The following is a 57,671-nucleotide window of genomic DNA, read 5'->3' on the forward strand; positions in this document are numbered from 1 at the left end:
TGTATCACCATGTTCTAACATTATATCGTAGCCCTTTGCTAATTGGAGGGCAGGAAATTTTTGGTAATCAATTTTGCTATGAGTGGCATCGTAATAATTGCTAAAATCTACCAAGCTTAGCACTTCAAATGGCTTGCGATACAGCTTATGTTGCTCTTCAAAAGGAAATAGCAGCACCCGTTTTCTACCCATAAATTGTGTGTGTAATATATGGCTGAGATCGATATCAAAATGCATGTGTGTGATAGATGTTTGCCCACCGGTAAAAAGCATAGGATATTTTTTTACGAAGCCAGTCATTAAATGGTCGGGCCAGGTAAAGTCTTCTATCAATTGGGGGGCGTGGTCAAAAATATTGAACAGAAAAATACGCCAACCAGCAGGCCCCGCTTTTATCATATCAATATATTCGCCAAATGTTTTATAATCGTCTGCAGTATTAATAGGCGTAAAAGCGTCGCTTTTCGTATTGTTATAAAGTGCTACTTGTTTATCGCCTACAAGCGTTTTAAAATAATCCCAATGCCATTTTTGGTAAGCGGGCCAGTTTTTTGCCAAGTTTTTTATGATTAAGGGCTTGCGAGGGTTATAGTAGTTGGCTTTAAAATCGGCTTCTGTGATGGTATCTACTACATCAACGTTTTGTAGAATCATAAAAGGAAATTTAAAGTACAAAAATAAACGCTTTGTTAAGAGCGAGTTGTTAATCGATTGTCGGTTTTGGGTAAAATATCTCTTCTAAGCTTTGTATAAGTTGTACCTTGCATCTATGGCATTGTTGTTACGCATACATCCAGATAACCCCAACGAACGACACATAAAAACCGTGGTGCAATGCCTGCTTGATGGCGGTATTATTATATATCCAACAGATACAATTTATGGTTTGGGCTGCGATATTTTTAACCATAAAGCTATTGAGCGCATAGCTCGGTTAAAAAATATTGATCCTGCTAAAGCGCAATTAAGTTTTGTATGTAATGACCTAAGTGACCTGAGTAAATATACTAAAAGCATAGGTACACCATTGTATAGGTTGCTAAAAAATTACCTACCAGGGCCTTACACGTTTATACTGCCTGCTAGTAAAGAAGTACCTAAAATTTTGCAGAGTAAGAAAAGTACTATTGGCTTGCGTGTGCCAGATAATAGAATCGTAAAAGCAATTACAAGCGCAACTAACCATCCGATACTATCTGCATCGCTTCCTGGCGAAATGGTAGAAGAATATACTGACCCAGAAATGATGTTTGACAATTTTGAACGTCAGGTAGATATTGTAATCGAAGGTGGTATTGGTGGTACGATCCCTTCAACTATTATAGATTGCACCCAAGAACCATATGAGCTTGTGCGTAAAGGCCTAGGTGAATGGGAGGAATAATGCGCGTTGCTGTCAAATTGTAAAAAAATTGATTTCTTGCAGCGCTTTCTGTATTTTAATGGTCAAATTTAATATATGACCAAGCAATTAATCAATATTCTTATATTTATAATAGTAATGTTATCGTTAACTGCGTGTGGTGTTCAGCGATATGTTTATTCGCCACCACCTGCCACCGTTACCTACTTTAAAGAAAAAGGTGATAATAAAATTGCTGCAGTTATTTCAACTGGTTCTAACGACGGAAATAGTAGAGGTAACACATACAATATAGGCTACGATATTCAGGCTGCTTATGCGTTAAGTAACCATTTTTTTGTTGGCGGTAGTTATTTTCATCGAAAAGAAGGTGAAAGTGCAGATGGCAATTATAATTATTTTGATACCTCTACTATCAATTACAAGCGAAATATTATAGAAGTTGGTGGTGGTTGTTTCTTGCCCTTGAATAATAGAGGAACAAGTACGTTTAATGTGTATGCTGCTTATGGGTTTGGTAGGTTTAAGTTTGATGATTATGGATTACTCAATGGATTGCCTTATGATAGGAATTTTAGTAATAAAATTTCAAAATACAGCTTACAGTTTGGTTTCAACTTTATGCCATCAGACTATTTTCATTTATCATTAACTGGCAGGTTTTCTTTTGTTCATTTCGGTACCACAAATACCAATTATACAAGCAGCGAACTATCCTACTTTAATTTAAACGACATAAGTAATAGTACAACAAGGTTTTTTGAGCCAACCATTAATACTGAGATAGGTATACCACATTGCAAGTGGATGATGTTAGATATGTCGGTAACATTTTGTACCGATAATAATTATGTGAATAAAAGAGAAGTAAATGCATCTATTGGTTTGAGTTTTAACCTTAATAGTAGGGGTAACTCGAAAAAAAGGTTTTTTAAAAAATTGAATTCTAGAAAATAATTACCAATCACAATGTTAATACCATCTGCTTTGGTATAATATTGTAACTTAAGCGGTGATACTCACATACACCATGTTGTTCTATGGCTTTGCGATGTTTAGCCGTGCCATAGCCTTTATTATTTATCCAATCGTACATCGGAAATTGTTGGTGTAAACTTTCTATGTAGGCATCTCTATAAGTTTTGGCTAAAATACTTGCTGCGGCAATATTGGCATACTTACCATCGCCTTTTATTATGCAAAGGTGTTTTGTTTTTTTGTAGGGTGTGAAACGGTTGCCATCTATTAACAACAGTTCTGGTGCAATAGAAAGTTGGTCTATGGCCAAATGCATGGCCTTAATCGAAGCCTTTAAAATATTTATCTTATCAATTTCTTGATTGGTAACCATTGCTACTGCAAAGCTTGCGGCTTCTGTTTCTATAATTTCACGAAGCGTATTTCTGTCCTTCTCTTTTACTTGTTTGCTATCGTTCAATAACGGATGGTAAAAATTGGCTGGCAAAATAACGGCTGCGGCAAATACAGGACCAGCATAACAACCTCGTCCTGCCTCGTCGCAGCCAGCTTCTACCAATATGTTCTGAAACGATGTTTCTAGCATTACACCAATATTTTATAAACCCTTATTCCATATTTTGTCGTAACCATTTTTCAATTTCCTCAGAGCTCATGCCTTTGCGTTTCGCGTAGTCTTCTACTTGGTCTTTTTGCAATTTGCCTACACCAAAATACTGGCTTTGTGGGTGACTGATATACCAACCGCATACAGATGATGCAGGATACATCGCCAAACTTTCGGTTAATGTAATACCAACATTTTCTGTTACTTGTAGTAGATCAAACAGCTTGTATTTTTCTGTATGATCTGGGCAAGCTGGATAGCCTGGTGCAGGACGAATACCTAAATATTTTTCATGAATCAGCTCTTCGTTGCTAAGATGTTCTTCAGTTGCGTAGCCCCAATATTGCTTACGTGTTTTTAAGTGTAAGCATTCTGCAAAAGCTTCTGCTAATCTATCTGCCAAAGCTTGCAGCATAATTTTGTTGTAATCATCCAAGCTGGCTTCAAAAGCTTTTATATGCGGCTCAATACCATCAATAGTTACAGCAAATGCACCAATGTAATCTGTCGACTGTCGACTGTCGACCATTGACGGTTTGATAAAATCTGCAAGCGATAAATTCGGTTGGTCCGCTGCTTTTTGTATTTGCTGGCGCAAAAATTCAAGCTTTATTTCTGACGTTTCACTTTTCACCACTACGCTATCATCGCTACTTGCTGCTGGCCAAAAGCCAATCACGCCTTTTGCAGTTAACCATTTTTCGGCAATAATTTTATCTAGCAAGGCATTGGCATCTTGGTATAGTTTAGTGGCTTCTTTACCTACGATATCATCGGTTAAAATTGCAGGAAAATTGCCGTGCATTTCCCAAGCAATAAAGAAAGGTTTCCAGTCAACAAAATCACGTAGTTCGTTTAAGTCGAAATCTGCAAACACTTTTGTACCCGTAAAGCTTGGTACTATTGGTTGATAATTATCCCAATCAATAACTACTTTTTTCTTCAATGCATCTGCATAAGTTAAGTAGTTTTTAGCTGATTTTTTATTGTCAAAACCATGCTTCAACTTAGTGTATTCTTCAGTAATTTGGTTTAATAATACCCGCTTGTTATCTGCGTTTAGTAAGCTACCTGCAACGGTTACGCTTCTACTAGCGTCTAATACATGAATCACACCATTATCGTATTCTGGGGCAATTTTTACAGCCGTGTGCATACGCGACGTGGTAGCGCCACCAATCAATAGAGGTTGCCTCATCCCACGACGTTTCATTTCTTTAGCAATGTGAACCATTTCATCAAGCGATGGCGTAATTAAGCCGCTTAAGCCAATAATATCTACGTTGTGTTTAATGGCGGCGTCTAAAATTTTATCTGTTGGCACCATTACACCAAGGTCTATAATATCGTAACCATTACAGCCAAGTACTACACCTACAATATTTTTACCAATGTCGTGTACATCACCTTTTACAGTGGCTAATAATATTTTAGCAGCACCTGCACCCTCTTCGTTTATTGTGCCTGCGGCCAAATGTGCTTGCTTTCGCTCTTCCTTTTCTTGCTCAATGTATGGTGTTAATACAGCCACACTTTTCTTCATCACACGCGCACTTTTTACCACTTGTGGCAAAAACATTTTACCAGCACCAAACAAATCGCCCACAAAATTCATCCCATCCATGAGCGGTCCTTCAATTACGTCTAAAGGTTTTGGATATTTTAAACGCGCTTCTTCAGTATCTGCATCTATATATTCTGTAATACCATTTACCAAAGAGTGTTTTAAACGCTCTTCTACACTTGCTTGGCGCCAAGTTTCATCTTTCTCTACCACTTTGCCTTTCGCTTTTACTGTTTCAGCAAAAGCAATGAGTTTTTCGGTAGCCTCATTATTGTCGTTATTTCTGTTTAAAATAACATCTTCGCACAAGTCTCTTAACGTTGGCTCAATTTCATCGTACACTACCAATTGACCAGCATTTACAATACCCATATCCATACCAGCTTTTATGGCATGATATAAAAACACAGAGTGCATGGCTTCACGCACATGCTCATTACCACGGAACGAAAATGATAAATTACTTACGCCACCGCTAATTTTTACCAAAGGATATTTTTGCTTAATAATGCGTGTGGCTTCTATAAAATCTACCCCATAATTATTATGTTCTTCTAAACCCGTAGCTATAGCAAATACATTAATATCAAATATTATATCTTGTGGCTCGAAGCCAACCTGTTCGGTTAATATTTTGTAGGCTCTTTCAGAAATTTCTACTTTTCTTTCTAGCGTATCTGCTTGACCTTTCTCATCGAAAGCCATGACTATTACGGCTGCGCCAAATGCTTTGCAAATGTGTGCTTGCTCTATAAATTTGGCTTCGCCTTCTTTCATAGAAATCGAGTTTACAATGCACCTGCCTTGAATACATTTTAACCCAGCCATAATGATTTCAAACTTAGAGCTATCTACCATAATAGGTATTTTTGCAATATCTGGCTCGCTTTGTACAAGGTTAATAAACGTAGTCATGGCTTGCACACCATCTAGCAAGGCGTCATCCATGTTTACGTCTAAAATTTGGGCACCATTTTCTACCTGCTGACGTGCCACGGACAAAGCTTCTTCGTATTGATTGTTTAAAATCAATCTGGCAAACTTTTTACTACCAGTTACATTGGTACGCTCACCAACATTCACAAAATTTGTTTCTGGTCGTATGATTAAAGGCTCCAAACCAGATAAGCGTAAGTAAGGTTTTATAGTTGTCATTTTCTATTTTTTGAACCACAACGCCATATCGACTCAACGATTCACAACGTTAAAGAATTCTTCTTTTTATACCGTCTTTAATTAATGGCGTATGAAAATTTATGATGTAGCCAAGTCTTAATCCTGTTAATTTAAGGTAACTTAGTAGTTGTGCTTCCCAAACAGCATGATTATTTTCCTGTGCTTTTAACTCAACAATAATTTTTCCATCAACAAGAATATCCAATCTCAAGCCATTTTCAATCTCTAAATCTTCGTAGTGAATAGGTACTTTAACTTGCTTTTTAAAAGGAATATTTCGAAGAAATAGTTCATAACAAAAACATTCCTCGTAAACTTTTTCTAATAAGCCTGGACCAAGTTTGCGATGTATTTTAAAAGCTACATCATAAACAGCATTACCTAATTCGTTTTCTACTTCAGAAAGTTGTGTATGCATCATTGTGTTCCTTTGGTTCGTTCTGTCGTTGTGGTTAACAATCTAAACAATCGACGATTCCAAAACTGGCAGTATTCTTGGTTGCAGCTTTTTCACATTATCTGCTATGTGCTTTATATGATCTGGTGTGGTGCCGCAGCAGCCACCTACAATATTTACCCAACCATTTTTTGCCCATTCTTCTATAAAATGTGCGGTTTGGTGTGGTTGTTCATCGTATTCACCCATGGCATTTGGTAAGCCTGCATTTGGGTAAGCCGATGTGTAACAAGCCGCTATATTGCTTAGCTCCTCAATGTGACCACGCATTTCTTGCGCACCCAGAGCACAGTTTAATCCAATGCTAATGGGATTCGCATGCTTTACAGATATATAAAATGCTTCTAAGGTTTGTCCGCTTAAGGTTCTTCCAGAAGCATCGGTAATAGTACCACTAATCATGATAGGTAATTCTGGTAAACCTTTGGTTCTAAAAAATTGCTTGGTAGCAAAAATGGCAGCCTTCGCATTTAAAGTATCAAAAATGGTTTCTATTAAAATAATATCTACACCACCATCTACCAAGCCTTGTATTTGCTCGGTATAAGCAGCGACTACTTCATCAAAAGTCACAGCTCTGTAACCAGGATTGTTGACATCTGGCGACAGCGACAAAGTTTTGTTTAATGGGCCAATAGCGCCTGCCACATATTTTGGTAACGCATCAGGATGTGCTGCTTGATAGCGTTCTATGGCTTTGCGAGCACATTGCGCAGAAGCGACGTTCATTTCGTAAGCAAGGGATTGCATATCATAATCTGCCTGAGCAATTACGGTGCTGCTGAATGTATTGGTTTCTATAATATCTGCACCAGCTTCTAAATATTGCAAATGAATACCAATAATTATTTCAGGGTTGGTAATGCTCAACAAATCGTTGTTGCCTTTTACATCGCTTGGCCAGTTAGCAAATCGCTCACCACGATAATTGGCTTCTTGCAGTTTATGGCGCTGAATCATAGTGCCCATGGCGCCATCTATAACGAGTATTCTTTTTTCTAAATCTTGTCTAATGCTCATGTCAATGAATTGTCAAAAAGTGAAAAGTGAAACTTTTGTAAACCCGTTTTATTGTAGGCAATTGTTGAGGGCTGTAAAAAGTACAAGTGTGCGACGCCTATGAAGCTACATAGTAGTACTACAGCCGACCAACAAATAATAAGAATTTTGAAATTTTAACGAGTAGCAAATCCTGTAGGGTGTGTGGAAATGGGCCCGTTTATTAGTTCAAAATTGTTAAGCAGGTTGAACAATAAACAAATCCGCCTGCTACTGCAAAAGTAACAGGCGGATAGGTATTTACCAAAGTTGATTTATTATTCGTATTTAGCGGTAACAGTAATTTCCAAGTCTTTAGCTACATCGCTGCCATCGACGCCATAATCTTTTACGTTTATTTTGAAAGCGCTTTTGGTACTTACAATGCCTTTCTCTATCGTAATAGTACCTGTTGCAGATACATTTTTAGTAACGCCTTTTATGGTTAAGGTGCCTGCAGCGGTAACTTTATAAGTGCCATCTTTAGCAAAATTTACGGTAGCAATATTGGTGATTTTGCCTTTAAACTCACCTTTAGGAAACTTGGTGCTGTTCATATAATCTGCACCGTTAAAGTGTTCTTGCATCAATTCGTTTTCAAAACGAAACCCTTTGATTAATACGCTAAACATAATGTCGCCAGTGTTGCTTACCAGCTTACTTACGGCTTGGTTGTTTATGGCAGAAATATCTTCGGCGGGTGTATGTGAGAAAAACTTAACTTGTGCGGCTTTGGTTACATACGTTTTTTGGGCAAACGTGCTAGCCACCAACAATAGAGCTACCAAAAATAAAAAAGTGTACTTCATAATTAATGATTTTATTGTTTTACAATGATGGCATCGATAATTACTACATCGCTTAAATAGCCAGTGCAAATACCTTTTACAGTAATGGTATTTCCCCCTTGAATTTGACCAGCATCTTCTTTTAAAGTGCAATAAATGTTAGAGAAACTATCATTGCTTTTAAGGGTAACAGTTGGCTTGCCATCTTGGTTCTTTTTTGCTTCAATAACTTGCCCTGTAATAGCAACGGCTTTATTAAGATATATTTTGTTGGCAGAATCTTCGTTGGCTAAAAAGTCGCCCACAATTTTTATAGCTGTAACATTGATAGCTTGTTCGTCGGCTACATCGCGCTTAAAATGGGTGGGTTTATAAAATATAAAATACCAAACACCAATACCACCGATAACAGCAGCTATTAAACCAGCAATGATAATTTTCTTTTTCATAGTTGTGTATTACAATTAGGATACAAAAATACTATGCAAGTCTATCGAAAAAGCAGCATAAATGGTTGCATGTACAAATATTCCTTAACTCATTAATTTACTAAAGCATACACGGCAAAGCTAGCCAACCAATGTTCGCCTCCGTAATTACCACTTGCAATGTTGGGCAAGCTTGCTTTTAAATGATTGATTGATGAGCGTTGTAAAATCGCTTTACGCTTATCGGTTATAGGCAAAATTGACGCAATACCTTTCATACACCAACTACGGCTAAAGCACAAACCATCAAGGTGTACAATTTGAAAATCATTTCTATCTGAAACAACAGGTAATTGTGTTAAATGTTGTAAGCCAGTAGGAGAAATCCATTGATTCAACCACTGTATAAACTCCGCTTTAGGCAGTACACGGCGCATTAAATCGGCCTCTTCCAATGATGGCGATAGAAAATCGGTACCATCTGGCTCCCATTGGCTTGGGGCATTTTTATCATTTAAATACAATTTTTTAGCCGCCGCAGTAATAGCATTTTCAAAATTACTATTACCTACTATTTTTGCATAGTCTAGTGCGAATACCAACCCAAAAGCCGTATTTGGATGCATACCGGTGCGGTTAGGATAAGTTTGTTTAGGTAAATATGTGAGCCAAAAATTGACAATAGTATCGCACATGGGCTGCAATGCGGCGCTCCAATTTTTAGCGTCAGCATCGTCCCACGTTAGTAGTTCTTGCTGTAATTTTAGTAGCCATGCCCAGCCATACGTACGTTCGTAGCTTCTGTTTAATGGCGCATCAAAATATTTTAATTCTTGAATAATATTTTCTTTCGTAATGGTTGTGTTGATGGTGGCTCTTGCTTGTTTTGCTTCTGGCAAATTGGGAAATTGTTTCAGCAAGCGTATCAACATCCAATGTCCATGAACCGTACTATGCCAATCGAAACAACCATAGAAAGCAGGATGCATTTGCCTTGGTAGTAATACATGGTCTGCCGCCGTGGTGGATGTGTGGCTAGTTTTGTTTGGAAACTCTTGCTCAATACATTTTAGAGGTAAGCTTGCAAGGTGCGATGCGCCTGCTTCGGTCAATTCTAGCATACTGCTATCTTTTGAAGTGGTAAAAAAAGGCCTAGTTTGTGCTTGTAAAGTATTTACACAAATGCTGAAAGCTAGAAAGACAATGTATTTCATGTACAGTATTTTAAAGTGAATGTAAGGAATGAAAAATAGTTGTGTAGCATGTACAGTGTAAATTTATTGCGCCTTAAACTATTTATTTAGCAATAAGTCATAATTACCACAAAATAACCCATATAATGACGCAAATACTTAAAAAACTAACCACATGTTTTTGTCTCAGCTTGCTTTTATTTGTCAATCAAATCACAGCTCAAAGCAAAACGTCTGATGACGCTACTAAAAATAGTTATTTTAAAGGAAGTCTTTCTTATTCGTCGAATTCGGTATATAATGGGCGAAAAGATTCGCTAACAACACCTTACATAACACCTAATTTGGGTTATTACGATAAAAGTGGCTTTTATGCCAATAGTTCTCTTTCATATCTTACGTCATCTACAGAAAAAAGAATAGATTTATTTGCAATAGAAGCTGGATATGATTTTGATATCTCGAGTCAATTCTCTGGTAGTATTTATGGCGATAAAAATTTCTATAATAAGTCTAGTACTAACATAAAGAGTGATATTAGTGGTAGTTTAGGGGGTAATCTGAGTTATGATTTGGACATCTTACAAGTTAATGCGGGTGCTGATGTATTATTTGCCAACAAAACTGACATAGCACTTAATGGTGGTATTGCTCATGCTTTTTATATAGGCGAAGACGATAATCAATGGACGATTACGCCTACTGCAACTACCCACCTAAGCACACTTAATTTTTATCAGGGGTATACCAATAGGCGAGCTGGTAAAAACGCGAAAGCACCTAACGGTAGTACCATCACTACTAGTACCGTTGTTACCAATCGCAGTACTGGCTTAACATTACTTGACTATGAACTGTCTTTACCAATAAGCTACGATGCTAAAAGTTGGGGTTTTTCACTAACTCCCACATTGGCATTGCCTACCAATCCTATTTATACGAGTACCATTGTGACACTAAAATCACGTGTAGGTACCACTGTTTTGCAGACCCAAAATTCGACACCCATATCAGAAACTAACTTAAACTCGGTATTTTATGTCGAACTAATGGTATATTTTAAGTTTTAAACGCTACTTTTTTAAACGTAATATTTGTGTTTCTAGCAGTAGTACTTTTATTAAGTAATCGTTCTATTGCTAAAGGTAGCGTTCTATTCAGTATGCTGCAAGTTAGCTGCCTACCAAAAAACAGCACTACACAAAATAAGCCTTAGGTTTGCAGCAATGCAACACTTGAATATTTCCACGGCTTCCATATTGGCCAATCTTAAAATTGATGCTTTAAACCCGATGCAAGAGGCATCGCTAATCGCCAATACGCAATACGATAATGTGATATTGTTATCTGCAACAGGTTCAGGTAAAACACTCGCTTTTATGCTGCCTGTTTTACCTCTATTAGATGTAACTAATAAAAATACACAAGCTTTAATTATTGTCCCTGCTCGTGAATTGGCGCAGCAAATAGAAGATGTGTTTAAACAAATGGGTACAGGCTTAAAAATTACTAGTTGCTATGGCGGTCATAAGCGTGAAACTGAGGAAAATAACCTGATAGAGCCCCCAGCAATTATTGTAGGCACGCCTGGCCGCTTGGCAGATCATATTCGTAGAGGCAATATTACGATTGATACTATTACAACGTTGGTATTAGACGAATTTGACAAATCGTTAGAACTAGGTTTTCAAGACGAAGTATCTTTTATCATAAGTAGTTTACCTTCAGTTGAAAAGCGAATTCTAACATCTGCTACAGAAGCTGTAGAGATTCCAGATTTTTTGGGGCTTACCAATGCAGAGCGCTTAAACTATTTGCCTACAGAAAAAGATACTGCCAATAAACTGCTCATACAAAAAGTAGTAAGCGCCGATAAAGATAAAATAGAAACCTTATTTAAACTGATTTGTCACCTAGGCAATCGTTCAACGATTGTTTTTTGCAACCATAGAGAATCGGTAAATCGTACTAGCGATTTTCTAGCCAAGCAAGGCATTAGCAACGAGTTTTACCATGGTGCATTAGAACAGCAAGAACGAGATAGCGCTTTATGTAAATTTAGAAATGGCAGTACCAATGTATTGGTTACCACGGATTTGGCAGCACGTGGTTTAGATATTCCTAATATTCGCTACATCATACATTATCATTTACCTGCAACCGAAGATGTGTTTGTGCATAGAAATGGTAGAACTGCGCGTATGGAAGCAAGCGGAACTGCTATTTTGCTATTATCGAGCAGCGAAATATTACCAGAATTTATAGACCAAGGCATAGAGGAATTAATGGTTCCAGAAAATAGTCCTTTACCCGAAAAACCAAAATGGACAACCTTGTTTATAGCTGCAGGTAAAAAAGACAAAGTCAATAAAATTGACATAGTTGGTTTTTTAAGTAACAAGGGACAATTGAAAAAAGAAGATATAGGCCTAATAGAAGTGAAAGACTTTTTCAGTTTTGTTGCAGTACGTAAAAACAAAGTAGGTGAAGTGCTAAGCCTGATACGCGACGAACGTATTAAAAACAAAAAAGTAAAAATAGAAGTTGCAAAGTAATTATTATTAAATAAAAAGAGTTAAAAATCAATAAGTAAAAATTATTGATTTTTAACTCTTTTTCACAATTGTAATAATTTAAACTTTCTTTGGAGGTAATGCAAATGCAATTGCTTCATGTTCAAAATGTCCACGATGTGCACCATCGCAAAATGGTTTGTTTTTAGATAAGCCACACCTGCAAATAGATACTAATTCTCTACCGCCAAGATCATAAGCATTGCCTTGCATATCTACAATTTCAAAGTCGCCCTCTACTCGTACCGAGCCATTGTTGTTAATGGTTAATTTGGTGGTTGCCATAGTGTTTTTAATATTAAAGTTGAAATGGTTGTAGGTTAAAATGTTAATTGATTGGCAATTTGCTGTAGACTTATTTCTGCTGCTTTTGCTGCATAACTGAGGTTTACAAGTCTATAACCTTCATTCTCAAAGCTTTGCTGTGCTTGTTTTACATCAATAATGGTGGCTTGCCCAAGTTGAAAACGTTGTAATACTAAGTCCAATAATTTTAGCGAAAGCTGGTAATTATTAGCTTCTGTTTTTAATTGTTGTAAAGTATTGGTGTACGATTGATAGCTACGCATCGTATTCGATTCAAAATCTCTTAGTAGCATATCACGTTGCGTTTCAGCAATTTTGGTATTTACTTCAGCAATTTTTTGTTGACGCTTAAATACACTGCCATTATAAATAGGAACGGCAACACTTACCCCAATAAATGGTCCATAACTTTGGTTAAGTAAGGTAAACCCGCCTGCGGTTTTATTAGTACTAAAGTTAAAACCTGTGTTCGCTCTAACGCTTGGGTAGCGTTGCGCTGCGGTTTCTTTTTCTATTAAACTATTAATTTGTATCTGTTGTTCAGCAGCTAATACAGCTGGATTTGTTTTAATAGCAGATTTAATGGCGTCAAGATTAATATTATTGTTTACGATAATAGTATCACTTATCTCAAAACTATTATTAGTTCTTAAAGACATTAGGTTAAGTAAGTCAGTTTTTGCAATATCTATCACCAGCTGCTGCGCTTGCTGTTGTTGTACCAATGCATTTAGATCCAGTTGTGCTTGGTATACATCTGCATTGTTAGACAAGCCCACATCTTTACGGGTTTGTAAAATACTTAATCTTTGTTTAGATACTTCAATAGATTGGTCAATTGTTTTAAGGTAGCTCTGTTGTCTAACCACATCGTAGTATTTGGTCATTACACTTGCAAGCGTACTTTGTATTTGCGCATTTAGTTGCGAAACGCTTTGCTGTTGCAATTGCTCTAAGCGGTTTTTTGTAGCTACTATACGATAACCATTGTACAATACCATACTACCTGTAACGCCCGCAGCTACAGTGTTTGAAGCAACCCCAGTTTGCTGCGCATTTCGTGATGCATCAGAATACTTTTGGTTAATATTGCTAACTTGTTCGTTATCACTAAGTGTTCCAGATACTGTTGGTAACCCACCTGCAATACCAATATGGTTATTAATGGTATTTATGTCAACATTACTTTTAGCTAACTGTATATCGTAACTACTTTTAAGTGCTATGTTAATAGCTTCTTGTAGTGTTAATTTTTGCTGCGCAAGTGCAGAAGCTGTTATAGAAAGACCCAATAAAACGAATGGTATTTTCTTCATAATGTGAAGTTATCTTGGCTAAGGTCTGCGACCAATACTAATTATATCAACGGTTGTAACAAAAGGTATAAAACTGCAAATACACTAATTCGCTTTCTGTCTATCAACAAAACAGCCCCAAAATGTGCGTTTCATATGTCATATTTATTAACTTACTAATGTTCCCACATCTTTACCCTCTACCACTTGCAACAAGTTGCCTGGGCGGTTCATATCAAATACAATAATTGGCATTTTATTTTCCATGCAAAGTGTAAAAGCGGTCATGTCCATCACTTTCAGATTTTTACTTATGCAATCTTGATAAGTTAACTTCTCAAATCTGATGGCTGCAGGATCTTTTTCAGGATCAGCAGTGTAAATGCCATCTACTCTGGTACCTTTTAAAATTACGTCAGCTTTCATTTCTATAGCACGTAAACTACCCGCCGTATCTGTAGTAAAATATGGATTGCCGGTACCAGCGCCAAATATTACCACACGACCTTTCTCTAAATGACGTAATGCTTTTCTACGAATGTATGGTTCGGCTACTTGCTCCATATTAATAGCACTTTGTAAACGGGTATATACTCCTATTTTTTCAAGCATCGCTTGCATTGCCATCGCATTAATGACGGTTGCAAGCATACCCATATAATCGCCATGTGCCCTTTCAATACCGCTATCAGTTTCGTTCATACCACGGTAAATATTACCACCGCCAATAACTATTGCTACCTGTACACCCATATCGGTAACCATTTTAATATCATGGGCATATTGTTCTATAATTTTAGGGTTAAATGGATCGCCATTGCGTTGATCGCCCAATAAAGCTTCACCAGATAATTTTAAAAGAACACGTTTGTACTTAGGTAGCATGAAATAGATTTTTAATTGCTGCAAATAACCCGCTTTTTTGCAGATGTTCCAAGCCTTAATTTATAAAGACGATATCGTGCTTAGATATAAGCTACTTGCTTGTGTTACTGCACAACTTATGTAGTTAAGCCATGTCAACTTATCCCTACAGAATGTGGTTTTTGGGGATACTTTTAACTAAAAAGCCACCCTTTGCAAAAAGAGTGGCTTTGGTTAAAGTGGGTGTAACTATTAAATAAACTGAAACAATTCAGATTGGTCTCTTCTTACTTTAATAGCACTAGCCAATTGATCGTCTGCTGCGCGATAACCCAAAGGTAAAATAACTACTGATTTTAAACCTTTAGCTGCTAAGCCTAGAATTTCATCAAATTGTTGTGCATTAAAACCTTCCATCGGTGTTGCATCTACTTCTTCTGAAGCAGCAGCTACCAAAGCAGTACCTAACGCAATGTAAATTTGTTTTGAAGCCCAAATTTGTTTTTGTTCTACTGTTAACTTAGTAATAGACCCCTCCATCATTGATTTGTAACCTGCAAGATGTTCAGCATCCATATTGCGTGTTTTAGCAATATTATCTATAAAGGCAGCTATTTCTTTTTCAGTAATATCCGTCCACGCACAGAACACTAATAATTGTGAAGACGCTGCAATTTGTGGTTGATTATAAGCAGCAGGTGCCAATTTTTCTTTAGTTGCTGCATCTTCAATTACTAGAATCGTATATGGCTGTAAGCCATAGGAAGAAGCTGATAATTGTGTAGCACGAAGAATATTTTGTAATTTGTCTGCTGGTATTTTTTCACCAGACATTTTTTTGGTAGCATAGCGCCACTCTAATTGTTGTATTAAACTCATTTTTTTTAATTTTAATGTTTGAACACCAAAATTAATACTAAACAAGGAACATTGCAGAGGGGACAACAAAAATTTCACATCTCGGTAATAAGTACACTTCGGCGTAAAGACCAAGACGAATTTATCTTACGAAATAAAAAAATAAGGCGAGATTTAATTTTTGTTACACACAAAAACGAAAGGTTTATGGCTTTTATCTCTAATTGCTTGCTGTATCAGATGTGGTTTCTTGATAATTTTGTACTTATTTACGTCAATCACTTCATTAGCAATACAAAAGCTGTGGATGCTTTCTACACTGTACAAAAGATTGTTTAATAGGGTGATTTCATGTTCCATTGCAGCTTCGCTAACAGAATCATACTTCATCAACACAATCAAATCGCGATTTCCTGTTTTCATAACAAAGAGGGGTAACTTTGTTTTAAAATTTATTTATCCAACAACTTTTCTTTCAGGACACATACACTGTTTCTTTGATGAGGACTTAGAAAAAACCTTGCAGGATGTCATGGTTATACTAAATATTAACACCAAAAGAACAATTAAATTTATCCAGTTTTTCATAATGGTAACGTAAAATTAATGTAATCGGTTGAAAATAAATGTCTAAACGCTAAATTTAATTTAAATTAAAGCTAAAATTAACATACCAACAATACTGATAGCTCCTCTTGATTGGGGCTTAGGTCATGCTACACGTTGTATTTCCATTATAAAAGCGTTGTTACATAATAATTGCAAGGTTATGGTTGCCTGCAACGATGTACAAAAACGGCTTTTAGAACAAGAATTTTCAACCCTTTCCTTCTTGCCATTACAAGGTTACGATATAACGTACAATAAACATCCTAAATTGTTGACTTTAAGTATTTTACAACAATTGCCCAAAATTGCTGGAGCTATTAAGCGTGAACATTTTTGGTTAGATGATATAGTTGATTTGTACAAAATAGATATTGTGATTAGTGATAATCGATATGGTTTATATAGTAAGAAAGCCCATTGCATATTTATTACTCATCAACTTGAAATAAAAGCACCACTTCGTATTGTAGAAAAAGTATTGCAAAAAATAAATTACCGTTACATCCAACAGTATAACGCTTGTTGGGTGCCTGATTTTGAAAATGATGACAATATTGCTGGCTCTCTATCACATCCCAAACAATTACCCAAAATACCAGTACACTATATTGGACCATTGTCTCGCTTTGATATTACTGAGGAGCAAGAAAAAAAATATGATTTTTGCATAAGTCTGAGTGGTCCCGAACCGCAGCGGACAACGCTAGAAAACCTCATTTTACAACAAATAGTTGCGCAAAATATAATGGGTAAAATAGTGCTAGTGAGAGGTTTGCCAAAAGCGATAGATACTCTTGTGGCACCTCCAAACGTTACTGTATTTAACCATATGAATGGAGATACGCTAGGCAAATACATAGCCCAAAGTCAATATGTTTTATGTAGAAGCGGCTACACAACCGTCATGGAACTTTTGGCCTTGCATCAAAAAGCCATATTAATACCTACACCAGGCCAAACAGAGCAAGAATATTTAGCCAAGAAACTCCACCAGCAAGGTTGGGGGTATAGTATTGCACAGCAGGCTTTTCATTTTAAAACAGCTATAGAAAATGCAAATAACTTTAAGTATCAGTTACCAACAGCTTCCCCAAGTGATTTGCAAAAATTTATTTCCGCATTTTTAGAAAAGACGCTTGGCTAAAACGCCGTCCTTACTTTTGTACCTTACATGACTACAAAAGTAAAGGCACATATTGCCGTTTTAATAGCCAATTTTTTCTTTGGTGCTTGTATAGTTGCTGTTAAGCATATAACTCCAAGCGTTATGCCGCCCTTTGCATTAAATGTAGCCCGAGTGGGTACTGCATTATTGCTTTTTTGGCTGCTACGTTTTTTTAGCGATACCAAAGCTGGGATTAAAAAAAATGACATACCACGTTTTATTATTTGTGGTATATGTGGTGTTGCTGTTAATCAAATATTTTTTATCAAAGGCGCTTCATTATCAAGCCCGATACACGTGTCTTTATTGGCTTTAAGCACGCCAATAGCCATTACTATTATTGCTGCATGGTTGCTAAAAGAACAACTAACATTGAATAAAATATTGGGTTTATTACTTGGTATAAGTGGGGCTGCTACGTTAATTTTTTCTAGAGTGTCTAATGCAGAAGGTAAGGATATGTTGTTGGGTGATTTATTTATTATTTTAAATGCCGTTTCCTACGCATTTTACTTGGTTTTGGTAAGACCATTGATGGCACGGTATAGCCCCTTGCATGTAACACGATGGGTGTTTTTGTTTGGCGCCACCATTATTTTGCCCATAGGCATGAAAGATTTTGTAAACACCCAATGGTCTGCGTTTCAGTTTATGCATTGGCTGTCGCTATTTTTTGTAGTGATAGGTGCTACTTTTATCGCTTATCTATTTATTGTATATGGCATTTCCCATTTAGGGCCTTCTATTACAGGTACTTATGTATATACCCAGCCTGTTTTTGCCACCATTACGGCTATGGTTTTATTTCACGAACAATTGTCTTTTGTAAAAATAGTAGCTGCGCTATTAATTTTTGGTGGTGTATTTCTTGCCAATAAAAAGCGAGATATTGAAACCGTGGTAGACTAATAAGAGCTACAAATTTTTGGGGTAATCAAAAAACCAGAAATCTTTTTTTGCTTTTCTAAAATCTGCCCAATCCTTGCATTGTGCTTTTACTGCAAAAATGCCACAAGTAGGCATATTATCAATTTGTGTAGTGGTAAGCATATTGGCAAAATCTGTGATTCCAGGATTATGTGCAAATACTGCGGCAGTTTCTATTGTATTTGGTAAGGAAGTGACAACTTTAAAAATAGTTTCGGCAGTAGCATTGTATAACTCGTCAATTTGTAAAATACTATTTTTTGAATATTGATAAGTAGCTGCAAAATAGATTGCTGTAGTTAAAGCCCTCACAGCTGTACTAGACACAAAGGCGTTAATAGTAATTTGTTTATCTAATAACCGCTTGGCCATCATGGGGGCATTGTTATGGCCACGTTCGTTTAATTGTCTATCAACGTCGGAAAGTGCTGTTACATCCCAGCTACTTTTTGCGTGGCGAATAACAAGAAGTTGTTTCATTTTCAAAGGGATACTTTACTGCAAAGTACGACCGCTTTTGAGTAAATGTACCAATATGGTTATATATTTTCAATCAACAATTATTTGCACCTTATAAATAATTGCTAAAGTGAATGCTACAAGATTACTAAACAACAACTTTTAAGGCTCGCTCTCTGTTTGTCCATTCAATTAAACCTGCGATGGCTAATGCTAATAAAACCACATATTGAACGCTTGTAAACACATAGCCTTTTACAAAATACAATGGTATTGAAGCAGTGTTGGTTAAAATCCACCAAATCCAACTTTCTACTTTTTTCTTTGCCATTAGCCACATGCCGGTATAAGCAGTTGCACTCGCAAAGGCGTCAGCCCAAGGAATGGCACCGGGCGAAAAGTGTTGTTTTAGCCAATACAAACTAATATAAATGATAATGTAAAAACCCGCAAAAATGGTTAGATGAATCCGCCAATCTTTTACTGTTGACTTGGTGATGTGTACTACTAAATGTTGCTGTGCATCTTTTTTAGCCCATAAAATCCAGCCATAAATACTCATGATGGTATAGTAAATATTCACACTTGCTTCGCCAAAAAGATTGCCTTCAAAACTAATTTCTGTATAAATAATCGTGCTTACCAAGCCAATAGGATATACCCAAATGTTCTCTTTTTTACTAAGAAATACACTTGCTATGCCAAATACCACCGCTACAAATTCTTTTAGGGTAGTTTGCTTAATACCTGTTATAAATTCTTGAATAACGGTAGAGATATCCACGTAATTGATAATATTTGACCTCAAAGATAAAGTTGTGATGACATGAATTTGTTTATTGACTTGTTTTGGTTTTCGAGTAAAGAAAAATTATGCATATGATAACATGATGCTAGAAATTCACTAACAATAATTGTTTACTTTGAGTATAATTTTTAAACCAATAAATAAAACAATTATGATACGTCATGCATCAGCTATTTGGAATGGCAGTGGTAAAGAAGGTAATGGTAACCTTACTACCCAAAGCACCACACTTAACAAAACACAATATTCCTTTAACACTCGCTTTGCAGAAGGCGTAGGTACCAATCCCGAAGAGTTGGTAGCAGCTGCACATGCAGGTTGCTTTACTATGAAGTTGAGCTTTGTCATTGGTGAAGCCGGTTTTACGCCAGAAACATTAGAAACCAAATGCGAATTAACATTTGAAAACGGTGCAATTACAAAATCTCATCTGATTGTAACAGCCAAGGTACCAGGTATTGATGCTGAGAAATTTCAAGCCGCGGTTAAAGATGCCGAGGCAAACTGCCCAATATCTAAATTGTTAAATACAGCTATCAGCAGCGAAGCCACTTTACTATAAAGTATTGATAGGAACACCGATAATTAGATAGATAATTATGACTAATCTATTTGTTTTATCGGTGTTTCTTTTTAAATAAATGCGGGAAAATCTTTTTTTCTTTAAGAATCTGCATTATCTATAATACGTCTTTTTCTAAAAAGCGATATCTAATTTCAACCTATCTCTCAATTCCTTTACCATAGGATATTGCTCTGCAATGCGCTCAAACTTTTGCTTACCGTTCAATTGAAAATGTAACGGCACTTCTTCTTTTTCACCTTCTTCAATAATAAAATTGAACGTTACAAGCCGATTGTGGTATTTTCTTTGCAAAAAATCAAGTAACATGGTTTTTTCTTGCTCAATGAATTTCTGATGCAGCGAGCTATCTACAATAACGTTAAACACCGTATCTGATTCAATTACCAATTTTGCTGTATTAAACGCATTTACTTGCGAGTGCTTATTTTCTTCTTTTAGTTTATTGGCATAATGATCCCAATAACCTTGTAAATTTTCCAAGCTTAATGCTATTGGGTCTTCTACCGCCTGAATGCTATATCTATCACCATATTTTTCACGTAATACATCCAACACGCTCTTTTTAGAAGAGCCATCTGTGAAATTAGTAGCGCCCAAACTTGGTAGCGGTTGATAGCTAGTAGCTGGCTGATAATTATTTGTTACTGGTTGCAGGTTGCTAACGGGTACTTCGGTTGAAGGTCGACGGTCATCGGTCGACGGCTTCTCTTGGATATATAATTTAGGTTCAGCGGCTTTACTAACGCTAGTAGCTTGTTTTATTTGTATAGAACTTACAGGCTTGGTTTTAATGGCAATTGGCCCATCAACTCGTTTTTTTTTTACTAAGCCACTATCGCCCATAGACATTTCAATGGCTTGTTGCAAAAAGTTCAGTTTAATAATTACCAACTCTACATGCAAGCGCTTATTGCGTGCCATTTTAAAGTTTACTTCAGCTTCGTTGAGTATGTTTAATGCGCTTACCAAATACCCAGCATTTACACTTGCTGCGGTAGCAACATATTTTTCTTGCATACCTTCTACCACATCAAGCAACGTCACAGCACGAGCATCTTTGCACACTAAAATATTGCGGATAAATTCTGCAAAACCGTTTAAAACCAAATCGCCTTCAAACCCTTTTCTATTAATTTCATCGTATAGCAACATACCGCCTGCCATATCTTGTTTTAGCAAGGCTTCTAGCAGTTTAAAGTAATAATCGTGGTCTAAAATATTAAGATGTTCAAGTGTGTTTTGATAGGTGACTTCACCATTGGTAAAGCTGACGATTTTATCCAAAATACTCAAAGCATCACGCATACAACCTTCGCTCTTTTGTGCAATTATTTGCAGCGAGGCTTTATCGGTTTGTATGGCTTCTTTATCTACAATTTCTTGTAAATGTTCTACCGTATCGTTGGTGGTTATGCGTTTAAAATCGAATATTTGACAGCGGCTTAAAATAGTCGGTAATATCTTGTGCTTTTCGGTAGTAGCCAATATAAAAATGGCATACGGTGGCGGCTCTTCAAGCGTTTTTAAAAATGCGTTAAAGGCACTCGTACTCAACATGTGTACCTCATCTACAATATATACTTTGTACTTGCCCGCTTGCGGTGCAAAGCGGACTTGTTCTACCAAGCTTCTAATATCATCCACCGAATTGTTACTCGCAGCGTCTAGTTCATGAATATTCATAGACGTACCTGCATCAAACGACACGCAGCTATTGCAAGTGTTACAAGCTTCGCCCTCAGGTGTTTGATTGGTACAGTTTATGGTTTTGGCCAAAATTCTAGCACAAGTTGTTTTGCCCACACCTCGAGGTCCACAAAACAAAAAAGCATGTGCTAATTGGTTGTTTTTAATGGCATTTTTTAGTGTAGTGGTAATATGACTTTGCCCAACAACTGTATTAAAGTTTTGGGGTCTGTATTTACGAGCTGAAACAATAAATTTATCCATAAAAAAACATCGATAAGAAAATATCAAATGTAGGCTAAAAAAACGTGCAACTAGAAACATGCAACTTGTAAATTTTTCTTCTACCTTTATAAAAACAGACGTAAAATGGTAAGCAAAATTTCTGCAGGTATTAAAGTAAGCGTAGAAGTGTATTATCAGCCAGATTATAGTAACCCATTGAACAATGAGTTTATGTTTGCCTATCGCATTACCATCGAAAATAGCAATGCATTTGCCGTAAAATTATTAACCCGCCATTGGCATATTTTTGATAGCAATGGTGAGCAAAGAGAAGTAGAAGGTGAAGGTGTTGTGGGCCAACAACCAGTGATTTTAAGTGGTCAACACTTTCAATACAGCAGCGGCTGCAACTTGCGTACCGAAATTGGGAAAATGCACGGTACTTATACCTTAGAAAATCTGAATACTAAGCAACAGTTTAAGGTAAAAATTCCTGCTTTTCAAATGATTGTACCAACGAAATACAATTAGGAATTTCTAATTTGAAATTTCAAATTGGTTATGGTTTATACCTTGCCTCATCAAATATTTTTCTGGCAGGCGTAGCCAATAATTGCTCCAAGGTGATGTTATCATTTTTAGCCATCCATTTTTTTACTATTTGCCAGCCTACAAATTGCCCAATAAAACCTGGCGCTGTGGTATTAATTTCTGGTGTATTTGGGCCATCGTTTACATATACACTTATTTTGTTAGGGTCGGTTTCATAAAGTAAATTATTTTCTATAAAAAATGCCCAAATATTAGCCTCGTTTTTGTAGCATGTAGCTAATTGTTCTTTGGTGTAACCTGTTTTTAAAGTATCATCTGTATTGGGTAAAAAAGCATCTAACAAGTACAAACGCTTACCCGATTCTATCATTTGTTCTACCAAAGGCTTACCATTATTTTGTTGCGGATAAATATCATCTGCCACATTTTTAAGACAGTTTATCGATATATAATCTGGTGTAAAACGCCTAGAAACATAGGCAGGGTATAAACCTAGAAAAGCCTCGGTTTGATAGAGTGAATATTGGTTGCCCATGTATAATTGTAAGCCAACAGCAAGACCATCTTGCGTAATAATATTGCCATAACTATTAATGGGCCCAACAAACGTAATTAATTGCTTAGGCAATGGATATTTAGGAAAATAATAATGTACAAACTGCAGACCTTGCTGCACTTGCTGCGCTATAGGCGTAAAGTTTTTAAAAATAATTTGTGCAGAATCGTACAGCGATTTGTAGCTAGTGGTAAAAGCCACCACATCTTTTTTAGCGCTGTCAACATTGTTGTGCGTACCTAAAATATTGTACAAAAAATCTTGTGTAAAGCCAGGATAAGTAGTGTGTAATTGTTGCAACGAGGCGTTAATATTGTTTGTATCTATTTTAAAAAAAGCTTGCTCAAAACGGGTAGTTTGTAAGCTTACTTTTATAGCGCTCACATTAGGTATTTTCTTTTTAGAGCCACAAGCTGCCAACAGAACAGCAATTGCCAAAAGCGTTTTCTTCATGGTGCGAATTAAGGGCAAAAGGGTGAAAATCTTTGTTAATGTCTTTCAAAGTAAGCTCGTTAGACCTAGAAGTTAGTTTTTTAAAAAAATGATATAAACTTTCATAATTATTTCCATTTGCTATTCACATCCCAAAAGATATTGTCATAACCGAAATATCCTTTTTGGATGTTTAAGAGAATAGAATCGCCTTTTTGAACAGACTTCCAATATTCCTCACTAACAACTATTCGTTCTTTTTCATTATTGATTTTTACGAAAATATAATTACCTCGATTTCTACTGCCACGACTTTTTGTGAGAATAAGATATTTTCTAATATTGCTGTTTTCATCTAAATGTGTACGATTAATGTGTATTGCAATTGCTGGTGTTAAAATAGCGAATCCTATAAATAAGCCGAATAGTTGAGACTTTCTTGTCTTGTCTATTTTTTTACCGCTTCTTAATTCTGGAACTATCCAATTCATTAATACATAAAGAGGGGTGGCTAAGAAAAAACCACCTATTGCGAACCTAAAAAAGAATCTTATGCCGTCAACAGTATTATCGATATCGTCAAAAAAAAGAAAACCAAAGAAGCTTGATATGCCAATAATAACACAAATGATATTGACAATTTTCAGCTGTATAGACGCTGGTATTTTGGCTGGTAATGCTCCTTGCTTTTGTCTTTTCTTCTTTTGCATATTCTTCTCTTTAAAATGCAATTTAATAATGGAAATTTAAGCTGTTACCATAACTTTAATTCTTGCCGTTCTCCCAATTCGTGTAATAAAAACCTTGTACCTAAATTTGCCCTATGAAAATCTTCCTCGCACAGCAGAATTATCATATTGGCAATTTTGAGAATAATACCGCAAAAATTATTGATGCTATAAACCAAGCAAAAGCGCAACAGGCCGACTTGATTGTGTTTAGCGAAATGAGTATTTGTGGCTATCCTGCCAGAGATTTTGTTGAGTTTAGCGACTTTATTAATAAATGTTATACCGCTATTGACGAGATAAAACAAAATGCTGATACCATTGGTGTGTTGGTGGGTGCACCTGCTCGTAACCCGCATATAAAAGGTAAAGATTTGTTTAATGCTGCCTTCTTTTTGTACGAGCAAAAAATAGTAGCCGAAATTCATAAAACCTTACTGCCCACTTATGATGTGTTTGACGAATACCGCTATTTTGAACCCGCTTACGAGTGGCAAATTGTTGAATTTAAAGGCAAGCGTTTGGCAGTCACTATTTGTGAAGATATTTGGAACCTTGGCGACAACCCTTTGTACCGCATTTGTCCAATGGATGAGCTGATTAAACAGCAGCCAGATGTGATGATAAACCTGAGCGCTAGCCCATTTGATTATACCCATGATGAAGATAGAAAAGCAGTAATAAAGGCCAATGTACAGAAGTACAAACTGCCAATGTTTTACTGTAATGCGGTAGGCAGTCAAACTGAAATTGTTTTTGATGGCGCTAGTTTAATTTTTGATAAAGATGCCAATTTGTGTAAGGCGTTTCCTTTGTTTACAGAAGCAGTTGATGGTGTGGTATTAAACGATGATGGTACCATTGACGCAGCCATTATAGAGCCTGCCGATAGATTGCCTAACAAAGAATTAAATCCTGCAACGCTTGAAGAGGCGCTAAACATTGCTCAAATTTACGATGCATTGATTTTAGGTATTAGAGATTACTTTAAAAAAATGGGTTTTACCAAAGCGATATTGGGCAGCAGTGGCGGTATTGATTCTGCAGTGGTGCTGGCTCTTGCTTGCGATGCTTTGGGTAGTGAGAATGTGAGGGCTATTTTAATGCCTTCGCCTTACTCTACCGAGCACTCTGTAGAGGATGCTGTTCAATTGAGTAAAAATCTTGATAATCCTTACGATATCATTCGCATCAATGAAGTGTACGAAGCATTTTTACATACACTACAACCTATTTTCAAAGATTTACCGTTTAGTTTAGCAGAAGAAAATATACAAAGCCGCAGCCGTGGTAATTTGTTGATGGCGATAGCGAATAAATTTGGCTATATCTTGTTAAATACCTCTAACAAAAGCGAATTATCGACAGGTTATGGTACGCTGTATGGCGATATGGCGGGCGGTTTGGGCGTATTAGGCGATTGCTACAAGTTGCAAGTGTATGCCTTGGCTAGGTATATCAACCGTGAGAAAGAAATTATACCTAACCATATTATTACCAAAGCGCCGAGCGCAGAATTACGGCCCAACCAAAAAGATAGCGACAACCTTCCAGACTACGAAGTGCTTGACAAAATTTTGTTTCAATATATCGAAAAACGCTTAGGACCAGTAGAAATAAAAGCACAAGGTTTTGACGCCGCATTGGTAGATAGAGCGATTAAAATGGTAAATACCAATGAGTATAAACGCAACCAGTTTTGCCCCATCATTCGTATATCGCCAAAGGCTTTTGGTGTGGGTAGACGTGTGCCAATTGTAGGTAAGTATTTAAGCTAAAAATTACTAACTAATAGATTAATTTTTTAAAGCTACTTAACAACCATAACCATAAAGGCATTAATGCAGACACTATTTGCAAAACTATTATATCCGTACTTTTAAAAACTAAAATATTTACTAATAAGTAGTAAAAAGGATAAATAATTAGCAAAATACCAAACAATACAGAATCGTAAAACACAGTTCCATTTGTTTTTTGCTTTACCAATTTTTTTATTGGAAAATATAACACTGCGTGCAAAACAAAACCAACAATTGCAGGTAATAAAAGCAACGCTTTTAATAGCAAATGGCTGGTTTTGGGAAAATTAGAAGGCTGAATATTGGCTTGTAAATGTTTTAAATCTGCAATAGCTGTTGCTGGCGAATGGATAATCTGTTTATGCTTAGCAATAAGTGTTTGCACCACATTTTCATTGTTGTTTGCTAATAACATACCACTGTTTAATCGCTCGTTTAGTAAGGTATTAAACTGTTGAATTCTTTCTCCCTCATTAGCGTTTAGATGTACTATTTGTTTGGAAATAATTTCACCAAAATGAATAACCACTTGTTTACCAAATTGCGTGAACGAATGATAATTAATACTTACCGGTTGTACTCTAAAATAATTGCTTATGCTTTGTTCATTCCAAGCAGTAAATGCGATACGAGCAGTACCTTTTTTTAATGGTTGTAGCTGCCATTTTTGTTTGCATAAGCCTTCTGAAAAAATTAAAATAATACCACCTTGTAATAAAATATTTTTACAATTATCAAACGTATTATCATTTAGCGCAAGGTATTCTCGTCCTTCACTGAGTCTGTAAATAGGCATCAGCTTTAACGAGCATAAAATTTTACGCACAAATGGTTGCTTAAACGCATCACCTCGCGCTAAATAATGAACAGGTTGTTTAAACAAACTACCAATTATTATGGCATCTAAAAATGAATTGGGATGGTTGCTAGCTAATAATAATGGGCCTTTACTATTCAAAACAGCCTCATTTGAAACCGTAATATTGCCGCAAAAAATGTGTAGGCCTAGACGTATAAAACCTTGTAATACAGAATACAACAATGGAAAATGTTTGGCTAAAAGTAATTAAATGTTGTGCATACTCAATACCTGAGTACTTTGCTTAAAATAAATACGAAATTTTTAATCTTCGTAAATATGTATTATTTTTACCAAGTTATGGCAACAGAAATCAATCAATTATTTCAATTAGCGGCAGACTATATTCAGTTTACCAACGAAGCAATATTTTTAACAGGTAAGGCTGGAACTGGCAAAACCACATTTCTTAAATATATTAAAGAAAATAGTGGTAAGCAAAGTGCTATAGTAGCACCTACAGGTGTGGCTGCAATCAATGCGGGTGGCACCACTATTCACTCATTTTTTCAATTGCCGTTTACACCTTTTGTACCAGGTCCCATTAAGGGTAATTTCGATTTGAACTTCGATGCCAAGCCGACATCGCAGCGAGACACGGTTTTAGACAAACATCATTTACTAGGAAGAATAAAAATTAATAGAGAAAAGCGTGACATTATTCGGCAGTTGGAGTTGTTAATTATTGATGAAATAAGTATGGTGCGTTGCGATACGTTAGATGCGATTGACACCGTATTGCGTCATATTCGTGGCAGGCAGTACGATGCTTTTGGTGGTGTACAAGTATTGCTTATAGGCGATTTGCACCAGCTACCACCAGTAATACCCAACGAAGAATGGGGGATGCTGAGCCAATTTTACGATAGTCCTTATTTTTTTAGTAGCCGTGTGGCGCAGCAGCAACCGCCCGTATACATTGAGTTAGAGAAAATTTATCGCCAAAGCGACGCTGTATTTATTGATGTGTTAAATAAAGTTCGTAACCAAAAAATGGATGCGGTGGCAATGAATATATTGCAAACCCGCTATCAACCTAGTTTTAACACAAGTGAAGATGATGGTTACATTGTATTAACCACACACAATAAAAAGGCAACGGATATTAACCAGCATGGCTTACAAAATTTACCCAATAGATTAATTACTTTTAAGGCTTTTATTGAAAAAGATTTTAGCGACAAAGCCTTTCCTGCTGAGGAAAACTTGCAATTAAAAGTGGGTGCGCAAGTGATGTTTATTAAAAACGATAAAGAAAAAGTGCGCCGCTATTTTAATGGTAAAATAGGTATTGTAGAAAAAATAGAAGATGACATTATTTACGTGCAATGCAAAGGCGATACAGAACCTATAAAAGTAACTAAGGAAAAGTGGGAAAATATTAAATACACTTTAAACCAAACCAACCAGCAAATTGAAGAAGAAGTAATTGGCTCATTTACACAATATCCTTTGCGCTTAGCTTGGGCCATTACAATACATAAAAGTCAAGGTTTGACTTTCGAAAAAGCTGTAATAGATGCTGGTTCAGCATTTGCGCCTGGTCAAGTATATGTGGCTTTGAGTAGATGTACGAGTTTAGAAGGCTTGGTATTACAAAGTTTAATCACCAATAATAGCCTTTTTACCGATGACCGAATTTTAGCTTTTGCCAAAACAAAAAGCAATGCTGCTGCTTTGCAAAACAACTTGCTTCTGAGTAAGCAATTGTACCAAGAAAAAATTATGGTAGAGTTATTTGGCTTCGACAAAGCAGTTAGTCATATAGAAGATGTATTGAAATTATTAGAAGAACACGGTGGCTCATTTAATGAAGATGCTTTGCCTTGGGTAAATGAAATTGCTGAACGCTTACGCAGTATCCAGCAGGTGGCAAGCAGGTTTCAAATACAGTTACAGCAGCTGTTTATGGGTAATGATGTATTGGCCATAAATGAGCGTGTAGTGAAAGCTTCGGTATATTTTTTAGAACATCTGCATTACTTAGTACAAGCTTTACCACAATCGCCTGCTGTTACAGATAGCCGAAATTATGCCCAAGAATATTACAACGATATTAAAGCGCTTTATGCTGAAATTTATACCAAGTTTCAGTTGATTAATACTTGTAAAGAGGGCTTTAGCATGCAAGTTTATCAGCAACATAAAATCAACTTACGAATACCAGATATCAATATTAATGCATATGCCGGTGCTGTTTACAAAAAAGTAGATACGCCACATCCTGTATTGTACAAACAGTTACGGGAGCTGCGTGATGAAATTTGCAGCACCGAAGATATTCCTATTTATTACGTTGCTAAAAGTGAATCGCTAGAAGAAATGTCTAAATATTTACCATTAGATGAGAAAGATTTAAAAAGCATTACTGGATTTGGCGAAGCCAAAATAGAAAAATATGGACAGCAATTTTTAAGTATTATACAAACATATTGTAATGCTAAAAACTTGCAAAGCTTAATACATGAGAAAAAACCAAAGAAGGAGAAAAAAGAAAAGCAGGCGGATTCAGAAAAATTAAGTTCTAGTGCTCAAACTTTAGCGCTGCATAAACAAGGCTTAGCGTCAGGCGAAATAGCCGAACAACGCAATTTAGCGGTAAGTACGGTAGAGAGTCATTTGGCTCAATTGGTTGCTAATAATGAGGTAGATGTTTTTACTTTAATGCCTAAAGACAAAGTAATGGCTGTAGTAGAGGCTATCAATACATTAGATTCTCAAGCGGCAGGCGCCTTAATGGCGCATTTGGGTAACCATTATTCTTACGCTGAATTGCGCTATGGTATTAATTACTGGAAGTATTTGCAAGCGCAGAAAACTGTATAGTTCTCAGTTATCGTTTTACATTTGCGGTCTTATGATTATTGCAATCAATACTATACAATTACAAACCAATACCATCAATTTTGATGTAGATTTTTTGGTAGAATTAATGCTGTATAAGGCTAAGCAAGAGCCAAATAATAGATTTGTGTTTATTGTAAATACACCTGTTGATGTTTCTGAATTGCCTACCAACTGTACTACAGAGCTGGTAAGAAAAGAACCTGCTTCTACCAATAGTTTGCTATTGTTTAGTACTGTTACGCTGCCTACTTTACTTAAAAAAATAAAGGCAGATATGGTGTACCAAGTTGCAGGCTATGGTTGTATTACTGGTAATATACAGCAGATAATATTTTTAAATACTGCTATATCAAGTAAAGCTTTACTGGTAAGAAAGTCGCTTCAGAAAGCGAGTAAAATTGTGGTTGGTTCTGAGATGTTACAAAATGCATTGCCTACTAAAATTTCAAACCAGATAGCTATCCGGTCCAAATTTGAAATTATAACAGGCGCTGCACACAACCTATTTAAACCATTAAACTATATCGAAACCAATTTGGTAAAAGATGGCCACGCAGATGGTAGAGATTATTTTTTAGCGGTTGCCAGTGTCTTAACCTTCCATGAATTTATCAATTTGCTAAAAGCTTTTTCTGCGTTTAAAAAATGGCAAAAGAGTAGCATGAAGCTGTTGGTGTTAGGACATGTTGGCGATTATAAAAATCAATTGAGCGAGAAAATAGCAACATATAAGTATAGAGAAGATGTTCAATTACTAGAGAGTGAACCGCTAGATGTAGAAGCAAAACTATTTGGTGCTGCCTATGCAGTACTATCGCTCGCCAATCAGTCGCAGTATCATTTACCCATTTTACAGGCTTTTCAAGCAAATGTGCCGGTTATTTGTTTAGAAAATAATAGTTTTAGCGAAGCCATTAATAGCGCAGTACTAACGGTGGTAAAAGATGATGCAGAAGCGATTGCTACTCAAATGAAATTATTGTATAGAGATGAGAATTTGCGTAGCCAGAAAATAGCCGAAGGTCAGTCGCTATCTGAAATTTACACATACGATAATGCCTACCAGCAATTGCAAAAGGTGGGTTTGTGATAATTAATCAGCTTTAAAATCTGTTGAAAGACATTACTGAGGCATGCTTATTTTTGTCGCTTCAAAAAAGATAGATACATGAAATCAACTATTACGGTAGAAATTACCCTAGATAAGGACAAAGTGCCTGAAAGTATTAATTGGACAGCCACAGATAGCAACGCAGACATGATGCAAAAATCTAAAGCTATGATGTTGGCTTTTTGGGATGGTGAAGATAAAAGTGCAATGCGTATAGACCTTTGGACCAAAGAAATGATGGTTGATGAAATGGCAGACTTTTATTTTCAAACCTTTATGTCTATGGCCGACACTTTTGAGCGTGCAACACATCAACATGAATTGGTAAACGATATGAAAACATTTGCCAAAGATTTTAATAAAAAGTTTAGAGAAATACAGTTGAAAGAAAATAAGGGATAAATACGTATAATGCAAAGCTATTTTGCATTATAAATAACAACAAAACAGTAATAATATGAGCTTAGAAGCACAAGTAATGGACTTAATGAAAGATGCCATGAAAGCCAAAGACGAAGGTACTTTACGTGGTTTAAGAGCAATAAAAGCTGAAATTATTAAAGCAAAAACTGAACCTGGTGCTGGTGGGGTAATTACTGCCGAAGGGGAACTGAAATTGTTACAAAAGCTAGTAAAGCAGCGCAAGGATAGCTTAGAAATATATATACAACAAAACCGTGCAGACCTTGCTACAAAAGAGAGTGAAGAAATTGCAGTAATCGAAAAGTTTTTACCGCAACAATTAAGTGAAGAGGCTTTAAAAGCAGCGGTTGCCGAAATAATTACGAGCTTAGGGGCTAGCTCACCGGCCGACATGGGTAAAGTAATGGGGGTTGCCAGTAAGCAGCTTGCAGGTAAAGCTGAAGGTAAAGCCATCTCGGCAGTGGTAAAAGAATTATTAAGTAAATAAAATTTGAGATTTGGGATTTTAAATTTCGTAACGAATACCATTGTTACATTCAAATTCCCGAATCTTAAATCTTAAATTACCACCATGCCAATCGATATTTTGTTTATAATTCTAATGTTATCAGCTGTTTACAAAGGCTATTCACGTGGATTTATTGTATCTGTGGTATCTTTAATAGCAATTATTGTAGGTTTGGCTGCCGCAGTTAAATTATCGGCAGTGATAGCGATTTGGTTGGGCAAAACAGTAAACATAGGTAGCCAATGGTTGCCCTTTTTATCGTTTATAGTAGTAATGGTAGCGGTAATATTGGCACTACGCTTAGTGGCCAATATTTTACAAAAAAGTGTTGAACTATTGTTTATGGGTTGGGCAAATAAAATTGGTGGTATTTTATTTTACGCCATCATCTACACGCTTATCTATAGTGTGGTACTATTTTATGCCAATAAGCTCGGCATTATTCAAGAAAGTACAATCAACGCTTCTAAATGTTATGCCGTGGTACAGCCAATAGGTATAAAAGTTATAGAAGGTATAGGTTATATCATTCCTGTATTTAAAAATGTATTTATACAGCTAGAGTCTTTTTTTAGTATAGTTGGTCAAAAAGCGCAGGTATAAACATGGAATGTGTATTTATTGTCTTAAAACAATAACTTAGCGCACACGAGTGTTACGATTGTATTAACAGTTTTTCAGAAACAATTTTTTAATGCTCGTTTTTGCGTTTATTTGTAGCCATTGCTAAAATTCTGCTTGCTTTAGAAAATAAGACATGAGTTATACTATACAACAACAGGACAAATTTAAATTTATAGAAGAAGGCGAGGGAGAACCGCTTTTGCTACTGCATGGCCTATTTGGCGCGCTAAGCAATTTTGCCGACTTGATAGACCATTTTAAAAAGCGCTATAAAGTAATAGTGCCCTTGTTGCCTTTGCTTGAATTAGATATTTTTCATACCACCGTAAGTGGCTTAGCAAAACATGTACACGGGTTTATAGAACTTCGTGGGTATACAGATATTCATCTGTTGGGTAACTCTTTGGGCGGCCATATCGCTTTGGTACATACATTAAAGCATCCAGAAAAAATAAAATCACTTACACTCACAGGCAGTTCTGGCTTATTCGAAAATGGTATGGGCGATAGCTATCCAAAACGTGGTGATTATGATTATATTAAAAAGAAAGCAGAATTGACGTTTTACGATCCAGCTTTGGCTACTAAAGAATTGGTAGACGAATTATTTGAAATTACTACCAATCGTTTAAAAGTGATAAAAATTATCGCGTTAGCAAAAAGCGCCATACGTAGTAATTTAGGCGAAGAACTTAGCCAAATAAAACAGCCCACTTTACTTATCTGGGGAAATAATGATACCATCACACCGCCATTTGTAGGCAAAGAGTTTCATAAATTAATTCCTAATAGCGAGTTACATTTTATAGACAAATGTGGTCATGCACCTATGATGGAAGTTCCAGAGGCGTTTAATGCTATTTTGGACGGTTTTTTAAGTAAATTAACGGTTCCTGTTGCATCAAATTTGTAGTTCGGTTGTCTATTATTCTAGAAGCAATCTCATTTTCATGCTAGCATCACAACTTATACAGCAAATATTTCCATCGTTGCACCTAAGCGATAACGCAGGTTTTGCGCTGCAACTTATGGAGGATTACGATGTGCAACATTTGCCTATTGTTGCTGAAGAAAAATTGCTAGGCCTGGTAGCAAAAGATGATTTGCTAGATGAAGATGATAACACTGCTTTAGTAGCTTTGGAGGAAAGATTTGTAAAAGCCTGGGTAAAAAAAGATGAGTTTGTGCTTACAGCTCTCAAAGTAATGGCCGAATACGAAATCACCGTTTTACCAGTAGTAACAGAACAAGACGAACTAATTGGTTGTGTATCGCAAAATATATTGCAACAACATTTGGCCAAATATTTAGGTACACATGAACCTGGCGGTATAATTGTCCTTGAAATCGAAAGACGTAATTTTTCTTTTGGCGAAATTAACCGCTTAGTAGAAACAAATGATGCCTATATTACCCAGCTTAATAGCTATACAGATGGTGAAACTGGCTTTGTAATTGTTTCTATTAAAGTAAATAAAGTAGAAATTAGTGATATTTTAGCTACTTTTCAGCGTTACGATTATATCGTAAAATACTATTTTGGTGAAGAACAATTTGCCAACGAATTGAAAGAAAACTACCACCATTTAATGGCTTATCTAAATCTATAGCAAGCCGTTACAGTTAAAAAATAAATGTAATTTTTAACACAAATAGACCTTGCATAACACTTTCGCTTATTTTTAACCCTTTTAATGCAGTCATTTCTTTTATTTTTGTCATTCTTGTAAACTAACAAGCTGTTATTTAAAACTTCACAATGAAAAAATTATTACTATTTCTAGTGTCTGTTGCCGCTATTACATGTTCTCAAGCGCAGATAGCTTTATTTAAAAAGAAAAATAGAACTGCTACGTCAAAAACAGATTCAACACAAGCAAGAACTACTGTACCAAAGCAAACAGTACAAGTAATTACAACACCAAAAGTGAAAAAAGATTGGAGTAAAGTAGTACTCACTAATAGAGCTGCTGATCATTTTATACTTCAATATGGTAGTGATACTTGGACAAACAGACCAGATAGTGTACGTACAAAAGGCTTTAGCCGCCACTTTAATATTTACGTAATGTTGGATAAACCTTTAAAAACAGATCCACGCTTTAGCGTGGCTTATGGTTTAGGTCTTGGAAGTAGCAATATTTTTTTTGATAATGTAAAAGTTAGCCTTAATGCTACTGGTAGTACATTACCCTTTAGCGATGTGTCAGGTACTAATCACTACAAAAAATTCAAGTTAACTACTATTTACGCTGAAATACCAGTTGAGTTAAGGTATTATAGCGATCCTGAAAACCCTGGTAAAAGTTGGAAATTTGCGTTAGGTGCTAAAGTAGGTACGTTATTAAAAGCATATACAAAAGGTAAGGACTTGCAAACAAGCAATGGTGCAAGTATATATGGTCCTACGGCTGTGATTAAAGAAAGCAATAAGCGTTATATCAATGGTACACGTTTGGCCGCTACTGCTCGTGTGGGTTATGGTATATTTTCACTACACGGCGATTACAATGTGCTTGGTGTTGTAAAAGATGGTTTTGGTCCTGCAATGAACTTATATTCTATCGGTTTAACGATTAGCGGACTATAGATTATTTCATATTTACATTTCAAAGCCTCGAAAACTTAGTGCTTTCGAGGTTTTTTTGTGTAAAATAATTTAAAAAAGCCTACTATTTTTATAGGATAATACTATATTTGCGTTCTTAAAATTATAATTATGAGTTTACGTCTTGGTGATATTGCACCTAATTTTCAAGCTAAGACATCTCTTGGCGATATTGATTTTTACGAGTTTCTTGGCGATAGCTGGGGTATTTTATTTTCCCACCCAGCTGATTATACGCCCGTTTGTACGACCGAATTGGGTAAAACTGCAGCTTTAAAAGGCGAGTTTGATAAACGCGGTGTAAAAGTTTTGGCACTTAGTGTAGATGGCGTAGAAAGCCACAAATCTTGGATTGGCGATATTAACGAAACACAAAATGTATCGGTTGAGTTTCCAATTATTGCAGATGATGATAGAAAAGTTTCGTTGTTGTATGATTTTATTCATCCCAATGCATCTGCTACGGCTACCGTTCGTTCACTAGTCATTATTGCGCCAGACAAGACGGTAAAATTAATTATTACTTATCCTGCTTCTACTGGTAGAAACTTTGTTGAAGTATTGCGCGTAGTAGATAGTTTACAATTAACGGCTAATTACAGCGTGGCTACACCAGCTAATTGGGTAGAAGGTGAAGACGTGATTGTGGTACCAGCAATTAAAACTGAGGATGCAATTGCTAAATTTCCTAAAGGCGTTAAAGTTGTAAAACCCTATTTACGATATACGCCTCAGCCTAATAAAGACTAGTTTTTTATCCATTTTAATTTTTTTTGGCCAAGCTTTTACACAAAAGCTTGGCTTTTTTATGTCTTTAAAAGGCTTGCTATACTTGTTTCGTAGCAAAATAAGTAATGTAAATCGCTTATAAAATAACACTTTCAGTAGGCAATTAAAATTTTAGTGCAAATTTTTTATTGATAATCAGTGTATTGTGAGGGTGCTATAAAAAATACTTGTACAAAAGCTTGTTTTATTCACACAATACTAACTACTTTTGCCGTCCAAATTTAAAAAGCCCAATGGGATAGCATTGGCAACTTAAACATTTTACAATGAGTAAATTACATTTTACAACCAAACACGCCAACTCGGCTACCGTTACACACAACTGGTATGTTGTGGATGGTACTAATCAAACCGTAGGACGTATGAGTGCAAGAATTGCAGCCGTTCTTCGAGGAAAAAACAAAACTTACTATACACCTCACGTTGACTGTGGTGACTATGTCATCATTATCAATGCTGATAAAGTTGTTTTTACAGGTAACAAGTTTGAAGATAAAACTTACATCAACTTCTCTGGCTACCCTGGTGGTAAAAAAGAAGAAGCTGCACAAGATTTAATCAAACGTCGTCCAGAAGTTATTTTAGAAAGGGCTATCAAAGGCATGCTTCCTAAAAATCGTTTGGGTCGCAAAATGATTAAAAAATTATTTGTGTATGCTGGTGAAAAACATTTTCATACTGCACAACAACCAAAAGAATTAAAATTCTAATTTACAAACCGCCATCCCGATAGCTATCGGGACCAAATTAATATATAAATGGAAAAGCAAAAAAATGCTGTTGGTCGCCGTAAAGAAGCCGTAACACGTGTCTTTATTAGCAAGGGCGAAGGTAAAATTACCGTAAACGACAAAGATTATAAACATTACTTCCCATTGGTTTATTTACAAAACCAAGTGGAAGCGCCATTAAAAACTGCTGATGCCGTTGGTAAATTTGATATCGTTATCAATGCACAAGGCGGTGGTTTAAAAGGTCAAGCAGAAGCGGCTAAACTAGGTATTGCACGTGCATTACTAGAAGTTAATGCTGAGTTTAGACCCGTATTAAAAGCAGCAGGTCAATTAAAACGTGATCCTCGTAGTGTTGAACGTAAGAAATTTGGTCACAAAAAAGCGAGAAGAAGCTACCAGTTCAGCAAACGTTAATATGGATGATGGATGTTGGATGGCAGATGACAGTAACGTCGTTTTCTGTCAACAGTCATCTTTCAACTATCAACTAAACAACAATTATAAACTTATAATCTTTATACAAAATGGAAGCTAACACTTCATTACAACAACAACTACTAGAGGCCGGTGTACATTTTGGTCACTTGAAGAAGAAGTGGAACCCTAAAATGTTGCCTTACATCTTTGCTGAAAAGAAAGGTATTCACATTATAGACCTTAATAAAACGGTAGATCATCTACAAGAAACTGCTGCTGCAATGAAACAAATTGCAAAAAGCGGTAAAAAAATCATGTTTGTTGCCACAAAAAAACAAGCGAAAGAAATTGTTACAGAGTGTGCACAACGTGTAAACATGCCTTATGCTACTGAGCGTTGGTTAGGTGGTATGCTTACTAACTTCAACACCGTGCGTAAGAGTGTTAAAAAAATGCAGAGCATTGAAAAAATGTTAAACGACGGTAGCGCTGAAAGCCTTACTAAAAAAGAGCGTTTAACATTGAGTCGAGATAAAGATAAAATGGAGAAAGTATTAGGTGGTATCGCTCAATTGGGCCGTTTACCAGCAGCTTTATTCTTAGTTGATATCAGCGTAGAGCATATTGCTTTAGCAGAAGCGAAACGTTTGGGTATTACTACATTTGGTATGGTAGACACAAACTCTGACCCTAACAAGGTAGATTTTGCTATCCCTGCAAATGATGATGCTACTAAGTCAATCGCTATTATTACCAATTACATTACTGCTGCTATTGCAGAAGGTTTGGCAGAACGTCAAGCTAATAAAGATGAAGATGATAATGTTGATGATGGCAACAACGAAAACGAAGCAAAAGCACGTCGTTTAGAGCAAGAAGCTCAGGCTGAAGGTGGTCGTGGTCGTAGAGGTGCTGGCCGTGGTACCGATGCTGCACCAGCTGGTCCTGGTGGCGCACCTAAACGTCGTGTTCCTAGCAATAATAACCGTCGCCCTGCTGGCGGTGGCGCTAAATAATTGTAGCCCCAGTCCTTCTATAGGATTAAGTATCAATTAACTATTTGATAATAATAACAATGGCTGCAGAGTTTAAAACTTTGCAGCCATTGTAAATAATAAAATCGCCCACCTTATGTTGGGCAGGAGGATAAATTTATGAGCACAGTAGCTATTACAGCATCTGACATTAATAAATTGCGTCAAGCAACAGGTGCAGGCATGATGGATTGCCGCAAAGCATTAACCGAAACCAATGGCGATTTTGAAGCTGCTATTGATTGGTTACGTAAACAAGGCCAAAAAGTTGCTGCTAAACGTAGCGACCGTGAAGCAAAAGAAGGTGTAGTTATTGCACAAACTAATGCCGCGAACACAGTAGGTTTTGCAATCACTATTAGTTCTGAAACCGATTTCGTATCTAAAAACGCTGACTTTATCGCATTTGCACAAAGCATTGCAGACGCTGCAGTAGCTAATGATGTTAAAACAGTTGAAGAATTAAACGAAGTAGCTGTAAACGGTACTAAAGTTTCTGAATTAATCAACGATAAATTAGCATCTATCGGTGAAAAAATCGGTATCGCTCGTTTCGAAAGAGTTGAAGCACCTTATGTAGCTTCTTATATTCACGGTGCAAACCGTATGGGTGTGTTGGTAGCTTTAAACAAAGCATCCGTTGAGGCAGGCAAAGACGTAGCGATGCAAATTGCTGCTTTAAACCCAATAGCTGTAGATGCTGCAAGCGTACCTGCTGATGTCATTGAAAGAGAAAGAGCCATTGTTGTAGAAACAATGAAAGCGGATCCCAAAATGGCTGGTAAACCAGACGAAATGGTGGCCAAAATTGCTGAAGGTAAATTAAATGCTTTCTTCAAAGAGCAAACATTATTAGCGCAAGCATTTGTAAAAGATAGTAGTAAATCTGTAAAAGATTACTTAAAATCTGTTGATAAAGACCTTCAAGTGGCATCTTTTGTAAGAGTTGCTTTAGGTTAATATAAATCTTAGTTTAATTATAAAAACAGGCTGTCAAAACTATTTTGTCAGCCTGTTTTGTTTTAATTCAATCTCTAGTTCAAGCTAAAATTGTTCTAATTCAACCAGTCAGCTATCCTCTCATCGCCCATCGATAAAATATTTTCTTTTAATACTGTAACTTTATTTCTATAGCATCGTATCACAGAGTACATAAGTAACATTTTTCATTTTCCACTGCTGTTATGACTGAAAAAGAGTATAATCAATGTGTTAACTTGTATGCAGATAATGTATTTCGCTTCATCGTAAAAAACTTACACCATGAAGAGGATGCACGAGACGTAGTGCAAACTGCTTTTGAAAAGTTGTGGCGTAATAGAGAATCGGTAGAAAATGATAAATGCAAAAGCTATTTGTTTACCGTGGCTTATAACCAAATGATAGACCATATTCGAAAAAGCAAACGGATAAGTCTGCAAGACACATTTGCTGAAGAAATAAAAGTAGGGGCACAAAGGACTAGTAATAATACCAAGCAAGTATTAATGGCAGCGCTAGAAAGGCTTAATGAAACCCAAAAAAGCTTGGTCATGTTGAAAGATTACGAAGGCTACAGCTACGAAGAAATAAGCCAAATTATGGATTTAACAGAAAGCCAGGTAAAAGTATATTTACATAGGGCTAGGTTAGCATTAAGAAACTATTTGGTAAGTCGTGAAAATGTAATGTAATAAACCTGTTAATTAGTTTAATCGGTGAAATTGAATTTTAAATTTGTATAACTAAGAATGATAAATAGAGATAATTACGAAGCATTTTTTTTGATGTATGTAGATGGTGAACTATCTACTGCTGAAAAAGAAATGGTAGAAGCATTTGTGCAATTGCATGCAGACTTGCAGGAAGAGCTTGCCATGTTACAACAAACCGTATTATTGCCTGAAAACGATATTATTTTTGCCAATAAGAATCTATTATTTAAACACACAGAAAGCAACAATAACAACAATACCATTTACGAAGAAAAACTATTGCTATATATAGACAACGAACTTGCTACACAAGAGAAAGCAGCACTAGAAACAGCACTGTTAAGCAACGTAACATTGCAAAATGACCTTGCACTTTTACAGCAAACTAAACTACCTTTAGAAAACATTGCCTGCCCTAATAAAGCGGCTTTATATAAAGAAGAGAAAAAGCGCAGAATTGTCTATATGCGTTGGCAATATATGGCTGCAGCAGCTATAGTATTTGGTTTGGTAGCCACAGTTTATTTTATTGCACCTAGCGGCAAAACCACCCATGTTTCATTAGCTATTGTAGATAGAACAAAAAAGCAAAGTTCGCCAGTAATATTGTCTAGTACTGTTACAACACAAGCTGAAAAACCAGTAACGATAGCCCCTAAACTTGATGTACCTGCTACAACCTTGGAAAGTAATAATACTATTCAAGTCGCAAAAAAATTACCTGTAACACAAGCCGTTGATGCCACACAGCAGCCCTTGGTAACCACAAACATACCCAAGCCTTTTAAAGACGGCGCACAAGATTTTTTAGCTAACCCTTCAAAAACTATAGAAAATAATATTGCTAGTGCTGTAACAAATCCAGCTACCAATCGTACCAACAATAGCTTAGCAAAAAATGACCCAACAGATGCATCATCACCAGCAGTAACCAATGCTTTAAATACTACTAATATCGCTGCGCAGCAGGTAGTATATAAAGAAATAGATACTAATAGCGATGATAAAAGTTTGCTTGTAGGTGCTATAGAAATTAATAAAGATAAATTGCGAGGTTTCTTACGCAAAGCATCTAAACTATTTGGCAACAAACAAAAAAACGATGATGATGCTAAATCATCGTTGGTATCCAATAAATAATCTTTAAAACTAGATTGACGATGAAACATTTCCACGTTTTAGCAGCCATGCTTTTGGCTTGCACCATAACTTTTGCTCAAACTGATACTACAAAAAAAGAAGCTACTGTAGATACTATTAAAGTAGGCAATTTTATTATTATAAAAAAAGATAAAACCAATGCACAAGACAGTGCTTACAACACTGGCAAAAATGTGGGTAAAGGCAAAACCAACATCACAATTAATATCGGTGGCGGAAACAATAGTAGTAGCAACAAAAAGAAATCAAATATTAGTACCAATTGGTGGATTTTTGATATTGGCTTCGCAAATTATAGAGACCAAACAACCTATCCTCTGGCACAATCTGGCGGTTATTTAAAACAAATAGGTAATAGTGCTAAAGTGGATGCTAATACTAACAATTTAAATGCTGGAAAGTCAAGTAACTTCAATATTTGGTTTTTTATGCAAAAGTTAAATATTGCTCAACATAATTTAAATCTTAAATATGGCCTTGGTTTTGAAATGTACAATTTCCGTTACGAGCGCAGCCTTAGCTACCGCAACGATCCTGTGCCTTACGCTTTTTCTGATACCATTGGTTTTACCAAAAACAAACTATTTGTAAAGTACCTAACCGTACCGTTAATGGTAAACTTTAATGCAACGCCTGAAAAGAAAAAAGGCTTTAGCTTTAGTGCGGGTGTCAGTGCAGGTTATTTAATCAATAGTCGCAACAAACAAATAAGTGCTGAACGCGGTAAAGTAAAAACAAAAGGCGACTTTGATTTAAACCCTTGGCGCTTGGCAGCAATAGGCGAAATTGGTTTAGGTCCAGTTCGTTTATTTGGCTCTTACAGCTTTAATGCCTTACACAAAGATGTTACCCAAATGGAACAATATCCATACTCAGTGGGTGTTAGGTTTAGTAATTGGTAATATTTTTAATTGTTATGTAATAGTAATTGGCCTGCAGATCTTTAATCTGTAGGCCAATTTTCTTTGGAAACTTGCTAAAGCGTAATTGGTAATACAATCGAGTTACTTGCTCCATTTCTTAAATTATCTCTAAATCTGAAAATTTAACAACCCGCAAATAATCTTTTACCGAAATTCACGTTATTAATTACAAATTAATCCACCGAATGAAGTCTCTGCGCAATTTTGCTTTATTGATATTTATTTTAGCAGCAACCACCTCATTTAAGTATTTGGGTACTGCGGGTAAAGATGATTTTTATGTAATTATAGACAAAAGTGATTACGAATTAAAGGTATACGATGCGGCTAATAATTGGCTAGTTACCTATCCTGTTGTATTTGGCAGCAAAGATTTAGGCGATAAATTGGTAGAAGGTGATAGAAAAACACCTGAAGGCACGTTTCATATTGTTGCAAAGCGCCCACACGCAAAGTGGGAAAGATTTTTATCTATAGATTATCCAAATGCAGAGAGTTATCAAAAATTTAATGAACGTAAAGCACAAGGTATTATTCCTGCTAATGCTAAGATTGGCGGCTCAATAGGTATTCATGGTACATGGCCGCATGAAGAGTTTGCCGTAGACCTATATCAAAATTGGACCATGGGTTGTGTAAGTACCAAGAATGAATATATTGACAAATTATTCGACGTACTACCTGTTGGTACAAGAGTGATTATTCAGCGCTAGTTGAGAATTTTATCCAACTCTAGTTATATCCGCACCCAAGTTTTTCAACCTTGTATCTATGTATTGGTAGCCTCTATCTATTTGTTCAATATTTTGAATCGTGCTTTTTCCTTCAGCACTTAAAGCCGCAATTAACAATGCTTGTCCCGCTCTAATATCTGGGCTACTCATCGTAATACCTCGCAACGGGTATCTTCTACCTAAGCCAATAACTGTTGCACGGTGAGGATCACATAAGATAATCTGCGCACCCATATCTATTAATTTATCTACAAAAAACAAACGGCTTTCAAACATCTTTTGGTGAATTAACACACTACCTACTGCTTGTGTTGCCACTACCAGCATAATGCTAATTAGGTCGGGTGTAAAGCCTGGCCAAGGATGGTCATAAATGGTTAAGATACCACCATCTAAAAATGTAGCTACTTCATATTTATCTTGCTCTGGCACCACAATATCATCCCCTTCTATCGAAAATTTAATACCCATTTGGGCAAACTTATCTGGTATTACACCCAAGTGTTGTACACCGGCATTTTTAATGGTGATATTGCTTTGCGTCATCGCCGCAAGGCCAATAAAACTCCCTACTTCTATCATATCGGGTAGCATGGTATGTTCTGTGCCGCCAAGTGTTGCTACGCCTTCAATTACCACCATGTTACTACCAATACCACTAATTTTTGCACCCATCCTATTCAGCATTTTACATAACTGTTGCAAATAAGGTTCGCAGGCTGCATTGTAAATAGTAGTGATGCCTTCGGCTAAAACTGCCGCCATTACAATATTGGCGGTTCCTGTTACAGAAGGCTCGTCAAGCAACATATAAGCACCTTGTAGTTTTGGTGCAGTAAGTTTAAAAAAATGCAATTGTTCGTCATACTCAAACTTTGCGCCTAGCTTTTCAAAACCAATAATGTGCGTGTCCAAGCGTCTTCTACCAATTTTATCGCCACCAGGCTTAGGTATATAAGCTTTTTTAAACCTTGCCAACATAGGGCCAGCCAACATTACAGAGCCACGGAGTTTACCACCTTTATGTCTAAATTCTTCCGAAGCTAGGTAGTCAATATCTATTTCGTCGGCATTAAATGTGCAACTATGGCGGCTTAATCTATCTACTTTTACACCCATATCTTGCAAAAGTTCTATCAGTAAGTTCACGTCTACAATATCTGGGATGTTGTGTATGGTAATGCTTTCTGAGCTTAATACTACTGCACTCAATATCTGTAACGCCTCGTTTTTGGCGCCTTGTGGTGTAATGTCTCCTTGTAGTTTATTGCCGCCAATTACTTGAAATGATGCCATGGTAATGGTTAAAAAGTTGAGCGGTAAATGTAAGAAGTTGGTGCGATGTTCTTTAATTTGAAACCTGGTTAGTGAATAAGTTGGTAAAACAAAAAAGCACCGATAGTTCTATCGATGCTTTTGTTTACTATGCACGTAAAAAAACTAGTAGCGTTTTTTAAAATTTCTATTATTGTTGTTTCTGTTAGATGCAGGGGCATTACCATTTGGTCTATTGCCACCTTCACGTTGTGGGCCAGCGCTTCTATCTCTATTGCCAGTAGGTCTATTGCCATTACCACTTTGTGGTCGGTTATTGTTATTATTTCTACCGTTAAAGTTTTGTCTGCGGTTATTGTTATTTCTGCCATTACCAAATTCTTCGCGCTCAAAACCAGCATTAGCGCGATGCTTGATAAATGGTGTGGCGCTAAATTCTAAAGCACCATCGGTAATAATATTAAGCTCAGTTCTTATCGTATCGTCGTGTACCAGTTCTTTGTGCCAGTTACTATAAGTGAGCTTCATGTAGTAGGCAATGGAATTGGCAAAGCCTACTTTCTTTTCTGCATCTTCTTCTTTTAAAGCCTTGTCTATCACCATTTCTAGGTTTTTGCCAAGGTGTGCATATTTAGGGTAGCGGCGCGGATATTTCATCGGCTCGCCTTTCAGCTTATAGGTTTCTTTTTGTGGAATTGGGTAAGGGCTATCTACATCTAATTTAAAATCACTGATGGCAAATAAGTGATCCCAAAGCATGTGTCTGAAATCATCTACGTTACGTAAATGTGGGTTTAAAAACCCCATCAATTCTATGACTGCTTTGGCTTGTAAATTGCGCTTATCTCTGTCCTCAATTGTCATTACATATTCTACCATACGTTGCATATGGCGACCGTATTCACGCAGCCCTAAGTGGTTACGCTCGGTATTGTATTCCATCATTGTAAATCTCATAACGTTACAAATGTAAGCATTGCGCCTTTTGAATAAGAAATTTTATGTTATTGGTAACAGTTATTGCTTATCTAGTTCAATCTATCATTTTTACTTGCCAACCTACTACCTTTGGCGCGCCGAGCAATTTAAGTATTTACAAGCCACCAAACTATTATGGATGCACCTAAAACCTACTGTGATTATGTTAGCACATTAGAAGATAGCAATGTGCACAAAATTTATCATGATTTGCACTATGGCTTTCCTATTCACGATGATAATGAGTTGTTTTGTCGGTTAATACTAGAAATAAATCAAGCCGGTCTTAGTTGGAGCACGATTTTAAACAAGCAATCAAATTTTCGCAAAGCGTACCATCACTTTGATATCAAAAAAGTAGCGGCTTATCAAGAGGCTGATGTTACCCGTTTATTAAACGATGCGGGTATTATTCGCAATAAATTGAAAATATACGCAGCCATACATAATGCCAATAGCATACTTGACTTACAAAAAGAACATGGCAGTTTTAAAGCATGGCTCGATAAACACCATCCTAAAACCAAGGAAGCATGGATGAAGCTGTTTAAACAACATTTTAAGTTTACAGGTGGCGAAATAGTTAATGAGTTTTTAATGAGTACGGGTTATTTACCAGGCGCTCATACCGCCGATTTTGCCATTTACCACCAAGTATTAAAAGCAAATCCAGCATGGCAGAACCACCAATAAAACGCATCGTCGTAATTGGTCCAGAAAGTACTGGAAAAAGTACTTTGACAGAACAATTAGCGGCACACTATCAAACGGCTGCTTGTGCCGAATATGCTAGAGAATATTTATATGCAAATGGCACTGCGTATACCTTTGATGATTTGCTAACAATAGCGCAGGGGCAAATTGCGCTTGAAGAAGCCGCGGTGGCAAGTGTGAGTAATACTGCTACTAAGGGTATACAACCTGTATTTATAGATACAGATATGTACGTTATGAAAGTATGGTGCGAGTATGTATTTGGCAAATGTCACCAGTTTATTTTAGACCAAATAGCGGCACGACCATACGATTTGTACTTGCTCTGTAATATCGATTTGCCTTGGGTAAAAGATGAACTCCGTGAATACCCCGACGAAGCCCCAAGAAAAGAACTGTATCATATTTATAAAGATTTGCTTATCAACCAATCTACACCTTGGGTAGATATTAGTGGTAATTACGAACAACGTTTGCAAACAGCGATTCATACAGTCAATCAATTATTAAACACATCTTAAATACCTATTTATTTACTCTAATTAGGGGCATTACTCACTGTATTTTCCATTCATCCTAAACTTAACTAGCAGCAATGGCAAATGCATTTATCTTTAAATCTCATTTTAGCCAACCCATATTTATTTTGTATGATAAATAAATTTCTCTCTTTAACTACCATTGTTCTTTTAGTAGCCACCGTAAGTTGTAAAAACAAGCAAGACGACAAAAAACCAACTACAACACCGCTTACAGTGGTAGATGTGTTAGTAGCATCGGCTCAGAAAATAAGTAATACTGTAGAAGTGAACGGTACCGTAGTAGCTGCAGAGTATGTAGAACTTCATCCAGAAGTTAGTGGTAGACTTACCTACTTAAATGTACCAGAAGGTAGTCGTATAGAAAAAGGTACTTTAATGGCTAAAATAAATGATGCCGACTTGCAAGCACAGATTGCTAAAACCAAAGTGCTGCTAGAACTTGCCCAAAAAACAGAAGAACGCTATAGAAAATTATTATCTGTAAATGGTATTAACCAAGCCGACTATGATGCCATACTCAATCAAGTAAATGGGTATAAGGCAGATTTGGTATATACACAGGCTTTGATAGATAAAACAGTGGTAAAAGCACCATTTAGCGGCATAGTAGGCTTGCGCCAAATAAGCCCCGGCGCTTTTGTAACAACCGCTTCTATTATTGCTACCATACAGCAGGTAGATAAATTAAAAGTAGACCTTACCATACCAGAAACCTATGCTAAAATGTTGCATAAAGGGAATACGATAGATGTGGTATTAGATAATGGCACAGGCGCAAAGCAAAAAGCGACCATCCTAGCGGTAGAACCACAAGCCAACCTTGCTACACGTAACCTTAAAGTACGCGCTATACTTGATAATGGCAGGGCTAATCCTGGTGGCTTTGTAAAAGCCTATTTAGATGCAGGAGACGACAATAACGCCGTTTTGATACCTACCAATTGCCTAATACCAGACGATAAAAACAACCAAGTCATTGTTATAAAAGGTGGTAAGGCAGAATTTATACCTGTTAAAACTGGTGTAAGACAAGCCAATTTGGTAGAAATCACCGATGGTGTAAAAGCAGGCGATACTGTTGTGGTAACAGGTGTACTATTTGCAAGACCAAAAGCCAAACTTAAAATACGTAGTGTAAAGCAGTTAAAAGATTTGAACCCACAATAAATACTGTTTAAACAGTTGTAAAATGTGGTCAGCCAAGTTGGCGGAAGCAAAAATTGTTGTAAAAAGCGTTCAGCTAAGTTAGCTGACGCTAAAAAGGCATAAAAAAGGATCAGCCATGTTGGCGGAAGCAAAAATTGCTGTAAAAAGCGTTCAGCCAAGTTAGCTGACGTTAAAAAGGCTCAGCCGAGTTGGCGGAAACAAAAACTAGTTATTTGTAAAAGGCATTCAATTTTATTATGAATATTTCTGAATTATCGTTAAAGCGCCCCGTCCTTGCAACGGTTATGAACCTTGCAATTATACTATTTGGTATAGTGGGCTACACCTATTTAGCTGTAAGAGATTATCCCGCCATTGACCCTCCAGTCGTAAACGTAAGTACCAACTATACAGGTGCTAACTCGGATATTATTAGTAACCAAATTACCGAGCCGCTAGAAAAACAAATTAATGGTATACCGGGTATTAGAACCATTACATCGTCTAGTTCGCTTGGTAGTAGTAATATTTCGGTAGAGTTTAATCTTGGGGTTGACTTAGAAGCAGCCGCAAGCGACGTGCGCGACAAAGTAAGTCAGGCGCAACGTAGCTTGCCACAAGATATTGATGCGCCGCCCGTGGTTTCAAAATCTGATGCTAGTAGCGATTTCATCTTAATATTGGCAGTACAAAGCCGTACTAAAAGTTTGATGGAACTCAGTGATTACGCTGAAAATGTATTGCAACAGCAAATTCAGACCATCAACAGTGTAAGTGCGGTAAACATATTTGGACAAAAGCGCTACTCAATGCGCTTGTGGCTTAATCCAGATAAAATGAATACGTTTGGCGTAGCATTTACCGACATTAAAAATGCCCTTTCTACCGAAAATATTGATTTGCCACCAGGCAAAATCTATGGCAACAATACCGAGTTAACCATCCGCACCATTGGTCGTTTAACCTCAGAAAAGGATTTTAGAGATCTGATTATCAGAGAAGATACCGCTGGTATTGTGCGCCTTAGCGATGTAGCAAGGATAGAACTGGGACCAGAAACCTTGGAACAGAGTTGGAAATACAATGGTGTGAATGCCGTAGGGCTTGCGGTAGTGCCACAGCCAGGTGCTAATAATATTGAAATTGCCGATCAGTTTTACAAACGTTTGGAGCAGATAAAAAAGAACAATAAATCTGATATTGAGTTTAAAATTTTAATAGATAATACCATCAATATTCGTAAGTCATTAGAAGAGGTAAAAGAAACCTTATTAATTTCTTTTGGCTTGGTGGTATTAGTTATTTTCTTCTTCTTCAGAAATTGGTTGATAGCAGTACGTCCATTAATAGATATTCCTATTTCGTTGGTGGCTACGTTTTTTATCATGTACATCGCAGGTTTCTCGGTAAATATATTAACCCTACTAGGCATTGTTTTAGCAACGGGCTTGGTGGTAGATGATGGTATTGTGGTTACCGAAAATATTTTTAGAAAGCTAGAAGAAGGTTTACCCATTCGCAAGGCAGCATTAGAAGGTAGTAGGGAAATATTTTTTGCCGTCGTGTCTACGTCTATTACATTGGCAGTGGTGTTTTTACCAGTTATTTTCTTAGAAGGTTTTGTGGGTAGATTGTTCCGCGAGTTTGGTGTAACACTAGCTGCGGCGGTATTAATATCTGCTTTTGTATCGCTTACTATTACACCGGTGCTTAACGTGTATCTAAACAGAAAAGATGCGGGGCATGGTAAGTTTTACGAGCGTACCGAGCCTTTTTTTAAAGGCATGGAAAACGGATACAAACGTTTATTACAAGGTTTTATGCGTGTTCGTTGGGTGGCTTGGGTAATTATTGCAGCGTGTATTTGTATGATATACTTTATTATGAAATCGTTGCAAAGTGAGCTAGCGCCACTTGAAGATAGAAACAGTATTCGCTTTACGGTTACGGCTGCAGAGGGTACCAGCTTTGATGCGATGAACACAATGACTGATAAAATAGCGGACTACTTAAACGATTCGGTGCCTGAACGCGATTTTGTTTTTGCTCGTGTAAGTGGTGGTGGTTCTGGAAGTGCGGTTAATCAGTCGCAGCCGAGGTTAGGGCTTGTAGAACCCGATCAACGTAAGCGCTCGCAAATGGAAATAGCTTCTGATTTGCAGAAAAAACTAGGTCGTTTTAATGATGTGAGAATTTTTCCAGTACAAGAACAAACAATTTCTGTAGGCTTGTCATCAAGGGGTTCGCTACCAGTTCAATTTGTATTACAAAACCTCGAGTTAAGTAAGCTAAAAGAAATTATTCCTAAGTTTTTAGAGGAGGTACGTAAGGATAAAACCTTTTCTAATGCCGATGTTAACCTAAAGTTTAACAAGCCAGAAGTACAATTAACCATCGATAGAACGAAAGTGCGAGACCTTGGCTTGTCTAGCCAAGATGTGGTATCAGCAATACAGAGTGCGTTTAGTGGTGGTAGATTGGCTTATTTTATCATGAAGGGCTACCAATACCAAGTGATTGCCCAAGTAGAACGCGATAGCCGTAACCAGCCAGATGATATTTCTAAATTGTATGTACGCAATAAGAATGGTGATAATATTCCTTTAAGCTCGGTAGTGCATCTAGAATCTAGTAGTAACCCAGCTACATTGTACAATTTTAACCGTTACAAAGCAGCTACTATTTCTGCTTCATTAGCCGAAGGCAAAACCATTGGCGATGGTATTGATGCGATGAATGCCATTGCCAAACGCTTATTAGATGAATCCTTCCAAACCGCGTTGAGTGGTCCATCGCGTGATTATGCGGAAAGTAGTTCTAATATTGTATTTGCCTTTGGTTTGGCTTTAATATTGATTTACTTGGTATTAGCCGCGCAGTTTGAAAGTTTTATCGATCCATTTACCATAATGATTACCGTACCATTGGCATTAAGTGGTGCCTTACTTAGTTTGTATTTATTCAAGCAGACCATCAATATCTTCTCAGAAATTGGTATGATTATGTTGATAGGCTTGGTAACTAAAAATGGTATCTTGATAGTAGAGTTTGCCAACCAGAAACGTGAACTAGGCCTCAGTAAAATGGAAGCGGTGATAGAAGCTTCGCAGCAACGTTTACGCCCTATCTTAATGACAAGTTTGGCTACCTCATTAGGTGCCTTACCTATTGCCCTAAGTTTAGGTGCAGGTAGTACAAGCCGTATACCATTAGGTATTGTAATCGTAGGCGGTATCCTATTTTCATTGATACTTACCCTATTTGTAATACCTGCGGTATACAGCTATTTTAGCGGTAAGCACCAAGCCAAAAAAGTAGATGTGACTGAATAAACAAACATAATTTCCTACAAAAAAGGCTGCCGAATTCGGCAGCCTTTTTTGTAAGGTTAAGTCTCTTTCTATTTATAATACCAGTGAAACTAAATTAAGATAATCTCCTAATAATCTATCACCTGTTCTTCAATCATACTAGGTATTTCTCGCCACTCGTATTGTTGTGTGCGTAGTTGTGGTTCAAAGCCAGCTTCTTTAATGGCTTCTTGTATGCTTTTGTAGGTAAAGCGGTGTGGCGCACCGGCGGCACTTACCACATTTTCCTCTAACATAATGCTACCAAAATCGTTAGCACCACCATGTAAAGTTATTTGTGCAGTTTGCTTGCCCACTGTAAGCCAGCTTGCTTGTATGTTTTTAATATTTGGTAGCATGATACGGCTAATGGCAATCATGCGTATGTATTCGTCTGGCGTGGTTAGGTTTTGTACACCACGTATTCTAGTCAAAAGGGTATCTACATCTTGAAACGTCCAAGGGATAAATGCTAAAAAGCCTTTGGCGTTTTCTGGTTTCTTGGCTTGTATCTCCCTAATTTTTACTAAGTGTATAAAACGTTCTTCTAGGGTTTCTACATGGCCGAACATCATAGTGGCGCTAGTGGTAATATCTAGATTGTGGGCTTGGTGCATAATTTCTAGCCATTCATCAGCACCGCATTTGCCTTTACTAATTAAACGTCTTACCTTATCTACCAATATTTCGGCGCCTGCACCTGGCAAGCTATCCATACCAGCTTCTTTCAATGCTTTTAACACCTCATGGTGAGTACTTTTTTCAAGTTTGGTGATGTGGGCTACTTCTGGTGGTCCTAAAGCATGTATTTTAATGGTAGGAAACTCTTGTTTGATGGCTTTAAACGTATCTACATAAAACTGCAAGCCTAAATCTGGATGGTGGCCACCTTGCAGTAATAATTGATCACCACCCCATTTTAAGGTTTCGGTGATCTTCTTACGGTAAGTAGGCATATCGGTAATATAAGCTTCTGCATGGCCTGGTATCCGGTAGAAATTGCAAAACTTACAGTTGGCAATACATACGTTTGTTGTGTTTACGTTTCTATCTATTTGCCAAGTGACTTTGCCATGTGGTACTTGTATTTTGCGCAGTTCGTCTGCTACATTCATTAATTCGGTTAATGGCGCATTTTCAAATAAAAACATGCCTTCCTCTATGCTCAAAAACTCAAAGCGCAGGGCTTTTTGGTACAAATCTGCTAGCTGCATACGATACTATTTAAATCTATCAACAAAGGTAAGGGCGCATTGTTGCAAACCTGCGGCATTGGCATGGTTTAAATAGGTATTTTTATGGTTGTAAAATATATGTTTCATGAAATGTCTAATGTCTCTCTGCTTTTTTTGCTGTGTATTCTTACAAGTGCAAGCGCAACAACCAACCACTATCCAAGAAATTAAAACTGATAGTGTTGCCCAGAAATTATTACAATATTTAGCCCATAAGCAAGCAGATAGTGCTTATACATTAGCAGGTGAAGCCTTTAAAAAAGCCTTACCTCATGATACATGGATAGCAGTATGCGAAAAGCAATTGTATGGCCTAATGCCTTTTAGAAATATTAGTTTTTTGCGCAGCAAAAATGGCATTAATAAGTATAAAATGGATGGTATTGTGCCGCTACAACTATTGATAAGCTTAGATAATACAGATAAAATACAAGTATTTTTAATTCAGCCGTTTCAAGATGATACACGAAAAAAAGTGCCGTCGGCTACCGATAATGCTAAGCAAACATCACTAGATAAAACGGTAGATACCCTGCTTGAAAATTACATAAACACTTTAGGTAATGTGGGCGCTAGTGTGGGCATTTATATAAATGGAAAAGATTATTTTTATAATTATGGCGAAACGGCTAAAGACAATAAACAATTGCCTACTAATGCCACTTTATATGAAATTGGATCTATCACCAAAACCTTTACAGCTACTTTATTAGCGAAAGCGGTAATAGATAAAAAACTACATTTGGAGGATGCCATTACCAAATATTTACCTGATAGCGTAGCTGCTAATACTGACTTGCAAGCAATAACCCTGCAACAACTCAGCAACCACAGTTCTGGTTTGCCACGCATGCCGATTAATATCAGCTTTACAGTTACCAACTACCTGCAACCTTATGAGAACTACGATAATGCAGCACTATTTGCTTTTTTAAAACAGTTCAAGGCAACGCGTAAGCCCGGCGTTACGTATGAGTATAGTAATCTTGCGGTAGGCCTACTTGGGGTAATACTAGAACGCATTTACAACAAATCCTACGAGCAATTGGTATTGGAACAAATAGCCAAACCAGTAGGCCTTAACAATACTAAAATAACCCTAACACAACAAGACAGCACCTTACTAGCACAAGGTTATAACGAAAAAGGGGAAGCTGTACCTGCTTGGCGTTTTAAAAGTTTGGCGGCTTGCGGCGCTATCAAAAGCAATGCAGCAGATTTATTGCGGTATGGTAAGCAGCAATTGGCGGTGTTTAAAAGTCCTTTGCAGGCGTATAACCAATTGGCACACCAACCAACTTTTAGTGATGGTGTGCAAAAAGTAGCGCTTGGTTGGCACTTTTTAGTAGAGGATGCAGATGTGGTGTGGCAGCATGGTGGTGGTACATATGGTTGTAGAACCATGTTGTGTGTTAATGAGGCGAAAGGCATAGTAGTAACTGTACTTACTAATAATGCTACCAATGGCGACGCACTTGGGATTAAACTATTACAAGCGCTAGAGCGTTTAAAATAGGCTAAAAATAGATTGCTTAATAAATGCTTCTACATAAGTATGACTTGCTACTAATATGAAATTGCAACAGCTATATTGTACGTCGAAATTATTGCTATTCTATGTGGCAATAATTGCTTGTTATAATGTTGCTGCACAAGAAGAGTTTGTACCACCTCAAGCAACATTGCTTACCAAGTTTTCATTTACACAACTTAGTGGTGGTATTATCATCGTAAGGGCAAGAATAGACGATATAGCTGATACGCTCAATTTTGTATTAGACACAGGTAGTGGTGGCATTTCGTTAGATTCTGAAACGGTGGTTACTTATAAAATGGTTACAGCAATCAGCGATAAAACAATTCGTGGTATTGCAGGTATAAAAACGGTGGCTTTTACCAACAACCATTCCTTGCAATTACCTGGTTTAGCGGTACAACACTTAGATTTTCATATTAATAATTACGACCTGCTCACAAGTGTTTATGGTGTAAAAATAGATGGTATCATAGGCTTTAGCTTTTTTCGTAGGTATATTGTAAAAATAGATTATGACCTTTTAAAAATTGAAATACTTGCGCCAGGAACCATCAAATATCCCAATGGCGGCTATTTGATGAAACCCAATTTTTCTTCACTCGTTTTTCCGCAAGCGCAAATAGCAGATGAACGCGTATTTACCAATCGCTTTATTTTCGACACAGGTGCTGGCTTATGTATGCTATTATCGGAGGATTATGTAACGGATAGTATGGTGTTAAGAAAGAAAAGTAGGCGCTACCCTACTCAAGCCGAAGGGCTTGGTGGTAAAAAAACAATGGATATAACGGTAATTAAATCTGTACAAATTGGTGGTTATAAGTTTAAGAAAGTTCCAGTATATATTTTCGCAGACGATTATAATGTTACAAGCTATCCGCTGCTAGGAGGTTTATTGGGTAACGATTTATTGCGTCGATTTAATATTACATTAAATTACCCCGAACAAAGTATTTACCTAAAGCCCAATAGTCATTTTAAAGATGAATTTGACTATTCTTACACAGGTTTAGGAATTTATCAAATAGAACAAAATATTGTGGTAGTTGATATCATGCCTAATTCGCCAGGCGAAAAAGCTGGCTTTAAACCTGATGATATTATTCTATCTATTGATAATAATTTTAGTAATAATGTACAAGTTTTTAAAACTGCTTTGCAGAATGCGGGGAACATAGTGCGCATTTTGGTACTACGAAAAGGGCAACCTCTGCTGCTAAAATTGCGTATAAAAAATATATTACGTTCGTAGAAATATTTTGGCAAAATGTAACAACATAGTTTTGGCAAATGGCTAAAAAGAAAAAAGCGTCTCCATCAATATTCAAGCGACTATTTGTACTGGTGATCGTATTAGCATCATTAACGATACTAGGATGGTATATTGTAAAAACAATTAAAGAAAAGCAAGCGCTCGCCAAAGCTGAAAATGCCTATTATAAAGCTTTTGGTATCGATTTGCCGCAAGGCTATATCATTCATGGTCTTGATGTTAGCAATTATCAAAATATAATATACTGGCCTTTGGTAAAAGCGATGCATGTAGATTCGGTAGCTATTGGATTTGTATTTATAAAAGCTACAGAAGGGCTTAGCGATGTAGATAGAAATTTTGCTAAAAATTGGCTGGCAACCAAGCAAGTGGGCATTCCACATGGTGCGTATCATTTTTTTCTAGCTACAAAAAATGGCAGTAAACAGGCTAATAACTTTATCAAACAAGTAAATTTGTCTGTTGGCGATTTGCCACCGGTGGTAGATATAGAACAGCTGTATGGTGTCTCTGCCAAAAATATGCGTACACGTTTAAAAGAGTGTCTCACAACATTAGAAGCCCATTATCATGTAAAGCCTATCATTTATACGTATGTAAGCTTTTATAATAGTTATTTAGGTGCCGATTTTAATGATTATCCGTTGTGGGTAGCCCATTATTTAGAACCAGATAAACCCAAAATTTCAAGAGATTGGTTGTTTTGGCAACACAACGAAGGTGGACATGTCAATGGAATCACCCATTCTGTAGATTTTAATGTCTTTAAAGGCGATAGTGCGGCTTTTAAAAAGCTATTGATAAAGTAATAATCCTCATCATCAAGCTCATAAAGTATTAACAATTCTTTTTTAAACGTTTTATCCTTCTTTAAGTCTTTTTTAAGCAATTTTACATCGCAAAAAAAAGTACAAGGTCTTTAAAAGCTGTAACGATTAATTAACAATTGCAGAAAACCTTTGGCATTGTGTTTGCGTAATTATAGATTATAAGTAAGACATAAAATTTTAAATTTTCTCATAAGCAGTTAGTTTTGGTTGCGGCCTCGATTTCCATCGGGGCCAATTTTTTTCAACCCAGTATAATTTTGATAACGTATTAGTTGCTTTTCAATAATACCCTTGCCGCAGAATAACCGATTGCAGAACCCATTAGGTCTGCCAGCATATCCATAACATCACAAGACCTATTTACCACAAAATATTTTTGAATAAATTCTATGGCAATACCGTAAGCAATACATAATATTGCAATGTATAAAAACCATCTTCTACGCTGATTATTATTGTACAATGATGTTTTAAACGGATAGCTAAAAGCAAATACTAAAACTGTAAACAACCCTGTATGAACGATTTTATCGAAGTTAATTTTTTCTGCCCAAGGAAGATTTGGGAGTTCTTGGCCTGGTAAAGTAAATAGGTAAAATGTAAACGCTAAATAAGCAATAGCTGGTAAAAATTCTTTAAAACGTAAGGTTTTCAAGATGATGATTTTGTGCAAAATAAGGGGACTAAGAATAGCCCCCCTCCATCTGAAAAAACCCGCTATTGATTAGCAATTTTGTTAAAACTAGTGCATGATATACGGTAGGCTGAAGTATTAGGTTTGGTAATTAGAAAATTTATTTTGGTTTAAACATTTTGCTGTAACATTGCAGCGGAAACAAACTGACTACTGTTTAGTCATCTCACTAACCCTTCAGTTTTTCTCCTTCCATTTATCAAATAACCGATTTTTAGTTTCAAACTTTGTAAGACTGGGTTCATTACTACAAGTCCTTAGATTTTATTATCTCAAAACAATTTATGTACGACATTTTGCAATTAAACGACATGCTTCTTCCTGAGCTATTAGATGTAGCGGAACAGATGAAACTTACAGATGTAAAAGGATTAGACAAACAAGCACTTGTTTATAAAATATTAGATGGTCAGGCTATCAAGGAAAGCGCCGCTACTGAAGGCGTAGTTCCACGCAAACCACGCGGGCGTAAACCTGCTACTGTAAAAACGGCAACTGCAAATGGTACTGAAGAAGCTGAAATAATGTCTACATCCCCAAAAGAAGCTGAACTGATTACGATACCTTCTGAAACAGTTGAACCAAAAGCTAGCGAAGTCGTTAACACGGAGGCACCTGCTACTAGAGAACCAAGGAAAAGACAGCCCATAAAGCCTGCAAACCGCAAGCCAAAAGTAGAGGTTGATGACTTGCAACTAAGCCTTGCAGAACAAATGCTACAGGCTACCGAAAATAGAATAAGTGATGTAATGCCAGCAGATATTGCACAAAGCATTGCTAATGAAGAAGCACAACAAGAAGGCGAAAACGACATTTCTGAACAAGCACCAGAAACTACAATACAGCAACAACCCGAAAAGCGTCAAAACTTTCGCCGCGAGCCCGTGTTTAATATTGAGTTTGACGGTATTATACCTGGTGAAGGTGTACTAGAAATGATGCCAGATGGTTATGGCTTTTTGCGTTCATCAGATTACAATTATTTAAGCTCGCCAGATGATGTGTATGTGTCTCCAAGCCAAATTAAATTATTTGGTTTAAAAACTGGCGATACCGTTTCAGGTTCTGTGCGTCCACCAAAAGAAGGTGAAAAATATTTTGCCCTATTAAAAGTAGATGGCATTAACGGTAAAAGGCCAGATGAGGTAAGAGACCGTGTACCATTTGACTATTTAACGCCATTATTCCCATTTGAGAAGTTGAACTTGTTCACTTCGCCATCTAATTATAGTACACGTATTATCGATTTGTTTACACCAATTGGTAAAGGTCAGCGTGGTTTAATTGTAGCCCAACCAAAAGTGGGCAAAACCATGTTGTTGAAAGAAGTAGCTAATGCTATTGCAGCCAATCATCCAGAATGCTACTTAATGGTGGTATTAATAGATGAAAGACCAGAGGAGGTAACAGACATGGAAAGAAGTGTAAACGGTGAGGTAATTGCTTCCACGTTTGACGAACCAGCTGAAAAACACGTAAAAGTGAGTGCAATGGCTTTGCAAAAAGCAAAACGCTTGGTAGAATGTGGCCACGATGTAGTAATATTATTAGATAGTATTACACGTTTGGCAAGAGCGCACAATACCGTAGCGCCAAGTAGCGGTAAGG

57 protein-coding genes (2 of these 57 cut by a window edge) are annotated in these 57,671 nt (G+C 36.7%); 34 read left to right on the top strand and 23 right to left on the bottom strand.

What is annotated here, in order from left to right:
• Positions 1–654, bottom strand: the 5' portion of a protein-coding gene (locus tag ACFOW1_RS14120) for a cupin-like domain-containing protein (RefSeq protein ID WP_379015127.1). Its footprint begins 225 nt before the window's first position; the window shows 654 of its 879 coding nt (coding positions 1–654); it begins with the start codon at positions 652–654; its stop codon lies beyond the left edge, outside the window.
• Positions 655–769: 115 nt separating this feature from the next.
• Here ACFOW1_RS14120 and ACFOW1_RS14125 point away from each other — a divergent pair, with 115 nt between their 5' ends.
• Together ACFOW1_RS14125 and ACFOW1_RS14130 are read left to right on the top strand one after the other, a co-directional pair.
• Positions 770–1,384: an L-threonylcarbamoyladenylate synthase gene (locus ACFOW1_RS14125; RefSeq protein ID WP_379015129.1), complete on the top strand. Its 615-nt coding sequence runs from the start codon at positions 770–772 to the stop codon at positions 1,382–1,384.
• 75 nt (positions 1,385–1,459) lie between these two features.
• Entirely contained in the window at positions 1,460–2,320 is an 861-nt protein-coding gene (locus tag ACFOW1_RS14130) for a hypothetical protein (protein ID WP_379015130.1), read from the top strand.
• A 7-nt stretch (positions 2,321–2,327) separates the two neighbouring features.
• On the opposite strand, the gene ACFOW1_RS14135 is transcribed toward ACFOW1_RS14130, so the two are convergent.
• The 7 genes from ACFOW1_RS14135 to ACFOW1_RS14165 all read right to left on the bottom strand — a co-directional run bounded on the left by ACFOW1_RS14135 (position 2,328) and on the right by ACFOW1_RS14165 (position 9,613).
• Entirely contained in the window at positions 2,328–2,927 is a 600-nt protein-coding gene (locus ACFOW1_RS14135) for a ribonuclease HII (protein WP_379015131.1), read from the bottom strand.
• A 22-nt stretch (positions 2,928–2,949) separates the two neighbouring features.
• The gene (metH, locus tag ACFOW1_RS14140) at positions 2,950–5,667 is read right to left on the bottom strand and encodes a methionine synthase (protein WP_379015133.1); all 2,718 of its coding nucleotides are present in this window, start codon (positions 5,665–5,667) and stop codon (positions 2,950–2,952) included.
• 49 nt (positions 5,668–5,716) lie between these two features.
• On the bottom strand, positions 5,717–6,109 hold the full coding sequence (locus tag ACFOW1_RS14145; protein ID WP_379015134.1) for a GxxExxY protein: 393 nt from the start codon (positions 6,107–6,109) through the stop codon (positions 5,717–5,719).
• A gap of 39 nt (positions 6,110–6,148) precedes the next feature.
• Positions 6,149–7,165, bottom strand: coding sequence for a homocysteine S-methyltransferase family protein (locus ACFOW1_RS14150; protein ID WP_379015135.1), 1,017 nt, complete (start codon positions 7,163–7,165; stop codon positions 6,149–6,151).
• 296 nt (positions 7,166–7,461) lie between these two features.
• Positions 7,462–7,992, bottom strand: a complete 531-nt coding sequence (locus ACFOW1_RS14155; RefSeq protein WP_379015138.1) for a YceI family protein — start codon at positions 7,990–7,992, stop codon at positions 7,462–7,464.
• Between the two features lie 11 nt (positions 7,993–8,003).
• The gene (locus tag ACFOW1_RS14160) at positions 8,004–8,420 is read right to left on the bottom strand and encodes an OB-fold protein (RefSeq protein ID WP_379015140.1); all 417 of its coding nucleotides are present in this window, start codon (positions 8,418–8,420) and stop codon (positions 8,004–8,006) included.
• A 92-nt stretch (positions 8,421–8,512) separates the two neighbouring features.
• A complete protein-coding gene (locus ACFOW1_RS14165) occupies positions 8,513–9,613 on the bottom strand; it encodes a DUF2891 domain-containing protein (RefSeq protein WP_379015141.1) in 1,101 nt (366 codons plus the stop codon).
• Positions 9,614–9,738: 125 nt separating this feature from the next.
• On the opposite strand from ACFOW1_RS14165, the gene ACFOW1_RS14170 reads away from it, so the two are divergent.
• Together ACFOW1_RS14170 and ACFOW1_RS14175 are read left to right on the top strand one after the other, a co-directional pair.
• Entirely contained in the window at positions 9,739–10,662 is a 924-nt protein-coding gene (locus ACFOW1_RS14170) for a hypothetical protein (protein WP_379015143.1), read from the top strand.
• 156 nt (positions 10,663–10,818) lie between these two features.
• Complete coding sequence (locus ACFOW1_RS14175) at positions 10,819–12,147, top strand: DEAD/DEAH box helicase (protein WP_379015144.1); 1,329 nt, start codon at positions 10,819–10,821, stop codon at positions 12,145–12,147.
• A gap of 78 nt (positions 12,148–12,225) precedes the next feature.
• Here ACFOW1_RS14175 and ACFOW1_RS14180 read toward each other — a convergent pair whose 3' ends face one another.
• From ACFOW1_RS14180 to ACFOW1_RS14200, 5 genes are all read right to left on the bottom strand, one after another.
• The gene (locus tag ACFOW1_RS14180) at positions 12,226–12,450 is read right to left on the bottom strand and encodes a CDGSH iron-sulfur domain-containing protein (protein ID WP_379015145.1); all 225 of its coding nucleotides are present in this window, start codon (positions 12,448–12,450) and stop codon (positions 12,226–12,228) included.
• A gap of 35 nt (positions 12,451–12,485) precedes the next feature.
• Positions 12,486–13,787 (bottom strand): TolC family protein, encoded by a 1,302-nt coding sequence (locus ACFOW1_RS14185; RefSeq protein WP_379015147.1) that lies wholly within the window; start codon positions 13,785–13,787, stop codon positions 12,486–12,488.
• A 147-nt stretch (positions 13,788–13,934) separates the two neighbouring features.
• On the bottom strand, positions 13,935–14,651 hold the full coding sequence (gene pyrH, locus ACFOW1_RS14190; protein WP_379015149.1) for a UMP kinase: 717 nt from the start codon (positions 14,649–14,651) through the stop codon (positions 13,935–13,937).
• A gap of 231 nt (positions 14,652–14,882) precedes the next feature.
• Complete coding sequence (locus tag ACFOW1_RS14195; protein WP_379015151.1) at positions 14,883–15,509, bottom strand: nitroreductase family protein; 627 nt, start codon at positions 15,507–15,509, stop codon at positions 14,883–14,885.
• A 153-nt stretch (positions 15,510–15,662) separates the two neighbouring features.
• Positions 15,663–15,911, bottom strand: a complete 249-nt coding sequence (locus tag ACFOW1_RS14200; protein WP_379015152.1) for a hypothetical protein — start codon at positions 15,909–15,911, stop codon at positions 15,663–15,665.
• Positions 15,912–16,257: 346 nt separating this feature from the next.
• On the opposite strand from ACFOW1_RS14200, the gene ACFOW1_RS14205 reads away from it, so the two are divergent.
• Both ACFOW1_RS14205 and ACFOW1_RS14210 read left to right on the top strand, forming a co-directional pair.
• Complete coding sequence (locus ACFOW1_RS14205) at positions 16,258–17,241, top strand: glycosyltransferase (protein ID WP_379015154.1); 984 nt, start codon at positions 16,258–16,260, stop codon at positions 17,239–17,241.
• A 27-nt stretch (positions 17,242–17,268) separates the two neighbouring features.
• Positions 17,269–18,171, top strand: coding sequence for a DMT family transporter (locus ACFOW1_RS14210; RefSeq protein ID WP_379015156.1), 903 nt, complete (start codon positions 17,269–17,271; stop codon positions 18,169–18,171).
• Positions 18,172–18,177: 6 nt separating this feature from the next.
• Here ACFOW1_RS14210 and ACFOW1_RS14215 read toward each other — a convergent pair whose 3' ends face one another.
• Positions 18,178–18,669 (bottom strand): SixA phosphatase family protein, encoded by a 492-nt coding sequence (locus tag ACFOW1_RS14215; protein ID WP_379015158.1) that lies wholly within the window; start codon positions 18,667–18,669, stop codon positions 18,178–18,180.
• Positions 18,670–18,796: 127 nt separating this feature from the next.
• The gene (gene pnuC / locus ACFOW1_RS14220) at positions 18,797–19,432 is read right to left on the bottom strand and encodes a nicotinamide riboside transporter PnuC (protein ID WP_379015159.1); all 636 of its coding nucleotides are present in this window, start codon (positions 19,430–19,432) and stop codon (positions 18,797–18,799) included.
• A gap of 175 nt (positions 19,433–19,607) precedes the next feature.
• Here pnuC and ACFOW1_RS14225 point away from each other — a divergent pair, with 175 nt between their 5' ends.
• Positions 19,608–20,018: an OsmC family protein gene (locus ACFOW1_RS14225; protein WP_379015160.1), complete on the top strand. Its 411-nt coding sequence runs from the start codon at positions 19,608–19,610 to the stop codon at positions 20,016–20,018.
• A gap of 135 nt (positions 20,019–20,153) precedes the next feature.
• Here ACFOW1_RS14225 and ACFOW1_RS14230 read toward each other — a convergent pair whose 3' ends face one another.
• Positions 20,154–21,992 carry a DNA polymerase III subunit gamma/tau gene (locus tag ACFOW1_RS14230; protein WP_379015162.1) on the bottom strand — a complete coding sequence of 613 codons (1,839 nt, stop codon included), beginning with the start codon at positions 21,990–21,992 and terminating at the stop codon, positions 20,154–20,156.
• Positions 21,993–22,097: 105 nt separating this feature from the next.
• Here ACFOW1_RS14230 and apaG point away from each other — a divergent pair, with 105 nt between their 5' ends.
• Entirely contained in the window at positions 22,098–22,484 is a 387-nt protein-coding gene (apaG, locus tag ACFOW1_RS14235) for a Co2+/Mg2+ efflux protein ApaG (RefSeq protein WP_379015164.1), read from the top strand.
• Between the two features lie 28 nt (positions 22,485–22,512).
• On the opposite strand, the gene gldB is transcribed toward apaG, so the two are convergent.
• Together gldB and ACFOW1_RS14245 are read right to left on the bottom strand one after the other, a co-directional pair.
• Entirely contained in the window at positions 22,513–23,514 is a 1,002-nt protein-coding gene (gene gldB / locus ACFOW1_RS14240) for a gliding motility lipoprotein GldB (protein ID WP_379015165.1), read from the bottom strand.
• Between the two features lie 107 nt (positions 23,515–23,621).
• Positions 23,622–24,203, bottom strand: coding sequence for a hypothetical protein (locus tag ACFOW1_RS14245; protein WP_379015167.1), 582 nt, complete (start codon positions 24,201–24,203; stop codon positions 23,622–23,624).
• Positions 24,204–24,316: 113 nt separating this feature from the next.
• Here ACFOW1_RS14245 and ACFOW1_RS14250 point away from each other — a divergent pair, with 113 nt between their 5' ends.
• Positions 24,317–25,999, top strand: coding sequence for an NAD+ synthase (locus ACFOW1_RS14250; protein WP_379015168.1), 1,683 nt, complete (start codon positions 24,317–24,319; stop codon positions 25,997–25,999).
• Between the two features lie 10 nt (positions 26,000–26,009).
• Here the strand turns inward: ACFOW1_RS14250 and ACFOW1_RS14255 are convergent, their stop codons facing one another.
• Positions 26,010–27,065 (bottom strand): 1-acyl-sn-glycerol-3-phosphate acyltransferase, encoded by a 1,056-nt coding sequence (locus ACFOW1_RS14255; RefSeq protein ID WP_379015169.1) that lies wholly within the window; start codon positions 27,063–27,065, stop codon positions 26,010–26,012.
• Positions 27,066–27,182: 117 nt separating this feature from the next.
• On the opposite strand from ACFOW1_RS14255, the gene ACFOW1_RS14260 reads away from it, so the two are divergent.
• From ACFOW1_RS14260 to ACFOW1_RS14340, 17 genes are all read left to right on the top strand, one after another.
• Complete coding sequence (locus ACFOW1_RS14260; protein ID WP_379015171.1) at positions 27,183–29,708, top strand: HRDC domain-containing protein; 2,526 nt, start codon at positions 27,183–27,185, stop codon at positions 29,706–29,708.
• A 31-nt stretch (positions 29,709–29,739) separates the two neighbouring features.
• On the top strand, positions 29,740–30,819 hold the full coding sequence (locus tag ACFOW1_RS14265) for a glycosyltransferase (protein WP_379015173.1): 1,080 nt from the start codon (positions 29,740–29,742) through the stop codon (positions 30,817–30,819).
• 78 nt (positions 30,820–30,897) lie between these two features.
• On the top strand, positions 30,898–31,242 hold the full coding sequence (gene gldC / locus ACFOW1_RS14270; RefSeq protein ID WP_379015174.1) for a gliding motility protein GldC: 345 nt from the start codon (positions 30,898–30,900) through the stop codon (positions 31,240–31,242).
• A 55-nt stretch (positions 31,243–31,297) separates the two neighbouring features.
• Complete coding sequence (locus ACFOW1_RS14275; RefSeq protein WP_379015175.1) at positions 31,298–31,750, top strand: GatB/YqeY domain-containing protein; 453 nt, start codon at positions 31,298–31,300, stop codon at positions 31,748–31,750.
• A gap of 84 nt (positions 31,751–31,834) precedes the next feature.
• Positions 31,835–32,374 carry a CvpA family protein gene (locus tag ACFOW1_RS14280; protein ID WP_379015177.1) on the top strand — a complete coding sequence of 180 codons (540 nt, stop codon included), beginning with the start codon at positions 31,835–31,837 and terminating at the stop codon, positions 32,372–32,374.
• Positions 32,375–32,528: 154 nt separating this feature from the next.
• The gene (locus tag ACFOW1_RS14285) at positions 32,529–33,308 is read left to right on the top strand and encodes an alpha/beta fold hydrolase (protein ID WP_379015178.1); all 780 of its coding nucleotides are present in this window, start codon (positions 32,529–32,531) and stop codon (positions 33,306–33,308) included.
• 37 nt (positions 33,309–33,345) lie between these two features.
• On the top strand, positions 33,346–34,005 hold the full coding sequence (locus ACFOW1_RS14290; RefSeq protein WP_379015180.1) for a CBS domain-containing protein: 660 nt from the start codon (positions 33,346–33,348) through the stop codon (positions 34,003–34,005).
• Between the two features lie 149 nt (positions 34,006–34,154).
• Positions 34,155–34,985: an outer membrane beta-barrel protein gene (locus ACFOW1_RS14295; RefSeq protein WP_379015181.1), complete on the top strand. Its 831-nt coding sequence runs from the start codon at positions 34,155–34,157 to the stop codon at positions 34,983–34,985.
• Between the two features lie 129 nt (positions 34,986–35,114).
• Complete coding sequence (locus ACFOW1_RS14300; protein ID WP_379015183.1) at positions 35,115–35,753, top strand: peroxiredoxin; 639 nt, start codon at positions 35,115–35,117, stop codon at positions 35,751–35,753.
• A 305-nt stretch (positions 35,754–36,058) separates the two neighbouring features.
• Complete coding sequence (rplM, locus tag ACFOW1_RS14305) at positions 36,059–36,502, top strand: 50S ribosomal protein L13 (RefSeq protein ID WP_379015184.1); 444 nt, start codon at positions 36,059–36,061, stop codon at positions 36,500–36,502.
• Between the two features lie 48 nt (positions 36,503–36,550).
• Entirely contained in the window at positions 36,551–36,940 is a 390-nt protein-coding gene (gene rpsI, locus ACFOW1_RS14310; RefSeq protein WP_379015185.1) for a 30S ribosomal protein S9, read from the top strand.
• 110 nt (positions 36,941–37,050) lie between these two features.
• A complete protein-coding gene (gene rpsB / locus ACFOW1_RS14315; RefSeq protein ID WP_379015187.1) occupies positions 37,051–37,959 on the top strand; it encodes a 30S ribosomal protein S2 in 909 nt (302 codons plus the stop codon).
• A gap of 138 nt (positions 37,960–38,097) precedes the next feature.
• On the top strand, positions 38,098–38,937 hold the full coding sequence (gene tsf, locus ACFOW1_RS14320; protein WP_379015189.1) for a translation elongation factor Ts: 840 nt from the start codon (positions 38,098–38,100) through the stop codon (positions 38,935–38,937).
• A 224-nt stretch (positions 38,938–39,161) separates the two neighbouring features.
• Positions 39,162–39,650 carry an RNA polymerase sigma factor gene (locus tag ACFOW1_RS14325; RefSeq protein WP_379015190.1) on the top strand — a complete coding sequence of 163 codons (489 nt, stop codon included), beginning with the start codon at positions 39,162–39,164 and terminating at the stop codon, positions 39,648–39,650.
• Positions 39,651–39,707: 57 nt separating this feature from the next.
• Positions 39,708–40,811, top strand: a complete 1,104-nt coding sequence (locus ACFOW1_RS14330) for a hypothetical protein (protein WP_379015192.1) — start codon at positions 39,708–39,710, stop codon at positions 40,809–40,811.
• 20 nt (positions 40,812–40,831) lie between these two features.
• Positions 40,832–41,734 (top strand): outer membrane beta-barrel protein, encoded by a 903-nt coding sequence (locus ACFOW1_RS14335; protein WP_379015193.1) that lies wholly within the window; start codon positions 40,832–40,834, stop codon positions 41,732–41,734.
• 206 nt (positions 41,735–41,940) lie between these two features.
• Positions 41,941–42,468: a L,D-transpeptidase family protein gene (locus ACFOW1_RS14340; RefSeq protein ID WP_379015194.1), complete on the top strand. Its 528-nt coding sequence runs from the start codon at positions 41,941–41,943 to the stop codon at positions 42,466–42,468.
• 9 nt (positions 42,469–42,477) lie between these two features.
• On the opposite strand, the gene murA is transcribed toward ACFOW1_RS14340, so the two are convergent.
• The gene (gene murA, locus ACFOW1_RS14345; RefSeq protein WP_379015196.1) at positions 42,478–43,785 is read right to left on the bottom strand and encodes a UDP-N-acetylglucosamine 1-carboxyvinyltransferase; all 1,308 of its coding nucleotides are present in this window, start codon (positions 43,783–43,785) and stop codon (positions 42,478–42,480) included.
• Between the two features lie 144 nt (positions 43,786–43,929).
• Positions 43,930–44,721 carry a DUF4290 domain-containing protein gene (locus ACFOW1_RS14350; protein ID WP_379015198.1) on the bottom strand — a complete coding sequence of 264 codons (792 nt, stop codon included), beginning with the start codon at positions 44,719–44,721 and terminating at the stop codon, positions 43,930–43,932.
• Between the two features lie 156 nt (positions 44,722–44,877).
• On the opposite strand from ACFOW1_RS14350, the gene ACFOW1_RS14355 reads away from it, so the two are divergent.
• From ACFOW1_RS14355 to ACFOW1_RS14370, 4 genes are all read left to right on the top strand, one after another.
• Entirely contained in the window at positions 44,878–45,435 is a 558-nt protein-coding gene (locus ACFOW1_RS14355; RefSeq protein ID WP_379015199.1) for a DNA-3-methyladenine glycosylase I, read from the top strand.
• Entirely contained in the window at positions 45,417–45,977 is a 561-nt protein-coding gene (locus ACFOW1_RS14360; RefSeq protein WP_379015200.1) for an AAA family ATPase, read from the top strand. The genes ACFOW1_RS14355 and ACFOW1_RS14360 overlap by 19 nt, the downstream gene beginning before the upstream one ends.
• A gap of 129 nt (positions 45,978–46,106) precedes the next feature.
• Positions 46,107–47,165 (top strand): efflux RND transporter periplasmic adaptor subunit, encoded by a 1,059-nt coding sequence (locus tag ACFOW1_RS14365; RefSeq protein WP_379015202.1) that lies wholly within the window; start codon positions 46,107–46,109, stop codon positions 47,163–47,165.
• A 236-nt stretch (positions 47,166–47,401) separates the two neighbouring features.
• Positions 47,402–50,476 carry an efflux RND transporter permease subunit gene (locus ACFOW1_RS14370; RefSeq protein WP_379015204.1) on the top strand — a complete coding sequence of 1,025 codons (3,075 nt, stop codon included), beginning with the start codon at positions 47,402–47,404 and terminating at the stop codon, positions 50,474–50,476.
• Positions 50,477–50,583: 107 nt separating this feature from the next.
• Here ACFOW1_RS14370 and mqnC read toward each other — a convergent pair whose 3' ends face one another.
• Positions 50,584–51,708, bottom strand: a complete 1,125-nt coding sequence (gene mqnC, locus ACFOW1_RS14375; RefSeq protein WP_379015205.1) for a cyclic dehypoxanthinyl futalosine synthase — start codon at positions 51,706–51,708, stop codon at positions 50,584–50,586.
• A gap of 106 nt (positions 51,709–51,814) precedes the next feature.
• Here mqnC and ACFOW1_RS14380 point away from each other — a divergent pair, with 106 nt between their 5' ends.
• The 3 genes from ACFOW1_RS14380 to ACFOW1_RS14390 are packed head-to-tail and all read left to right on the top strand — an operon-like array spanning position 51,815 to position 55,348.
• Positions 51,815–53,245, top strand: a complete 1,431-nt coding sequence (locus ACFOW1_RS14380) for a serine hydrolase domain-containing protein (protein WP_379015206.1) — start codon at positions 51,815–51,817, stop codon at positions 53,243–53,245.
• 55 nt (positions 53,246–53,300) lie between these two features.
• The gene (locus ACFOW1_RS14385) at positions 53,301–54,518 is read left to right on the top strand and encodes an aspartyl protease family protein (RefSeq protein WP_379015207.1); all 1,218 of its coding nucleotides are present in this window, start codon (positions 53,301–53,303) and stop codon (positions 54,516–54,518) included.
• 38 nt (positions 54,519–54,556) lie between these two features.
• Positions 54,557–55,348: a glycoside hydrolase family 25 protein gene (locus tag ACFOW1_RS14390; protein WP_379015209.1), complete on the top strand. Its 792-nt coding sequence runs from the start codon at positions 54,557–54,559 to the stop codon at positions 55,346–55,348.
• A 289-nt stretch (positions 55,349–55,637) separates the two neighbouring features.
• On the opposite strand, the gene ACFOW1_RS14395 is transcribed toward ACFOW1_RS14390, so the two are convergent.
• A complete protein-coding gene (locus ACFOW1_RS14395; RefSeq protein WP_379015211.1) occupies positions 55,638–56,024 on the bottom strand; it encodes a VanZ family protein in 387 nt (128 codons plus the stop codon).
• A gap of 323 nt (positions 56,025–56,347) precedes the next feature.
• On the opposite strand from ACFOW1_RS14395, the gene rho reads away from it, so the two are divergent.
• A protein-coding gene (gene rho / locus ACFOW1_RS14400) for a transcription termination factor Rho (RefSeq protein ID WP_449302624.1) crosses the window boundary here: on the top strand, positions 56,348–57,671 show its 5' portion. It continues 407 nt past the right edge of the window; only the first 1,324 of its 1,731 coding nucleotides appear in the window; its start codon is at positions 56,348–56,350; the stop codon falls past the right edge of the window.

Source organism: Parasediminibacterium paludis, from assembly GCF_042651445.1.
In the GTDB taxonomy this organism is placed as follows: Bacteria; Bacteroidota; Bacteroidia; order Chitinophagales; family Chitinophagaceae; genus Parasediminibacterium; species Parasediminibacterium paludis.

What these genes read in the sequence shown, in the direction of transcription:
- ACFOW1_RS14335 (WP_379015193.1), top strand. Translation starts at nt 40,832, where the DNA reads ATGAAACATTTCCACGTTTTAGCAGCCATGCTTTTGGCTTGCACCATA.
- ACFOW1_RS14340 (WP_379015194.1), top strand. Translation starts at nt 41,941, where the DNA reads ATGAAGTCTCTGCGCAATTTTGCTTTATTGATATTTATTTTAGCAGCA.
- gldC (WP_379015174.1), top strand. Translation starts at nt 30,898, where the DNA reads ATGAAATCAACTATTACGGTAGAAATTACCCTAGATAAGGACAAAGTG.
- metH (WP_379015133.1), bottom strand. Translation starts at nt 5,667, where the DNA reads ATGACAACTATAAAACCTTACTTACGCTTATCTGGTTTGGAGCCTTTA.
- ACFOW1_RS14175 (WP_379015144.1), top strand. Translation starts at nt 10,819, where the DNA reads ATGCAACACTTGAATATTTCCACGGCTTCCATATTGGCCAATCTTAAA.
- ACFOW1_RS14210 (WP_379015156.1), top strand. Translation starts at nt 17,269, where the DNA reads ATGACTACAAAAGTAAAGGCACATATTGCCGTTTTAATAGCCAATTTT.
- ACFOW1_RS14330 (WP_379015192.1), top strand. Translation starts at nt 39,708, where the DNA reads ATGATAAATAGAGATAATTACGAAGCATTTTTTTTGATGTATGTAGAT.
- ACFOW1_RS14275 (WP_379015175.1), top strand. Translation starts at nt 31,298, where the DNA reads ATGAGCTTAGAAGCACAAGTAATGGACTTAATGAAAGATGCCATGAAA.
- ACFOW1_RS14260 (WP_379015171.1), top strand. Translation starts at nt 27,183, where the DNA reads ATGGCAACAGAAATCAATCAATTATTTCAATTAGCGGCAGACTATATT.
- rplM (WP_379015184.1), top strand. Translation starts at nt 36,059, where the DNA reads ATGAGTAAATTACATTTTACAACCAAACACGCCAACTCGGCTACCGTT.
- ACFOW1_RS14325 (WP_379015190.1), top strand. Translation starts at nt 39,162, where the DNA reads ATGACTGAAAAAGAGTATAATCAATGTGTTAACTTGTATGCAGATAAT.
- ACFOW1_RS14165 (WP_379015141.1), bottom strand. Translation starts at nt 9,613, where the DNA reads ATGAAATACATTGTCTTTCTAGCTTTCAGCATTTGTGTAAATACTTTA.
- ACFOW1_RS14130 (WP_379015130.1), top strand. Translation starts at nt 1,460, where the DNA reads ATGACCAAGCAATTAATCAATATTCTTATATTTATAATAGTAATGTTA.
- ACFOW1_RS14170 (WP_379015143.1), top strand. Translation starts at nt 9,739, where the DNA reads ATGACGCAAATACTTAAAAAACTAACCACATGTTTTTGTCTCAGCTTG.
- ACFOW1_RS14295 (WP_379015181.1), top strand. Translation starts at nt 34,155, where the DNA reads ATGAAAAAATTATTACTATTTCTAGTGTCTGTTGCCGCTATTACATGT.
- ACFOW1_RS14390 (WP_379015209.1), top strand. Translation starts at nt 54,557, where the DNA reads ATGGCTAAAAAGAAAAAAGCGTCTCCATCAATATTCAAGCGACTATTT.
- ACFOW1_RS14285 (WP_379015178.1), top strand. Translation starts at nt 32,529, where the DNA reads ATGAGTTATACTATACAACAACAGGACAAATTTAAATTTATAGAAGAA.
- ACFOW1_RS14155 (WP_379015138.1), bottom strand. Translation starts at nt 7,992, where the DNA reads ATGAAGTACACTTTTTTATTTTTGGTAGCTCTATTGTTGGTGGCTAGC.
- tsf (WP_379015189.1), top strand. Translation starts at nt 38,098, where the DNA reads ATGAGCACAGTAGCTATTACAGCATCTGACATTAATAAATTGCGTCAA.
- ACFOW1_RS14150 (WP_379015135.1), bottom strand. Translation starts at nt 7,165, where the DNA reads ATGAGCATTAGACAAGATTTAGAAAAAAGAATACTCGTTATAGATGGC.
- ACFOW1_RS14250 (WP_379015168.1), top strand. Translation starts at nt 24,317, where the DNA reads ATGAAAATCTTCCTCGCACAGCAGAATTATCATATTGGCAATTTTGAG.
- ACFOW1_RS14125 (WP_379015129.1), top strand. Translation starts at nt 770, where the DNA reads ATGGCATTGTTGTTACGCATACATCCAGATAACCCCAACGAACGACAC.
- rpsB (WP_379015187.1), top strand. Translation starts at nt 37,051, where the DNA reads ATGGAAGCTAACACTTCATTACAACAACAACTACTAGAGGCCGGTGTA.
- ACFOW1_RS14350 (WP_379015198.1), bottom strand. Translation starts at nt 44,721, where the DNA reads ATGAGATTTACAATGATGGAATACAATACCGAGCGTAACCACTTAGGG.
- ACFOW1_RS14180 (WP_379015145.1), bottom strand. Translation starts at nt 12,450, where the DNA reads ATGGCAACCACCAAATTAACCATTAACAACAATGGCTCGGTACGAGTA.
- murA (WP_379015196.1), bottom strand. Translation starts at nt 43,785, where the DNA reads ATGGCATCATTTCAAGTAATTGGCGGCAATAAACTACAAGGAGACATT.
- ACFOW1_RS14360 (WP_379015200.1), top strand. Translation starts at nt 45,417, where the DNA reads ATGGCAGAACCACCAATAAAACGCATCGTCGTAATTGGTCCAGAAAGT.
- ACFOW1_RS14160 (WP_379015140.1), bottom strand. Translation starts at nt 8,420, where the DNA reads ATGAAAAAGAAAATTATCATTGCTGGTTTAATAGCTGCTGTTATCGGT.
- gldB (WP_379015165.1), bottom strand. Translation starts at nt 23,514, where the DNA reads ATGAAGAAAACGCTTTTGGCAATTGCTGTTCTGTTGGCAGCTTGTGGC.
- ACFOW1_RS14245 (WP_379015167.1), bottom strand. Translation starts at nt 24,203, where the DNA reads ATGCAAAAGAAGAAAAGACAAAAGCAAGGAGCATTACCAGCCAAAATA.
- ACFOW1_RS14355 (WP_379015199.1), top strand. Translation starts at nt 44,878, where the DNA reads ATGGATGCACCTAAAACCTACTGTGATTATGTTAGCACATTAGAAGAT.
- ACFOW1_RS14215 (WP_379015158.1), bottom strand. Translation starts at nt 18,669, where the DNA reads ATGAAACAACTTCTTGTTATTCGCCACGCAAAAAGTAGCTGGGATGTA.
- ACFOW1_RS14145 (WP_379015134.1), bottom strand. Translation starts at nt 6,109, where the DNA reads ATGATGCATACACAACTTTCTGAAGTAGAAAACGAATTAGGTAATGCT.
- ACFOW1_RS14225 (WP_379015160.1), top strand. Translation starts at nt 19,608, where the DNA reads ATGATACGTCATGCATCAGCTATTTGGAATGGCAGTGGTAAAGAAGGT.
- ACFOW1_RS14300 (WP_379015183.1), top strand. Translation starts at nt 35,115, where the DNA reads ATGAGTTTACGTCTTGGTGATATTGCACCTAATTTTCAAGCTAAGACA.
- apaG (WP_379015164.1), top strand. Translation starts at nt 22,098, where the DNA reads ATGGTAAGCAAAATTTCTGCAGGTATTAAAGTAAGCGTAGAAGTGTAT.
- ACFOW1_RS14135 (WP_379015131.1), bottom strand. Translation starts at nt 2,927, where the DNA reads ATGCTAGAAACATCGTTTCAGAACATATTGGTAGAAGCTGGCTGCGAC.
- ACFOW1_RS14370 (WP_379015204.1), top strand. Translation starts at nt 47,402, where the DNA reads ATGAATATTTCTGAATTATCGTTAAAGCGCCCCGTCCTTGCAACGGTT.
- ACFOW1_RS14280 (WP_379015177.1), top strand. Translation starts at nt 31,835, where the DNA reads ATGCCAATCGATATTTTGTTTATAATTCTAATGTTATCAGCTGTTTAC.
- ACFOW1_RS14385 (WP_379015207.1), top strand. Translation starts at nt 53,301, where the DNA reads ATGAAATTGCAACAGCTATATTGTACGTCGAAATTATTGCTATTCTAT.
- ACFOW1_RS14230 (WP_379015162.1), bottom strand. Translation starts at nt 21,992, where the DNA reads ATGGATAAATTTATTGTTTCAGCTCGTAAATACAGACCCCAAAACTTT.
- ACFOW1_RS14365 (WP_379015202.1), top strand. Translation starts at nt 46,107, where the DNA reads ATGATAAATAAATTTCTCTCTTTAACTACCATTGTTCTTTTAGTAGCC.
- ACFOW1_RS14185 (WP_379015147.1), bottom strand. Translation starts at nt 13,787, where the DNA reads ATGAAGAAAATACCATTCGTTTTATTGGGTCTTTCTATAACAGCTTCT.
- ACFOW1_RS14290 (WP_379015180.1), top strand. Translation starts at nt 33,346, where the DNA reads ATGCTAGCATCACAACTTATACAGCAAATATTTCCATCGTTGCACCTA.
- mqnC (WP_379015205.1), bottom strand. Translation starts at nt 51,708, where the DNA reads ATGCAGCTAGCAGATTTGTACCAAAAAGCCCTGCGCTTTGAGTTTTTG.
- ACFOW1_RS14195 (WP_379015151.1), bottom strand. Translation starts at nt 15,509, where the DNA reads ATGAGTTTAATACAACAATTAGAGTGGCGCTATGCTACCAAAAAAATG.
- ACFOW1_RS14380 (WP_379015206.1), top strand. Translation starts at nt 51,815, where the DNA reads ATGAAATGTCTAATGTCTCTCTGCTTTTTTTGCTGTGTATTCTTACAA.
- ACFOW1_RS14200 (WP_379015152.1), bottom strand. Translation starts at nt 15,911, where the DNA reads ATGAAAACAGGAAATCGCGATTTGATTGTGTTGATGAAGTATGATTCT.
- rpsI (WP_379015185.1), top strand. Translation starts at nt 36,551, where the DNA reads ATGGAAAAGCAAAAAAATGCTGTTGGTCGCCGTAAAGAAGCCGTAACA.
- ACFOW1_RS14265 (WP_379015173.1), top strand. Translation starts at nt 29,740, where the DNA reads ATGATTATTGCAATCAATACTATACAATTACAAACCAATACCATCAAT.
- ACFOW1_RS14205 (WP_379015154.1), top strand. Translation starts at nt 16,258, where the DNA reads ATGGTTGCCTGCAACGATGTACAAAAACGGCTTTTAGAACAAGAATTT.
- pyrH (WP_379015149.1), bottom strand. Translation starts at nt 14,651, where the DNA reads ATGCTACCTAAGTACAAACGTGTTCTTTTAAAATTATCTGGTGAAGCT.